Raw genomic sequence first — 56,861 nt, 5'->3', positions numbered from 1 at the left:
TTCCTGCACAGCGAAAACGGCCTGCTCGGCATGGGCCCGGCGCCCGCCAAAGGCGAGGAAGACGACGAACTCATCAACGCCGGCAAGCAGCACGTGACATTGCTCACGGGCGGCGCGTATTTCCATCACGCGGATTCGTTCGCGATGATGCGCGGCGGCCACCTCGACTTCTGCGTGCTCGGCGCGTTCCAGGTGTCGGCGTCGGGCGATCTCGCGAACTGGCACACCGGCGCGCCCGACGCGATTCCGGCCGTCGGCGGCGCGATGGACCTCGCGATCGGCGCAAAGCAGGTCTACGTGATGATGGAGCTGCTCACGAAGCAGGGCGAAAGCAAGCTCGTCGATGTCTGCACGTATCCGGTGACCGGCGTCGAGTGCGTGAACCGCGTGTACACGGACCTCGCCGTGTTCGACGTCACGCCGCAAGGCCTGGTCGTGCGCGAGATGGTGGAAGGACTGACGTTCGAAGCGTTGCAGAAGCTGGCCAAAGTGCCGCTTCAATACGCGCCGCTCACCGAAGCTGCCTGAGAGAATTCTGGAGACATTGAAGATGAAAGAAGCTTTCGTATGTGATGCCATCCGCACGCCGATCGGCCGTTACGGCGGTTCGCTGTCCTCCGTCCGTGCCGACGATCTCGGCGCCGTGCCGCTGCGCGCGCTCGTCGAGCGCAACAAGGAAGTGGACTGGGAAGCCATCGACGAAGTGATCTACGGCTGCGCGAACCAGGCGGGCGAAGACAATCGCAACGTCGCGCGCATGTCCGCGCTGCTGGCGGGTCTTCCGGTCGGCACGCCAGGCTCGACGGTCAACCGCCTGTGCGGCTCGGGCATGGACGCGATCGGCGTCGCGGCGCGCGCGATCAAGGCGGGCGAAACGAGCCTGATGATCGCGGGCGGCGTCGAAAGCATGAGCCGCGCGCCGTTCGTGATGGGCAAGGCGACGAGCGCGTTCTCGCGTTCCGCCGAGATCCACGATACGACCATCGGCTGGCGTTTCATCAATCCGCTGATGAAGAAGCAGTACGGCGTCGATTCGATGCCCGAGACCGCCGAAAACGTCGCGGACGACTACAAGATCAGCCGCGCCGATCAGGACGCGTTCGCCTTGCGCTCGCAGCAGAAGGCGGCGCGCGCGCAGAAGGACGGCACGCTCGCGCAGGAAATCGTCGCGGTGACGATTCCGCAGAAGAAGGGCGATGCGCTCGTCGTCGACCGCGACGAGCATCCGCGTGAAACGAGCCTCGAAGCGCTGGCGAAGCTGAAAGGCGTCGTGCGTCCGGACGGCTCGGTGACGGCCGGCAACGCGTCGGGCGTGAACGACGGCGCGGTCGCCATGCTGATCGCCGACGAGGAAACGGCCAAACGCAACGGCCTCACGCCGCGCGCGCGCATTCTCGGTCTGGCCACCGCCGGCGTGCCGCCGCGCGTGATGGGCATCGGTCCGGGTCCGGCGTCGCAGAAGCTGTTGAAGCGTCTCGGCATGACCATCGACCAGATGGATGTGATCGAACTGAACGAAGCGTTCGCCTCGCAAGGACTCGCCACGCTGCGCATGCTCGGAGTCGCCGACGACGATCCTCGCGTCAACCCGAACGGCGGCGCGATCGCGCTGGGCCATCCGCTCGGCGCGTCGGGCGCGCGTCTGGTGACGACGGCGAGCTATCAGCTGCAACGCACCGGCGGCCGCTTCGCACTCTGCACGATGTGCATCGGCGTGGGCCAGGGCATCGCGATGATCATCGAGCGCGTCTGAGCCCATGTTTTCATCGACAGGACGTTTGACCGATCTCATTTGCGGCAACGCGGCCGCGAATGAAATCTGGTCGCCGCGCGCGACCGTGCAGGCGATGCTCGACGTCGAGGCCGCGCTCGCGCGTGCTTCGGCGCTGCACGGGGTGATTCCGTCGAGCGCGGTCGAGGCGATCGTCGCCGCGTGCGACGCCGATCACATCGACGCCGACGCGTTGATGACCGGCGCCGCGGCGGGCGGCAATCTCGCGATTCCGCTCGTCAAGCAACTGACGGCCGTCGTGAAGGCACGCGACGCCGAAGCCGCGAAGTACGTGCACTGGGGCGCGACGAGTCAGGACATCATCGATACGGGCGTCGTGCTGCAGTTGCGCGCGGCGCTCGATCTGCTCGATGCCGATCTGCGCGCGCTCTCCGATGCGCTCGTCAGACAGGCCCGCGCGCACGACAAGACGCCGATGATCGGCCGCACGTGGCTGCAACAAGCGCTGCCGATCACGCTCGGTCTCAAATTCGCGCAATGGCTCGATGCCGTGACGCGTCATCGCGAGCGGCTCGGCGAACTGAAGGCGCGCGCGCTCGTGCTGCAATTCGGCGGCGCGGCGGGCACGCTCGCGAGTCTGCGCGACAAGGCGTTGCCGGTCGCGGCGTCGCTCGCCGAAGACCTGAAGCTCGCGCTTCCGGCCTTGCCGTGGCACACGCAGCGCGATCGCATCGCGGAAGCGGCGTCGTTTCTCGGCATGGTCACCGGCACGCTCGGCAAGATCGCGCGCGACATCTCGCTCATGATGCAGACCGAACTCGGCGAAGTGGCCGAACCGGCGGCGGCAGGCAAGGGAGGCTCGTCGACGATGCCGCACAAGCGCAATCCCGTCGGCTGCGCGGCCGTGCTCACCGCGGCGACGCGCGCGCCGAATCTCGTCGCGACGATCTTCGCGGGCATGGTCCAGGAGCACGAACGCGCGCTCGGCGGCTGGCAGGCCGAATGGGAAGCGCTGCCCGATCTCGCGCGTCTGACGGCGGGCGCGTTGTCGAACATCGTGGGCATCGTTCCGTCGATGGAAGTCAATGTCGAACGCCTCGCGCGCAATCTCGGCGTGACCAACGGTCTGATTCTCGGCGAAGCGGTGATGCTCGCGCTCGGCGACGCCATCGGCAGGCTCGATGCGCATAAGCTCGTCGAAGGCGCGTCGAAGGCGTCGGTGGCGAACGGCACGTCGCTCTTCGACGAACTCGCCGCGAACGAAACCGTCACGCGTCATCTGTCGCAGGATCAACTCAAACCATTGCTCGATCCGGCGAACTACGTCGGTGAGGCGCAGGCGTTCGTCGCCGCGGCCATCGCACGCGCCAGCTCGAAAAAACAGGAGCGGTAAAAACATGCCTCTTGCCGAAGTCAACGGAACGCGAATCCACTATCGCATCGATGTCACGGCGGGCGACAACGCGCCGTGGCTCGTGCTGTCGAATTCACTCGGCGCCGATGTCTCGATGTGGACGCCGAACATCGAAGCCTTCGCGGCGCGCTATCGCGTGCTGCGCTACGACACGCGCGGCCACGGCCATTCGGACGTGCCGCCCGGCCCGTACACCATCGATCAGCTGATCGGCGACGTGATCGGCCTGATGGATCATCTCAAGATCGAGCGCGCGAACTACTGCGGTCTGTCGATGGGCGGCCTGACCGGCGTCGGCCTCGCCGCGCGTCATCCGGAGCGCTTCTCGCGCGTGGTGCTGTCGAACACGGCGGCGCTGATCGGCTCGGATGCCGTATGGACGCCGCGTGCCGCGAAAGCGCGCGAGCCGGGCGGCATGCCCGCGCTGACCGATGCCGTGATCGCGCGCTGGTTCACCGCGCCGTTCATCGAGCGCGAGCAGCTCGAACTCGCGAACATCCGCGACGTGTTCCGCCATACCAATGGCGACGGCTACGCGTCGAACTGCGAGGCGATCCGCGACGCCGACCTGCGCGACGAAGCGAAGACGATCAGGCTGCCCGTGCTCGTGATTGCGGGCACGCACGATCTGTCGACGACGGCCGAGCAGGGCCGCGAGCTGGCGGGTTACATCGAAGGATCGCGCTACGTCGAACTGGACGCGGCGCATCTGTCGAACATTGAAAAGCGCGACGACTACACGCGCGCCGTCCTCGACTTCCTCGGAGAATAAAGATGACCGACGACGAACGTTACGAAGCCGGGATGAAGGTGCGCCGCGCGGTGCTGTCCGACGCGCACGTCGACCGGTCGCTTGCGAATCGCACCGAGCTGACGACCGAGTTTCAGAACTTCATCACGCGCTATGCGTGGGGCGAAATCTGGACGCGCGACGGCCTGCCGCGTCACACGCGCAGTCTGCTCACGATCGCGATGATGGTCGCGCTGAACCGCAGCGAGGAACTCGCGCTGCACCTGCGCGCCGCGAAGAACAACGGCGTCACGCAGGACGAGATCAAGGAAGTGCTGTTGCAGACGGCCGTGTATTGCGGCGTGCCGGCAGCGAATTCGGCCTTCCATCTCGCGCAGAAGATTTTCGACGAAGAAAGCAAGGCGTAGTCGCAGAGCGGCTTCGGCGCGAAACCGTCTCCGGGAAACCGGAGACGGTTTTTTCGTGTGCGGACTCAGAACGCGTAGTACGGCCCCGGTCCCGCCGGCGTCGCGCGCCCGGAGAGCGCCGTGAACACGCGCCGGCCGTAGAAGAACGGCAGGCCCCAGTCGAAGTAACCGCTCGCGGAGCCGGCCAGGTTGTCGAAGGCGAAGTTGCCCGTGCCGAACAAGGCCGTCGATTGCGCGACCGTGAAACTCACCGCGCTTTGCGCGCCGCTCGACGAGCGGATCGTCGCGGCGACCGTCTGCGGCGTCGACGGGCAATACCACACGCCGCATTTCGCGAGCGTCGTCGACGGGAAGAAGACGCCGTTCGATCCGCTGTCGATGAAGCTCGAACCGTACTGGCTGCCGCTGAAGACCGTCGTGACATAGCCGGACGCCGAGCTCGACTTGAGCACCGTCGCGGCGCCGAGCAGGTTGTTCGACTGCGAGCCGATGCCGAAGGTCATCGTCCCCGTGACCGACGATGCGCCGCTGTCGGGCACGTCGGGAAGCTCGATCAGCACGCCGTTGTTGTCGGACGCGAAGTTCGCGACCGGATTGGTCACTTGCTGCGCGACCGCCAGCGTGCCCGCGACGCAGTTGCCCGAGGTGCAGTTGTAATACCAGCGCGGCAGCGCGGAGAGCGCGCAGCCCGCGCCGCAATCGGCGGTGAACGGGCCGACGCCGAGAATGCCGTTGCCGCGCAGGCCCGACGCGGTGAGCATCGGCAGGCCGGACTGGCTGCAATCCTGGGCCGCGTTGCCCGCGGCGGTATCGGCGATCAGTTGCACGGAGGTCGAGGGCGCGACCTGGCTCGCGAGCCGGATATCGGCGCTGCGCACCGCGCCCCACGTATAGCCCGAGCCGAACACGGCGCATTCCGCGACGACCGCGCTCGGGCTGCTGCCCGCGACGAGCGGCAGCGCGATCGACGGATCGAGCGCGGACGCCAGCACGCGCAGGCCGTGCGATCCGGTATCGACCTGGATGTTGTCGATGGTCTGGCAGGTGTTCGTGCCCGGCACGCAGATCGTCACGCTGGTTTGCAGCATGTTGCGCGTGCTGGTCGGCGTGCTGGCGACGCGGATGATCTGGACGTTGGGCGTCGTCGACTGAGCCACGGTCGTGCCGTCGGATGCCGGTGACGCCGCGCTCGCGGACGACGGCGAGCTCGCCGGCGTGGCGGCGCTGGCCGTTGCGGGTGCGCTTGCCTGCTGAGGCGACGCGGCGGCGGAACTGTCGCTCGAGCCGCCGCCACCGCCGCAGGCGTGGAGCAGGACGCAGAAAACGGGTGCGGCGAAGGAGAGATGATCGGCTTCTCACTGGATGTCCGTCGACGTCACGCCCGGCGGCAACGCGCTCACGAGCCAGGCGCGGCCGGTGAATTCCCGCAGCCTCATGCGATTTTCGACGACGAGATCGCCGCTCGCGACGCGCGACGTGTGCAGTCCCGCATCGCCGGCCGATGCGTTCGCGCCTTGCCGGAACGTCTCGAAGTAGCCGCCGAGCAGCGACTGGACATCCGGCATCGCCGGACCGCGCCAGGACACGGCGTACACTGTGCCGCTCGAATCGACGTATTCACGCACGACGATGCCGTTGGCGTCGGTCGTTTCGTGGTATTGCACGAGTCCGCCCTGCGCCTGATGCACGACATCGCCTTGCGTTCCGGCCGCGGCGGCCCCGGTCGTGCCGAGTTGCGCATGGGCACACGCCGATGCGCCCATCACGAAGACACCCAGGCAGGTCGCCACGTAATGAGGAATTCTGATTTTTTCCACTGCTTTCTCTCCGTTAATTAGGACTATTCTTATTTTCGAGATGGAATTTTAAGAGGAAGTCGGAACGAAGCGATACGTGCGAATGTGTTGCGGCGATTCAGCCCGTTTTGCGGCAGAGAAGAGAAATGTCGTGGTGAATCAGTACCTTGCGATGACCGAAAGATCGAATTGCCAGTTTTGGTAATTGTCAAAAATTGTCAAATCGATCCGAAGCGGCTTCAATACACTTTGAAGCGGTGCCGTTTTCGCTGCGTGTAATCTGCTTAATCCGACGAAAGGCAACGTTCAGAAAGGGCACGCCGCGACGGTCGCCGGAGGCCGCCCGGACCTCTTTTTTTCACGGCGCACGGCTGGACCGGTAAAATAACGGGTTGATCCACGGAAGAACGCCCGTGGCGTAGCGGAAGGACTTTTCCAAATGACAGATTTTCGTGTAACGAAGCGGATGGCTGCGCTTTTCGCGGTGGCCGGAATCGTGGCGGGATGTGGTTCCACCAATCCCAATGCGTTCAACTACAAGAGCGATCAGCGTTCGAAACAGGTGTCTCTCGCCGTTCCGCCGAACCTGCTCGACGAAGCGGCCGACCAGCGTTCGCTGCCGCCGCAGGGCGGTCAGGCATCGCTGTCCGATCTGCAGCAGATCCAGAAAGTCGCACCGAACGCACCCACGGTGGTTCCGCCGGTGTCGGGCATGCGCATTCAGCGCGACGGCACCGAGCGCTGGCTCGTCGTCGACGGCAAGACGCCCGATCAGGTGTGGCCGCAGATTCGCCGCTTCTGGCAGGAACAGGGCTTTCTGCTCGTCGTCGATCAGCGCGACAAGGGCGTGATGGAAACGGACTGGAACGAAACCCATCCGCAGATTTCCGACGGCCTGATCCGCGACACGCTCGCCAAGGCGACCGGCAACTCATATGTGACCGCCGAGCGCAACAAATACCGCACGCGTCTCGAAAAGGCGCCGAGCGGCGGCACGTACGTGTTCATCAGCCAGAAGGGCATGCGCGAGGCGCTGACCGGCGTGAACAACGACACGAGCCAGTGGCAGGCGCGCCCGAACGATCCGGCGCTCGAGAACGAATACCTGAAGCGCCTGATGTCCTCGCTCGCGCAGGCAGATCAGCGCAGTGCGTCCGGTGGCGCCACGCCGCTCGATGCCCCGGCTGCCGCCGGAGCTGCGGGCGCGCAAGCCGCGAAGGGCGGCGATCCGAAGGCGGCATCGGTTGCGGCGCAGAACGTCGTGAACGCGGGCAATACGCCGATCCGCAACGAAGTCGTGCCCGAAGCCTCGTCGTCGGAACTGACCTTGCCCGAAGCCTACGACCGCGCCTGGCTGCGCGTAGGCAATGCGCTCGATCGCGCCAACTTCACGGTGGACGACCGCGACCGCAACAAGGGCGTCTACTACGTGCGCTACGTCGATCCGACGGACAAGTCGTCGGCGGAACAGGGTTTCTGGAGCCAGGTATTTCATGGCCGCAAGGAAATGAAGGCGAAGCAGTATCAGATCAACGTGCGCGCAGTGACCGAGCAGCAGACGCGCATCGCGATCGTCGACGACAAGGGCGCGGTCGATTCCTCGCCGCAAGCGCGCCAGATCATGGCGCTGCTCGCCGACCAGATCAGCTGATTTTCTTCGAGCCGATCCCGCAGAAACCGCCTCCTACGCGAGGCGGTTTTTTTATGCCGTCGCGCGCATGATGCCTCGCAAACGATTTTTTCAGCGTGCACGGAAATGCGAGCCATGAGTAAGAATTGCGCAGACAATTCTTTCGATCGGGAAATGTGCGCAAAAGCTTATAGAAATGGGCGCGCAAACAGTACATTGCATCAATGGCGAAATTCACCCGCCCGAAGTTCTTCAAAGCGCGCTCATCCGGCTCGTTGCACCGGTTAAACAGACGATTGGTTCGCCACGCGCGAACCCCGATGGCCCCGTCGCCTATCCTCGTAGGGCGACGGTTTTTGCCCGCGTTTCGCTTGGAACGCGGGCTTTTTCTTTGGCCCGCTCATCGGCGTTTCGGCGATATGGGCGATGCACGGTTATGCTCCTGCTTTCATCGTTTCAGTGAAAACAGGAGAACGTTCATGTCGGAAGTTGCGGTCGTCGCTATTTTTGTCGCCAAGCCGGGCAAGGAAGAGGAACTGAGGCAAGTGCTGGAAGCGAACGTCGAGCCGACGCGCAAGGAAGCGGGTGCGTTGCAATACGACTTGCACCGCGACATCAAGGAGCCGCGGCGCTTTATCTTCGTCGAACGCTGGGAAAGCGAGGCCGCGCTCGCGAAGCACGGCGAAACAGCGCATATTCAGGCGTTTCGCGCCAGGTCGCCGGACTTGTGCGAGCACGGCGAGGTCCGTGTCGCGAGCAAGATTCTCTGACGGTCGAAACCGTCTTTAGTGCGTTTCGTGCGGGACGTCGAGGATCAGGATGATGGTCCAGTCGGCGTCGCCGTCATGGTGATACTGGCGCTCCGCGACGATAAACGGCTGCTGCTTGCCGGACGGTCCGAGAAAGAGCACGTCGCCTTCCATCGGCAGGCATTCGACGGGCGGCAGCGCCAGATACGAGTCCTTGTTCACGTTGCGCGGCATCAGTTTTTCGATCTTGCGCGATGCCGCTTCGGTCCATTCGATATCGAGCTGGATATTGCTCATGCTGTCGTTCGCACGCTGAGTGCGCTCCACGGTTGAATCGTTGAAAAGACGATGCGCAATGTAGCACACGCCGTGCGCGATCCATGAGGCGCGCCAGACGAAAAAACGGCCTGCAGGCCGTTTTTTCGTGGTGCGTGAACCGAAGCGAAACGATCAGATTTCCTCGTACAGCGGCAGCGTCAGAAACTCGGTGAATTGCGCCGATGTCGACATGTCCTCGAAGATTTTCGCCGCGCGTTCATACGGCTTCGTATCCGCGCCCGATGCGCCGATGGCCTGCTTCACCTTCTCCAGTTCGTCGATGGTGATGTCGCGCACCATCGCGGCCGTGACCTTGCGGCCATCGTCGAGCTTGCCCTTCGGCGAGCGGATCCATTGCCACACCTGCGAGCGCGAGATTTCGGCGGTCGCCGCGTCTTCCATCAGATTGTGGATCGGCACGCAGCCATTGCCCGCGAGCCACGAACCGAGATAGTGGACGCCGACGTTCACATTGTTGCGCAGACCCGCTTCGGTGATCGGCTCTTCCGGACGGAAATCGAGCAGATCGTGCGCGGTCACCTGCACGTCGGTGCGCTGCTTTTCGATCTGGTTCGGCTTGTCGCCGAGCACCTTCACGAACTCTTCCATCGCGAGCGGCACGAGGCCCGGATGCGCGACCCAGCCGCCGTCGTAGCCGTCGCCGGCGTCGCGCGCCTTGTCGGAACGCACGCCGCCCATCGCGCGGTCGTTCGCGGCCGGATCGTTCTTGATCGGAATCAAAGCGGACATGCCGCCGATCGCCGGCGCGTTGCGCTTGTGGCAGGTCTTCAGCAGTTCGAGCGCGTAGGCGCGCATGAAAGGCGAGGTCATCGTGATCTTCGCGCGGTCGGCGAGACAGAAGTCCGTGTCGTTCTTGAACTTCTTGATCGCCGAGAAAATGTAGTCCCAGCGGCCCGCGTTGAGGCCCGAGCTATGTTCGCGCAGCTCGTACAGGATTTCGTCCATCTCGAACGCGGCGAGAATCGTTTCGACGAGCACCGTCGCGCGAATCGTGCCGCGCGGAATGCCCACGCCTTCCTGCGCCGCGACGAAGATGTCGTTCCACAGACGCGCTTCGAGATGGCTTTCCATCTTCGGCAGATAGAAGTACGGGCCGCTGCCGCGTGCGATCAGCTCCTTCGCGTTGTGGAACAGGAAGAGCGCGAAGTCGAAGACGCCGCCGGACACGCGCTGACCATCGACGGTGACGTGCTTTTCATCGAGATGCCAGCCGCGCGGACGCACGATCAGCGTCGCGATCTTGTCGTTGAGCGTGTACGACTTGCCGTTTTGCTCGAGCGAAATCGTGCGGCGCACGGCTTCCTTCAGGTTCATCTGGCCGACGATCTGGTTGTCCCAGTTCGGCGCGTTCGAATCCTCGAAGTCCGTCATGTACGAATCCGCGCCGGAGTTGAGCGCGTTGATGATCATCTTGCGCTCGACAGGACCGGTGATCTCGACACGGCGGCATTGCAGATCTTTCGGCAGCGGCGCGACTTTCCAGTCGCCATCGCGGATCGATTTCGTTTCTTCGAGAAAGTTCGGGCGCTCGCCCGCGTCGAGGCGCTTCGTGCGCTCGACGCGCGCGCCGAGCAGTTGCTGGCGGCGCGGCTCGAACTGGCGATGCAGCGACGCGACGAACGCGAGCGCTTCGGGCGTCAGGATGGTCTCGTAGCCGGGCTTGAAGTCGGCCGAGATTGCCATGCCTTTCGGAAGCGAAAGCGGATTCGATGGATGCGTCATGGTTTTCTCCTTGGTCGGTCAGACGGTTTTGCTAGTGGTTTTGCTTGAAGCGATGAAACGGCGGCCGGCGCGCGCGCTGCCTGTCTTGCGGCTGCGCGCCGCGCCGTCTTCGATGAAAGCGATGAGATCGGCCATGCCGCGGCCGCTGCCGTGCGGCGCGACGCCGAGTTCCTCGAGCGGCAGCGCGGCGCGGTTGATCCAGAAAGTCGTGTAGCCGAACCACGTTGCGCCGGCCACGTTCCAGCCGTTGCTCGATGCGAACACGATGTCGCGCGCGGCGGCGTCGAAGGCATGCGTGCCGAGCGCGTAGGCGGCGGGCGCGGGCTTGTAGGCGCGCGCGGCATCGACGGACAGCACATGATCGAAAAGCCCAGTCATGCCGGCGCTTTTCACGGCGATGTCGAGCATCGGCGGATTGCCGTTCGACAGAATCGCGAGGGGAACGCCGAGGGCATCGCGCAACGATCTGAGCGCGGGCAACGTGTCGGGAAACGCGGAAAGGCACGCGTATTCGTCCATCAGGCGCTTCTCGGCGGCGCTCGTGAGCGCGTCGGCGAGTTTCAGGCGCGCGGCTGCGTGGCGCAGCGCATCGATCGTGATTGTCCAGAACGGCTCGTAATGCGCGCCCGACGGATCGGCGAGCGAGCGCAACTGCGTGTATTGATCTGCTTGCGGCGCCAGAGCTTCGAGAGCGCGTCGCCGTGGCCGGGAAAAAGCTGCTCGGCCGCCGCGACGACCGAATGGACGTCGAAGAGCGTGCCGTAAGCGTCGAAGATGACTGCGCGGGGAAGCCTGGACAATTCGATGGACGATGCGTGTGTCGTTATGGCCGACATAGCCTTGCGCTCCGTTTAGAGGTCGGGACCGATTGTATTCGTGATCTAAGTGATGGAAAAAGCACCGCAGCATCACTTGATCTTTTACTTTTACTTACCTAATCTGTGCCTTAGTAGCGATATTGACGACGAACACGCATGGATCGATTCAAGCAGATTGAAACTTTCGCCTCGGTCGCGGCGAAGGGCAGCCTCTCGGCGGCGGCGCAGGCGGAAGGCATCGCGCCGGCGGTCATCGGACGCAGGCTGGACGCGCTCGAAGAGCGGCTCGGCGTGAAACTGCTCGTGCGCACGACCCGCAGGATCACGCTGACGTTCGAAGGCTCGGCGTTTCTCGAGGACTGCCAGCGCATCATCAACGACATGCAGAACGCGGAGGCGAGCGTGTCGGCGGGCGGCGTGAAGGCGAGCGGGCATTTGCGCGTGTCGGCGCCGGCGGGTTTCGGGCGGCTTCACGTTGCGCCGCTCGTGCCGAAATTCACCACGTTGCATCCGGATGTGTCCGTGAGTCTCGATCTGACGGATCGCATGGTCGATCTCGTCAACGAGGGCTTCGATTGCGCCGTGCGTCTCGGCGAGCTGCCGGATTCGTCGCTCGTGTCGCTGAAGCTCGGAGAGAACCGGCGCGTGTGCGTCGCGTCGCCGGACTATCTGGACAAGCGCGGCGAACCCGCCGATCTCGCCGCGCTCGCGCATCACAATTGCCTCGCGCTCGGGGCCTCGGCGAATCAGCAGCGCGGCTGGGTCTTCGAGCAGGACGGCAAGGTCGTGACGATCAAGGTCTCCGGCACGATGGAATGCTCGGACGGCGCCGTGCTGCACGAATGGTGTCTCGAAGGCCGCGGCCTCGCGTGGCGCTCCTGGTGGGAAGTCGGCGACGACATCGACGCGGGCCGCCTCGTGAGCGTGCTCGATGCGTTCGCCGCGCCGCCGATCGGCATTCACGCCGTGTTTCCGCAGCGGCGGCATTTGCCGTTGCGCGTGCGATTGTTTCTCGATCTGCTCAAGCATACGTATAACGCGACGGGATATTGGGGCTGACTGCGAGGCTGATCGGGCGGAGCCGTGAAAATTTCGGAATCCTACGCGCGGGAAGAGCGCCGGATCGCCGCGCGGATGAATCGAAATTGCTCTGCCTCCGTCCCCGTTACTACAATGGAATCACGCACCATCACATCACGGTGAGGACGCCATGTTCAAACATATCCTCGTGCCGACCGACGGCTCCGAGCTATCGCAAAAGGCCATCGACGGCGCGATCGATCTCGCGCAGTCCGTCGGCGCGCGCATCACGGCATACGCGTGCCTGCCTCAGTATCCGTATTCGCCTTTCGCCGATGTCGCCGTCGAGCCGCCCGACGACTTTCACGCCCGCGCCGAGAACGAAGCCCGCGAACACCTGCGCGCCGTCGAGCGCGCCGCCGAGAGCGCCGGCGTGCCTTGCTCGAGCGTGACGAGTATCGATGCCGCGCCGTATATCGGCATCATCGAGGCGGCCGAGCAAAATGGCTGCGACGTGATCCTGATGGCATCGCACGGACGGCGCGGTCTCGGCAGCCTGCTAATCGGCAGCGAAACGCAGCGCGTGCTGACGCATACGAAGATTCCGGTGATCGTCTACCGTTGATGCCCAAACGGAAGCGCACGTCATGCGCTTTCGTTTGAGCAGCGGCCGCGGCGCGTCATGCATGCGCCGCGGCCGCCGCTTCTTTTCACCACGCTCCCTGATTCACCTGCGCTAAAGCGGTATTACGCGACCTTCTTGTCGAAGAACTGCTCGTCTTCGGTCGAGCCGTGCAGCGCGGTCGTCGATGCGTCCTTTTCGACCGTCTGCGTGACCGCGTCGAAGTAACCCGTGCCCACTTCGCGCTGATGCTTGACCGCCGTGAAGCCTTTGTCGGCGGCGGCGAATTCGGCCTGCTGCAATTCGACGAACGCGCTCATCTGCGAGCGGGCGTAGCCGTGCGCGAGGTTGAACATCGAGTAGTTCAGCGCGTGGAAGCCGGCCAGTGTGATGAACTGGAACTTGTAGCCCATCGCGCCCAGCTCGCGCTGAAATTTGGCGATGGTCGCGTCGTCCAGATTCTTCTTCCAGTTGAAAGACGGCGAGCAGTTGTACGACAGCATCTTGCCCGGGAAGGCCTTGTGAATCGCCTCGGCGAACTTCTTCGCGTACTGGAGATCCGGCTTGCCGGTTTCGCACCACACGAGATCGGCGTAGGGCGCGTAGGCGAGGCCGCGCGACACCGCCTGCTCGAGACCCGGCTTCGTGCGGAAGAAGCCTTCCACGGTGCGCTCGCCGGTGAGGAACGGCTTGTCGTTGTCGTCGATGTCGGATGTGACGAGATCGGCGGCTTCGGCATCCGTGCGGGCGATGAGCAGCGTCGGTACGCCGCACACGTCCGCCGCCAGCCGCGCGGCCGACAGCTTCGCGACGTTCTCGCGCGTCGGCACGAGCACTTTGCCGCCCATGTGACCGCACTTCTTGACCGACGCGAGCTGATCCTCGAAGTGCACGCCCGCGGCGCCGGCTTCGATCATCGCTTTCATCAGCTCGAACGCGTTGAGCACGCCGCCGAAACCGGCTTCGGCATCGGCCACGATCGGCGCGAAGTAGTCGATATAGCCGTCATCGCCCGGATTCTTGCCTTCCGACCATTGAATCTGGTCGGCGCGCGTGAGCGTGTTGTTGATGCGCTTCACGACGAGCGGCACCGAGTTCGCCGGATACAGCGACTGATCCGGATACATTTCGCCCGCGACGTTGGCGTCGCCCGCCACTTGCCAGCCCGACAGATAAATCGCCTTGAGGCCGGCCTTGACCTGCTGCATCGCCTGATTGCCGGTCAGCGCGCCGAGCGCATTGACGAACGGCTCGTCATTGATCGAGGCCCACAGCCGCTCTGCGCCGCGCCGCGCGAGCGTGTGCTCGGGCTGCACCGAGCCGCGCAGACGCACGACGTCGTCGGCCGAATAGCCGCGCTTGATGCCCTTCCAGCGCGGATCGGTTTCCCATTGCTGCTGGAGTTCCTGGGCTTGTTGTTGACGTGAAGTCATAGGCTTCTCCCTGAGATGTGGTCTGAACGGCTTGAGCTCCGATGCGCCGCATTCGGTGGTCTGCTTTTGCGCAACTCTTATATAAGAGTCTAGGGAAAGGCGGATTCGCGAAACAGCCCTTCGGGCAAGATTTCGCGATTATTTTTATCGCGTGAATTCAATGAGATAGGGGTTGAGTATCGTAATGTGGAATGCCTTTTTCCATGTTGCAACAGGAGACTTTGTGCGGCGCAGCACCGCTTTTGCGACGCAAAAGGCCATTGCGCATCGTGAAATATGGAGTCGGGACGAAAAAAAACCGATGCGCGAGGCATCGGTTTTCTTTCTGTGACAGCGAAGCGGCGTTGAACCGCTTCGTGCAGGCTGCTTAACTGCCGCGGCGCGGGGCGCGCGGACCGTCGTTGCGGCGTGCGCTATAGCCGTCGCGCGAGCCGTAACCGCCTTCGCGGTTGCCGCCACGATAGCCGCCATCGCTGTTGCCACCGCGATAGCCGCCGTCGCTGTTACCACCGCGATAGCCGCCGCCGCCGAAGCCGCCTTCGCGCGCACCTGCGTTCGACTTGTTGCCGTAGCCGCTGGCATTGCCCGGACCGAAGCTGCGACCGCTGCTGCTGCCGCCGCCATTGCCGCCGAAGCGACGGCCACCGCCGTTACCGCCGCCCGGACGGCCACGGCCGCCGCCGAAACCGCCCTTGGGCGGCGCCTTGCGCGGCTCGAAGCCCGCGACGACGTTCACCGGCAGCGGCGCACGCACGAAACGCTCGATGCGCTTCAGCGCGCCCATTTCGGCGTAATGCACGAGGCTCACCGCCGTGCCGCTGCGGCCTGCACGGCCGGTACGGCCGATACGGTGCACGTAGTCTTCCGCGAACTTCGGCAGGTCATAGTTGAAGACGTGCGTGATGCCCGGAATGTCGATGCCGCGCGCGGCGACGTCGGTCGCGACCAGCACGCGCACACGGCGCTCGCGCAATGCGCGGATCGTGCGGTTACGCGCGCCTTGCGGCAGATCGCCGTGCAGCGCGGCGGACTCGAAGCCCGCGTCGGCGAGACGGTTGGCGATGAGATCGGCGTCGCTCTTCGTCGCCGTGAAAACGATCGCCTGATCGAGTCCGTCGACGCGCAGCAGATGGTCGAGCAGACGATCCTTGTGATCGCGGTCATCCACGTAATGCACGGTCTGCGCGATGTTGCTCTTCGCTTCGAGCTTCTGCACGATCTCGATGCGCTCCGGGTCCTTGAGCAGGCGGCCGGTCAGCGACGTGATCTTGCCGTCGATGGTCGCGGAGAAGAGCAGCGTCTGGCGCGAGGAGGGCGTTGCGTCGACGATCTTCTCGATGTCTTCGATGAAGCCCATGTCGAGCATGCGGTCGGCTTCGTCGAGCACGAGCATGTCCAGTTCCGACAGATCGATGCGGCCGCGTTCCAGATGGTCGATCAGACGGCCCGGCGTCGCGACGAGGATTTCGGGGTTCTTCGCGAGAAGCATCAACTGCTGACCGTACGCGACGCCGCCGAGAATGCTGACGGTGCGCAGACGGCGCAGGTGCTTGCCGTACGTGGTCGCGGCGGTGGAAACCTGCATCGCGAGTTCGCGCGTCGGCGTGAGCACGAGCAGCTTCGGACGGGCGATCGGCTGCGGACGGCGGCCACGCTGCGCGTTCGCATCACGCGGCGCGCGCGGCTGTTGCGCTTCCAGCTTCTGCAGTTGCGAGAATTTCTCGATGGCGGGCAGCATGAACGCCGCCGTCTTGCCCGAACCGGTCGGGCTGGAGACGAGCAGGTCGCGGCCGGCGAGCGCAGCCGGAATGGCGCGCTGCTGCACGGGCGTGGGCGACTGATAGCCCGCGGCGGTCAGCGCGGACACGATTTCGGCGCAAAGGCCGAGCGATTCGAAAGTGGGGCCGGCGGGCTTGTCGGCGGGTGCGTCGATGGCCGGGGTGTCGGCCGTGGGGGTGATGCCGATGTTTGCTGCGAGGTTGTCCAACGGGGTAGCGGTGAAGCTCGAAGTCATGTCGATCCTTGAAACGAGGAATAAGGCGTCGGCGCCAATCGGCATACCCAGGTCGTTGGATTCAGCGAGCGAAGAAACAGCGAGCAAATCGAAAAACGTAGGCTACTCGCGCGAACGGCGGCGAGTATCTTTGTTAGAAGCTGTATCGGATTCGGCAGGCTCGACGTTCCAAAAAGAACGACGGGGCGCTGACGTCAGCCTGATGCATGACGGGCCGCGGAACATACTGCGCACATAACAACCGCGCAACGGCCTAGCAGGGAGGGGACAGTTTCTAAACTGGATTGGGGCGAAACGCTACGAAGCGCCTTGCTGCGCGAGGCTTGCCGGGTTTTGACCACTGGCATGCGACCCGCAATCGAGCGCTAGCCGCTAGTATATCTGAGTTTGCTGCACTGCGCCACATTTTGGCGCGTGAGCGCGCTATCTTCGGGCATCGGATGGCGCGCTCCGGTTCACATGAAGGCCTCAGGCCGCTTCGCCCCGCTTGAGCGAGTCGACGAGCTCGACATAGCGCGCTTTCGCGTCGTCGGCGGGCGTGCCTTGCAGCGCGGCCCACGCTTCGTATTTGTACTTTCCGGCGATGTCCGTGAAGCCCGGCTTGTCGCCTTGCACGTCGCCGATGCTCGCCTGCTTGAAAAGCGCATATAGGCGCAGGAGCGTGAGATTGCCGGGGCGCTCGGGCAACTCGGTCACGTCGGACTGGGCCTGGGCGAACTGCTGGTCGATGTCGGTCATGCGTTCTCCGTTGGTATCGAGATGGACCGGACGATCTTAGCAAGCGCGGCGCGCCCGGCCTGTCGAGGCTTTCCTCCAACCGAGGACGTCTTCGAGACGCTTTGCGCGCGTGAACTCGAGCGATCGTGTCTCGTCGATGACGCGAATCCGGCGCATGTCCCGCATTACAATACCGGCTATGACACGCACCGTTTTGCTCGCCCTCGACACCTCGACAGAGTTTTGCTCCGTCGCGCTGCTGCTCGCCGATACCGCCGCATCCGCATCCGCATCCCCATCCGCCGCCGATTCGAACGCCGCCGCGCCGCAATACGCGAGCGGCGACACGCGCGTCTGGTTCCGCCACGAGGCGACCGGCGCCGTTTCCAGCACGCGTCTTTTGCCCGCCGTGCGCGAACTTTTCGCCGACGCCGGTCTCGCGCTCGCCGATTGCTCGGGAATCGCGTTCGGCGCCGGCCCCGGCTCGTTCACGGGCTTGCGCACGGCAACAGGCGTCGCGCAAGGGCTGGCGTTCGGCCTGGGCGTGCCGGTCGTGCCCGTGAGCACGCTGCTCGCATGCGCGCAGGGCGCGCGTCTGAACGATCCGTCGATGCCGCCGCGCGTGCTCGCCGCGCTCGATGCCCGGATGGACGAGGTCTACTGGGCCGACTTCGAATTCGATGCCGCCACCGGCGAATGGCGCACGCTGCATCCGGCCGCGCTCGATGCGCCCGGCGCGCTGCCCTTGCCGGACGTGCCGTTCACGCTCGCCGGCAACGCCGCCGCCGCGTTCGGCGACCGTCTGCCGGCGCTCGCGGCCGCGGCGCATGTCGATCGCGAAGCGTTGCCGCATGCGCTGCCGGTTGCGCTCATCGGCTTGCACGAATGGCGCGCGGGCCGCACGATCGCGCCCGAACTCGCCGCGCCGGAGTATGTGCGAGACAAGGTCGCCCAGACCACGGCCGAGCGCATGCAAGCCCGCGAGGAGGCGCTTCGGTGAGCGGCGTGCTGCTGGCTGATCGGTATCTCACGCCGATGACCGAAGCGGATCTCGACGAAGTCGCCGCGGTCGAAAAGCTTGCCTACGAGTTCCCGTGGAGCCGCGGCAATTTCCAGGATTCGCTGCGCAATGGCTATTTCGGCGTGTGCCTGCGCCATGTGACCGGCACGCTGATCGGCTATTGCGTGCTGATGCCCGTCGTCGACGAAATGCATTTGCTCAACCTGTGCGTCGCGCCGGCGGCCCAGGGCGCGGGCGCGGGTCTCACACTGTTGCGCGAAGCCGTGCGCATCACGCGCGCGGAAAAGCTCGATGGCGTGCTGCTCGAAGTGCGGCCGTCCAATCCGCGCGCGATCCAGCTTTACGAGCGGTTCGGCTTCGCCGCCATTGGGCGCCGCAAGAACTATTACCCCGCGCGGCATCGCTCGCGCGAGGACGCAATCGTCATGCGTCTGTCGTTCACGGAGGAGAGTGCGCATGGCGCTCGATGAAATGTTGATCGAGGAGTTGGGCATCGGTCCGGTGTGGGTCCGGCGCGGTCTTGCGCCCGTGTCGACCGTGCCGGCGATCGAGGAAGAAAGCCCGCCCGTCGCACCGGTGATGGAAGCCGTGCGGCAAGAGCCGACACCCGATGCACAGGCGGTGGAAGCGCCCGCGTCCGTCGAAATCCGGCAGGAGCCGAAGCCCGTTCAGCCCGATTCCGACGTGCCACCCCTCGACGCCTACGACGATCTCCCCTGGACCGACGACGCGCCCATCCACGTCGAACCCGTCATCGCCGAAGCGCCGAGCGACGTCCACACGCTCGACTGGGACGCACTCGCCGGGCGCGTCGCGAACTGCGAGCAATGCCGCCTGTGCGAACGCCGCACGAACACGGTCTTCGGCGTCGGCGATCGCGAAGCGGACTGGATGCTGATCGGCGAAGCGCCGGGCGAGAACGAGGACAAGCAGGGCGAGCCGTTTGTCGGCCAGGCGGGCAAGCTGCTCGACAACATGCTGCGCGCGCTCACGCTGTCGCGGCAGTCGAACGTCTATATCGCGAACGTGATCAAGTGCCGCCCGCCCGGCAACCGCAATCCCGAACTCGATGAAGTCGCGCGCTGCGAGCCGTATCTGCAACGGCAGGTCGAGCTCGTGAAGCCAAAGGTCATCGTCGCGATGGGCCGCTTCGCCGCGCAAAGCCTGCTCAAGAACGAGGCCAGCATCGCGTCGATGCGCGGGCGCGTGCACGAGTATCGCGGCGTGCCGGTGATCGTCACGTATCACCCGGCTTATCTGTTGCGCAGCTTGCAGGACAAGTCGAAGGCGTGGGCGGATCTCTGTCTCGCGCGCAATACGTATCGCGAGGCGCTCGCCGCGCTCGGCGTCGAGCAAGGAGCAGAGAAGGGCGGCGTCTGATGACGGCCCAGGCGAGCGCGCTCACGCACCTCGTCGATGGTTTCGACGACGTCACGGTTCGCGATCTCGCCTGGCTGCTCTTCGCGCCCGATCTGCTGCGCGAAGGGGACGCCGCGCTCGCGCATCCGTTCGCGTCGAAGGAAGAGCGCGACGCGACGCTCGCGTGGCTCAAGGCGCTCGACGCCGCGCCGCAGCCGCTTCACGATCACGCGCGCGATCCCAAATTCACTCGCCTCGGCATTTACGCCGAGAGCCTCATCCGCTTTTTCCTCGCGCACGGACCGGCGGCGCGCCTCATCGCGGCGAACGTGCCGTTGCGGCGGCAGCGGCGGACCATCGGCGAATGCGACTTTCTGCTCGAATCGGCCGATGGCGCGCGGCTCCACTGGGAGCTGGCGGTGAAGTTCTATCTCCATATCGGCGATGACGATGCCGCGCGCACGGCGCGTCTGTCGAACTATGTCGGGCCGAATCTGCAGGATCGCTTCGATATCAAGCACGAGCGGCTCATGACGCATCAACTGGCGCTGACCGGGCGCGCCGAGTTCGCGTTGCTCGGTTTCGACGGGCCGTGGCAGGCGCAGCTTTTCATCAAGGGCAGGCTTTTCTATCACGGACTCGACGGCGACGCGGTCGTGCCCGCGCCGGAAATCGGCGCGCATCATCTGCGCGGATGGTGGCTGACGGCATCGGAATGGCGCGAGGCGCGCGCGCATGCATCCGGCGATGAACGCGCGTGGGTCGTGCAGCCGCGCATGGCGTGGCTCGCGTCGCGACGCCTCGATGCAAGCGCCGCCGGCACGCTGATCGCCGAATCGGATGCGATCCGCTCGCGTCTCGAAGCCACGATCGCCCCGACGATGATCGCCGCTTACATGCGCGACGAAGCGGGGCAATGGATCGAGGAATCGCGCGGTTTCATCGTGCCGGACGACTGGCCCGCGCGGGCGCGCGAGTTCGCCGCATCGGCGGACTGATCACCACCAGCGATAGAAATGATGCACCGGCCCGACGCCGTGGCCGACTTCGAGCCGCACGCTCGCTTCGATCGCGCCGGTGAGATAGCGCTTCGCTTCGGCGGTGGCGCTCGCGAGATCGCCGGTTTGCGGAATCAGCGCCGCGATCGCCGACGACAGCGTGCAGCCCGTGCCGTGCGTGTTCTTGAGCGGCACGCGCGCGCCGCCGAGCCGGAGCGCGCCGCCTGCTTCGATGAGCCAGTCCGGACTGTCGTTCGAGGCGAGATGGCCGCCTTTCATCAGCACCGCTTGCGCACCGAGCGCGCGCAATGCTTCGCCCTGGCGGACCATCGCGTCTTCGTCGGCAGCGCTTTCGGTGCCGAGCAGCGCCGCCGCTTCCGGCAGGTTCGGCGTGACGAGCGTCGCGAGCGGCAGCAGTTCGTCGCGCAGCGCGGCGACCGCTTCCGGCGCGAGCAAGGCGTGATGACTCTTCGAGATCATCACGGTGTCGAGCACGACATGCTGCGGCCGATAACGCCCGAGCGCGTCGGCGACCGCGCGCACGATGCCCGCGTTCGCCAGCATGCCGATCTTCACGGCATCGATACGAATATCGTCGAACACGGCGTCGAGCTGCGCCGTGATGAACGCGGGCTCCGGCGCGTGAACCGCCGTCACGCCGCGCGTGTTCTGCGCAGTGAGCGCCGTGATGACGCTCGCGCCGTACGCGCCGAGCGCCGAAAACGCTTTCAGGTCGGCCTGAATGCCCGCGCCGCCGCCCGAGTCGGAGCCGGCGATCGTGAGGACGTTGGGAATGGGTTTCGTGGTTGCCATGAGCTTAGATGCGTGACTGGGCGATGGTCGCGGCAAGCGCCGAGGCCGCCTCGCGCGGATCGGCCGCCTTGCAGATCGCGGACACGACGGCGAGACCGGCGGGTTTGCCGCGCATGACGTCGGCGGCGTTGTGCGCCTGGATGCCGCCGATCGCGACCGTCGGCAGGCGGGCAGCGGCGCAGATTTCAGCGAGACCGTCGATGCCGCACGGCGGGGAGGCATCGGTCTTGGTCGGCGTAGCGTACACCGGCCCCGCGCCAAGATAGTCGATGACGCCCGCGAGTGTCTCCGCACCGGCGGTTTCATCGGGATTCGATACCGACAGCCCGATCAGCGCATCCGGCCCGAGCAGTTGCCGCGCGACATCGGCGGGCAGATCGCGCTGGCCGATATGCACGCCGTCCGCGCCCACGGCCAGCGCGACATCGACATGATCGTTGACGATGAACGGCACGCCGTGCGCGCGCGTGATCGGCAGCAATTCGCGCGCGAGATCGAGCCACGCGCGCTTGTGCCACTCGGGCGCGCGCAATTGCACGATAGTCACGCCGCCTTCGAGCGCCGCGCGCGCGACGCGAACCGCCGCGTCGTGGCCGCCGCACTGCACCGGATCGAGGACGAGATAGAGCGAGAGATCGAACGAAGCACGCATGATCAGCCGGCGACGATGTCGCGTTGCACGAGCGTCTTGCCGAACGCATCGTCGTCGAGCGACGCGAGCCGGTCCAGATACGCGACCGCGAAGCTGCCGGGCAGGGCGGCGTCGCGCGCGGCGAGCTCGCCCGCGATGGTCGAATACGCGATGGCGGCAACGGTCGCGGCCCAGAATTCGTCACGATCGGACGCCGCGCCGACGAACGCCGCCACCGTCGCGGACAGCGCGCAGCCGACGCCCGTCACGCGCGTCATCAGCGGCGAACCGTTCGACAGCGCGATCACGCGGCGGCCATCGGTCACGTAATCGGTCCCGCCCGTGACGGCGACCACCGCCTGCGTCTTCAGCGCAAGCACCTGCGCGGCGTCGAGCGCGGCATCGGTGGCGGCGGTGCTGTCGACGCCGCGTCCGCTCGCCGCGCCTCCCGACAAACTGATGATCTCCGACGCGTTGCCGCGAATCACCGCGGGTTTCGCATCGAGCAGATCGAGCGCGAATTCGGTGCGAAACGCGAGCGGGCCGACCGCGACCGGATCGAGCACCCAGGGCGTTCCCGCGCCGTTGGCGGCATCGACGGCGGCGCGGATCGCGCGGCTCTGCGGCACGTCGAGCGTACCGAGATTGACCGACAGCGCGTTGGCCACGGGCGCGAATTCGCCGACTTCTTCTCGCGCGACGACCATCGCGGGCGCGGCGCCGATCGCGAGCAGCACGTTCGCGGTGAAGTTGGTGACGACGAGATTCGTGAGGCAGTGCACGAGCGGCGCGCGTTCGCGCACGCGGGTGACGAACGGGAAGAGATCGGCGGCGAGCATGATGGAAATCGATCGAAACGATAAGGCGCGCGGCGCGTCAGTGCCGCGCTTCGCCGATCAGCGCGACCGAATCGAACGCGCGCTGATTGGCCTGATGCCGGCGCATCACGAAATACATCATCAGGCAGACGAACGAGCCGAACAGCACGATGACGAACTGGATCGGCACGTCGAGCCACACGAGCACGGCGTAGAGGCACAGCATGACGAGCACCGAGAGGTTCTCGTTGAAATTCTGCACGGCGATGGAGTGCCCGGCCGACAGCAGCACGTGCCCGCGATGCTGGAGCAGCGCGTTCATCGGCACGACGAAGAAGCCCGAGAGGCCGCCCACGATCATCAGGAACACATACGCGATCAGCAGATAGCCCGGGAAGTGCATCTTGCCGAAGTAGATGCCCCAGTGCGCGGGAAAGAGATGGCGCGTGTAGAAGGCCATCAGCATGACGGCGATGCCCATGACGATGCCGACCGGCAGCACCGTGAGCGAGCGCTTGAGCGGCACGCGCGCGGCCGCGAGCACCGCGCCCGCCGCGACGCCGACGGCGATCACCGCCTGCAGGATCGCGGCCTGCGAGAGCGTCATGCCGAGCGACACTTCGGCCCACTTGAGCACGATGAACTGCAGCGTCGCGCCCGCGCCCCAGAAGAGCGTCGTGACGGCGAGCGAGATCTGGCCGAGCTTGTCGCGCCAGAGCACGAGAAAGCAGTCGGCGAAATCGGTGATGAGCTTGAGCGGCCGCGTTTCCTGCTTCGGATAGCGCGCGCCGGTGTCGGGGATGCGCAGGTTGAACATCGCGGCGACGACGTACATCAGCATGATGACGAGCATCGCGGCTTCGGCGGGCGTGTTGATGCGCGGAATGTGGAACGAGAGCAGATGACTCGCGATATGCGGGCTGATGAGCGCGCCGCCCATCACGGTGCCGAGGATGATCGAGCCGACGGTCGTGCCTTCGATCCAGCCGTTCGCGGCGACGAGCCGGTCCGCTGGCAGGAGTTCGGTGAGAATGCCGTATTTTGCCGGCGAATAAGCGGCGGCCCCGAAGCCGACGATGCCGTACGCGAGCAGCGGATGCGCGCCGAAGAGCATGGTCACGCAGCCCACGACCTTGATCGAATTGGTCACGAACATCACGTGGCCCTTGGGCCGGGAATCCGCGAAGGCGCCGACGAAAGCCGCGAGAATCACATACGACAGGACGAAGAACAGCTTGAGCAGCGGCGTCATCCAGTTCGGGGCGTGAAGATCTTTCAGCAGTGCGATGGCAGCGATCAGTAGAGCGTTATCGGCCAGCGATGAGAAAAACTGCGCGGCCATGATGGTGTAAAAACCTTTTTTCATCTGATCCGAAGCTTTCCTCACTGCGGGTGATCCGCCCCGGGCACCTGTCGTGCACTCGGGCTTATGCCTTTCGAAATGGGTTGTGCGCACGGCTTTATAACACGAAAATAGGCGCATTCTGACTAGCAGTAATCTCGATCGCGCCAGAAATGACACGTCTGTGCGTGAGATTCCTCATAAGATACTGATTCGCAAGGCGTCCCGGTCGGCGCAGCAGGACCCGTCCCGCTCGCGTATGCTCGCCTTTTAGACCGCACTCATCGCAATTCCACCAAACGCTCATGCCGCGCCCCCTTTCTGCAACAATTCACACCGCCGCGCTCGCCAACAACTTAGCCATTGCACGCAAGTACGCGCCGAAGTCCAAGATCTGGGCCGTCGTCAAGGCCAATGCGTATGGCCACGGGCTGGCCCGGGCGTTCCCCGGATTGCGCGCAACGGACGGCTTTGGCCTTCTCGACCTCGAAGAAGCCGCGAAGTTGCGTGAATTGGGCTGGGCGGGGCCAATTCTTTTGCTGGAAGGCTTTTTCCGGCCGACCGACATCGACGTGATCGACCGCTACAGCCTCACCACGGCCGTGCATTGCGACGAGCAGTTGCGCATGCTGGAAATGGCGCGGCTCTCGAAGCCCATCAACATCCAGTTGAAGATGAACAGCGGCATGAACCGCCTGGGCTACACGCCCGAGAAGTTCCGCGCGGCGTGGGAACGGGCGCGCGCCGTGCAGGGCGTCGGTCAGATCACGCTCATGACCCATTTTTCCGATGCCGACGCCCCGCGCGGCATCGCGCATCAGCTTCAGGCGTTCGAGCGCGGCGCGGAAGGCATTGCGGGCGCGCGCAGCCTCGCGAACTCGGCGGCGGTCTTGTGGCATCCGGACGCGCATTTCGACTGGGTGCGGCCCGGCATCATGCTGTACGGCGCGTCGCCGTCGGGCTTGACCGCCGATATCGCCGATACCGGTCTGAAACCCGCGATGACGCTCCAGTCCGAGCTGATTGCCGTGCAGACCGTCGACGCGGGCAGCAGCATCGGTTATGGCTCGACGTATACAGCGGGAACCTCGATGCGCATCGGCGTGGTCGCGTGCGGCTACGCGGACGGTTATCCGCGCGTGGCGCCGGAAGGCACGCCCGTGATCGTCGACGGCGTGAGGACACGGCTCGTCGGCCGCGTGTCGATGGACATGCTGACCGTCGATCTGACGCCGTGCCCAGGCGCGGGCATCGGTTCGCGCGTGGAACTGTGGGGCGCGAATCTGCCGATCGACGATGTCGCGAGTTCGGCCGGCACTATCGGCTATGAACTCATGTGCGCGATTGCGCAGCGCGTGCCGGTGCGCGCGGAATAACAGCAAGATAACGACAAGAAATCAGGCAAGGCTTCGAGTGGCAAAAGTAGCGAAGGCAAAAACGCTGTACGTGTGCAGCGAATGCGGCGGGGAATCGCCCAAGTGGACCGGCCAGTGCGCCGCATGCAACGCGTGGAACACGCTGACGGAATCGGTGGCGCAGACGGCGTCGAACCATCGCTTCCAGGCGCTCGCGAAAAGCTCGCCGGTGCGCAAGCTCGCGGACATCGAGGCATCGGACGTGCCGCGCTTCACGACCGGCGTCGGCGAATTCGATCGCGTGCTGGGCGGCGGGCTCGTGCCGGGCGGCGTCGTGCTGATCGGCGGCGATCCGGGCATCGGCAAATCGACGCTGCTGCTGCAATCGCTCGCTGAAATCGCCCGGGATCGGCCCGCGCTTTACGTGAGCGGGGAGGAATCCGGCGCGCAGATCGCGTTGCGCGCGCAGCGGCTCGGGCTCGTTGGCGGTGCGAGCGCAGCGGGCGATCTCGCGTTGCTCGCGGAAATCCAGCTCGAAAAGATTCAGGCGACCATCGACGAGCAGCGTCCCGAAGTCGCCGTCATCGACTCCATCCAGACGATCTATTCCGAAGCGCTGACCTCCGCGCCCGGCTCCGTCGCGCAGGTGCGCGAGTGCGCGGCGCAACTGACGCGCATCGCGAAGCAAACGGGCACCTCGATCATCATGGTCGGCCACGTGACGAAAGAGGGCAGCCTCGCGGGGCCGCGCGTGCTGGAGCACATCGTCGATACGGTGCTGTATTTCGAGGGCGACACGCATTCGTCGTTCAGGCTCGTGCGCGCGTTCAAGAATCGCTTCGGCGCGGTGAACGAGCTCGGCGTCTTCGCGATGACGGAGAAGGGCTTGCGCGGCGTCGCCAATCCGTCGGCGCTCTTTTTGTCGCAGCACGAGCAGAGCGTCGCGGGTTCGTGCGTGCTCGTGACGCAGGAGGGTTCGCGGCCGCTGCTCGTCGAGGTGCAGGCGCTCGTTGATACCGCGCAAGTGCCCAATCCGCGCCGGCTCGCGGTCGGTCTGGAGCAAAACCGGCTCGCGCTGTTGCTGGCGGTGCTGCATCGGCATGCGGGCATCGCGTGCTTCGATCAGGACGTGTTCCTGAACGCGGTCGGCGGCGTGAAGATCACCGAACCCGCCGCCGATCTCGCCGTGCTGCTGGCGATTCACTCGTCGATGCGCAACAAGCCGCTGCCCAAGGGCCTCATCACGTTCGGCGAAGTGGGTCTCGCGGGCGAGATCCGGCCGTCGCCGCGCGGGCAGGATCGTCTGAAGGAAGCGGCGAAGCTCGGCTTTTCGGTCGCGCTGATTCCGAAGGCAAACGCGCCGAAACAGGCGATCGATGGCCTGAAAGTGGTCGCGGTGGATCGCATCGAAGAAGCGATCGACCGGGTTCGCGACCTCGAATGATTTTCCGATCGGACCCTTCGTAACGGGACGTAAAAATCTCGTTGCGCAATGTAACCCAAGCGACGCGCGGTTTTCTTATCCTTACAGGGCTACGGACCCGGCCAACTCCGCTACAGGCAGTTCAAAGAGCGGCGTGACTGGAAGGATCGAGAGGACCACGCATTGAAACACTCAAATTCAACCCGGCCGAAGCCCGCATTTCATTTGCGCGGATGCCGAGTCTCCGCGCCGCTCCAGCAGCCCTGGGGCAGCGGTTGCCGGATCGTCGAATGGATCGACGAGCAGGGCCAGATCTCGCGCCGTGTCGTCGCGGCCGATATCACCGAGGACGAAGTCGTCGCGACCATTCGCGAGCACGTGACGGGTCGCAAGCATGTACTCATCGATGACGAGCGCCAGCCGCGTCAGGTCTTGCCGCGCCGTTAGAAGCTTCGGAATAGTGGGTGCGCCGCCGCCTCCGCAGGCGTGAGCACCGGCGCGACGCAGCAATCGAGCGGCTCCAGCAACGCCATCCATTCGTCGCGCGTGCGTTCGCGAAAGCGCGCGGCAAGTTGCGCGGACAACTCCGCTGCGTCCGCTCCGCCGATCGCCTGTCCGAGGCTCCAGTGCCGCGTCGCCCAATCCGGGCGGCCGAGCGCCTCGCACAAGGTTTGCCAGAACTTCAGCTCAAGCGCGCCGACCGCGACGAAGCGGTCATCGCGCGTGCGATACACGTCGTAGCAGGGCACGCCGCCGTTCAGTAGGCCCGCGCCCGCGCGCGTCCTGGCTTCGTCGGCATTGGCGAGCGCGATATGCGCCATCACGTTGTGCGCGTGCATGGCGTGCGTCATCGACACGTTCAGGCAACGTCCTTCGCCGCCGCGCGCGACATGCCACGCGGCCGCGAGTATTTCCATGACCGCCGAAAGCGCGCCGCCGAGCAGGTCCGCCAACTGGAAATTCGGTGCGACGGGCGTGCCGTCGCGCGCCGCGAGCTGATCGAGCACGCCCGCGTATGCGAGGTAGTTCAGATCGTGACCGGCTTTGCTGGCGAACGGGCCTTCGCTGCCATAGCCGGTGATCGCGCAATAGACGAGCTTCGGATTCGCGCCGCGCAACACGTCGTAACCGACGCCGAGCCGCGCCATCACCGAAGGGCGGAAGCTCTCGATGAGCACGTCGGCATCGCGCGCGAGCTCGATCAGTTTTTCGCGGCCTTCCTTCGATTTGAGATCGAGCGTGCGTTGCCGCTTTCCACGATTGACGATGCGATAGAACGCGCTCGGCGTGCCGCTTTGCCGGTCGGCCTCGCTTTGGAGCATCGTGCGCGCATAGTCGCCTTCGCCGGGCGGCTCGATCTTGAGCACATCGGCGCCGAGTTCGGCGAGCCGCAATGTGGCGATGGGACCGGGCAGCAGCCGCGTCAGATCCAGCACGCGCAGGCCGTCGAGGGAAGGCGTCGTCAAGTCGTCGATCTCCGGTTATGAGCTGATCTGCTCCAGTTCCTCGTGCGCTTCGAGCCATTCCATTTCGAGCGTTTCGAGGCGCGCGTTCACTTCGCCCTGGCGGCGGATCGTCTCGGTGAGCTTCGCTTTCATCGCGGCTTCGTAGCTCGACGGATCGGCGACGAACGCATCCAGCTCCGCCTTTTCCGCGTTGAGCTTTTCCATCTCCTTCTCGATTTTCGCGATGCGCGACTGCAAGGGCTTTTTCAGATGCGCGAGCTTCTGCCGCTCCTGCGCTTCCTGCCGGCGCTGCTCTTTTCGATTGAGCCCGCCGTCCTGCGCATCGCCCGCCGCCGCGCCACTCGCTTCCTTCGCCGCCGCGCGCGTTTCGGCGGCGTGTTGCAGGAGCCAGTCGCGGTAGTCGTCGAGGTCGCCGTCGAACGGACTCAGGCGATGTTTCGCGACGAGCATGAACGTGTCGGTCGTCGCGCGCAGCAAATGCCGGTCGTGCGATACGAGAATCAACGTGCCTTCGAACTGGGCGAGCGCCATCGTCAGCGCATGGCGCGTTTCGAGGTCGAGGTGGTTCGTCGGCTCGTCGAGCAGCAGCAGATTCGGCTTCTGCCAGATGATGAGCGCGAGCGCGAGCCGTGCCTTTTCGCCGCCCGAGAAGGGCGCGATTTTCGCGGTCGCCATCTCGCCGGAGAAGTTGAAGCTGCCGAGGAAATCGCGCAGCTCCTGCTCGCGTGTATCCGGCGCGAGTCGTGCGAGGTGCTGGAGCGCGGAATCGTCCGGGCGCAGCGTTTCCAGTTGATGCTGCGCGAAATAGCCGATCTGCAGGCCCTTGCCCTGCCGGACGCCGCCGGAGAGCGGTTCGAGCGTCTGCGCAAGCGTTTTGATGAGCGTCGACTTGCCTTGGCCGTTCGCGCCGAGCAAGCCGATGCGCTGGCCGTTCTGGATCGACAGCGTCACGCCCTCGACGATCGGAATCTCGCCGCCCGCGTCGTTGTGATAGCCGCAGCGCACGCTTTCCATGACCATCATCGGGTTGGGCGCGGCGTCGGGTTCGCGGAATTCGAACGTGAAGGGCGAACTCGCATGCGCGGGCGCGATCAGCTCCATCTTTTCCAGCGCCTTCACGCGGCTTTGCGCCTGCTTCGCCTTGGTCGCCTTGGCCTTGAACCGGTCGATGAAGCTCTGCAAATGCGCGACCGTCCTCTGCTGCTTCTCGTAGGCGCTCTGCTGCAGCGCGATCTGCTGCGCGCGGAGCACTTCGAACTGGCTGTAGTTGCCGCCGTAACGCTTCACCTGGCGATTCTCAAGATGCAGCGTGACGTTGCAGACGGAATCAAGAAACTCGCGGTCGTGCGAAATGACGACAAGCGTGCCCGGATAGCGTCCGAGCCAGTCTTCCAGCCAGACGATCGCGTCGAGGTCCAGGTGGTTGGTCGGTTCGTCGAGAAGAAGCAGGTCGGACGGGCACATCAGCGCCTGCGCGAGATTCAGACGCATGCGCCAGCCGCCCGAAAAGCTCGATACCGGCTCGCGCGTCTGTTCGAGCGTGAAGCCGAGGCCGAGCAGAAGCGTTTCGGCGCGCGCGGGCGCGGTGTAGCCGTCGGCGTCCGCGAAAGCCGCGTGGGCTTCCGCTTCCGCGGCGCCGTCGTGCGCGGCGGATGCAGCCGCGATGCGTGCTTCGATGGCGCGCAGATGCGTGTCGCCGTCGAGCGTGTAGTCGAGCGCGCTGCGGTCCACCGCGGGCGTTTCCTGCGCGACGTGCGCGATGCGCCACGACGGCGGCATCGCGAAATCGCCGCCGTCCGCGTGCAGTTCGCCGCGCAGCACGGAAAAGAGCGTCGACTTGCCCGCGCCGTTTGCGCCGACGAGACCGGCCTTCTCGCCCGGATTGAGCGTGAAGCTGGTGTCTTCGAAAAGCGGCTTGGTGCCGCGGGACAGGCTGAACTGATTGAAGCGGATCACGTCGGGATGGCGGCGAAAGGGGCGCGGCTTTGAGGGAAAGCGCTATTTTAGACCGGACCGATTCCGATGCAGGGGTCGGCCGTTCGGCTAATGGCGGGCGAAGGCGCGCCGGGTTAGCATCGCGTCACTCTAATCGAATTTTCCGGAGCACGCCATGAGCACAGCCAACGAAGGCATCTACGGTTTCTCGGCCGAAACACTCGACGGCGCGACCGTCAGTCTCGACACATATCGCGACAAAGTGCTCCTCATCGTGAATACGGCCAGCGAATGCGGTTTCACGCCGCAGTACAAGGGTTTGCAGGAGGTCTACCAGCAGTACGCGGCGCGCGGTTTCGCGGTGCTCGGCTTTCCGTGCAACCAGTTCGGCAAGCAGGAACCGGGCGATGCCGAGCAGATCGGCGCCTTCTGCGAGAAGAATTACGGCGTCACGTTTCCGATGTTCGCGAAGATCGAGGTGAACGGCTCGAACGCGCATCCGCTCTACAAATACCTGAAGGACAAGGAGCCGGGACTGCTCGGCATCGAAGCGATCAAGTGGAATTTCACGAAGTTTCTCGTCGATCGTCAGGGCAAGGTCATCAAGCGCTATGGGCCGCAGACGAAGCCGGAGTCGATCACCGGCGATATCGAAAAGCTGCTCTGACGCCGCTCAGAGGATAGGCGAGAAGAGCCGCGCGACGTGCATCGCCATGCGGCGCCAGAAGGCCTTGCCGCGATAGTCTTCGGCGTCGATCTCGAAGGAATGCGCGAAGTCGGCGAGCAGCATCGCTTCGACTTCGCTCGCGAACGTGCGGTCCACGGTCAGCACCGTGATCTCGAAGTTCAGGCGAAACGAGCGGTTGTCGAGGTTCGCGCTGCCGATCGACGCGGCGATATCGTCGACGAGCACGACCTTCTGGTGCAGAAAGCCCGGCTTGTAGCGGAAGATGCGCACGCCGGCCTGCACCAGATCGTAGGCGTAGAGCCGCGACGCCGCGAACACCACGCGATGATCGCGCCGGCTCGGAATCAGGATGCGCACGTCGACGCCGCGCATCACCGCGAGCCTGAGCGCGGAGAACACGGCTTCATCGGGAATCAGATACGGCGACGTGATCCAGATGCGCTCGCGCGCCGCGTTGATCGCCTCGACGAAAAAGAGCGAGCAGGTCTCCTGCTTGTCCGCCGGGCCGCTCGACAGCACCATGCAGTGCATGTTCTCGCCGGAAGCGGGCGCGGGGCCGAGCTCGGGCAGGCGTTGCGTCGCCCAGTACCAGTCTTCGGTAAAGACGAACTGGATGCTCGCGACCGCCGGGCCGCGCACTTCCACATGCGTGTCGCGCCAGGGCGAAAGCCGCGGATTGCCGCCGAGATACTCGACGCCCACGTTATGCCCGCCGATGAACGCGCATTTGCCGTCCACCACGACGATCTTCCGATGATTGCGGAAGTTGATCTGGAAACGATGCACGAACTTGCGCGTGGCCGCGAACGGATGCGCTTCGACGCCGCCCGCGCGCAGCGCGTTCACATAGCGATGCGGCAGGTCGAAGCTGCCGATGCTGTCGTAGAGGAAGTACACGCGCACGCCGGCCTGGGCTTTCCTGATGAGCGCGTCCTTGAGCGTGTCGCCGAGCGCGTCGGCGCGCACGATGAAGAACTGCACGACCACATAGTGCTCGGCGGCGGCGATCGCGTCGAGGATCGCGGCGAACGTCGCGTCGCCGTTGATGAGCACGCGCACCGAATTGCCGCGCAAGAACGGCATGCCCGACAGGCGCTGCAACGTGCGGATGGTGGGATTGCCGAGATAGGCAGCCGGTCCCGGCGCGATCTCGCCGCGCGCGCCGGAGGAATCGACGAGCGGCGCGCCTTCGGGCGCGTCGCTGCGGGCGCCGGAATCCCATTCGGCGGGCTTCGAGCGGCTGCGCAGGATTTCGATTTCCAGCCTGCGCTCGTCGATATAACCCGCGAACTTGCTGCGACCGAGAAAGAGATACGGGATCAGCGTGAAGTAGGGCATCGCGACGAGCGACACCGCCCACGCGACCGCGCCCTGCGACGTGCGCGTGTTGATGACGGCATGGATCGCGGCGATCACGCCGAGCACATGCGCGGCCATCACGAGTGTGCCGAGGTGTAGCCAGTCGGATGCTTGCATGGACGCGAGAAGGAGCGAAGTGCCCGGCAAATGGCGATTTGCCATATTACCCAACCCTTTCCCGCGAAGGGTTAGCGATCGTCGCGGCGCTTGGCGTCGCCGCAACGATCGGCCGGGCAGAGGCCGCGGCGTCAGGCCGGCAGGTCGGCGGCCTGAATGAGGAACACGTTGTCGTCCCCGGCGCTCGTCGAGAGCCACACGAGATCGAGCCCGCCCAGCGCGGCTTCGACATTCGGGCGCTCGTTGCCGATCTCGACGACGAGCACGCCGTCCTCGGTCAGCCACTTGCCCGCGTCGCGCACGATGCGCCGCACCACGTCCATGCCGTCCGCGCCGCCCGCGAGCGCGAGTTCGGGCTCGTGCCGGTATTCCTCCGGCAGCGCCTTCATCGCGTCGGCGTTGACGTACGGCGGATTCGTGATGATTACCTCGTAGCGCGCTTGCGGCAGCGGCGCGTACAGGTCGCCTTCGTAGAGGCTCACGCGCTCTTCGAGTTCGTAATCGTCGACATTGCGGCGCGCGACCGCGAGCGCATCGGCGGAAATGTCGACGGCATCGACATCGGCGTTTTCGAAGGCCTGCGCCGCGAGAATCGCGAGGCAGCCCGAACCGGTGCACAGCTCCAGCACGCGTGTGACGTGGTCCGGATCGGCCACGTAGGGCTGCAGGCCGTCCTGCAACAATTCGCCGATGAACGAACGCGGCACGATCACGCGCTCGTCGACGTAAAAGCGGCGGCCGTGCATCCAGGCTTCCTGCGTGATGTACGCCGCGGGAATGCGTTCCTTCGCGCGGCGCTCGATCACTTTCATGACGGCGTCGATTTCATGGTCGAGCAGGCGGGCGTCGAGGAACGGATCGAGCGTGTCGAGCGGCAGATGCAGCGTGTGCAGGATCAGATACGCGGCTTCGTCGTAGGCATTGGACGAGCCGTGGCCGAACGACAAGCCCGCTTCGGTGAAGCGCGAAACGCCGAAGCGCAGCAGGTCGCGCACGGTGGTGAAGGGCAGCGCCATCGAGGGCTCCTTTTTATTGTCAGATTTCAGTTAGGCGATCAGTGCTTCGAGCACGCGACGGTACACGTTCTTCAACGGCTCGATGAACCGCACTTCGACATGCTCGTCGATCTTGTGGATCGTGCCGTTCGGCGGGCCGAACTCGACGACCTGATCGCAGATTTGCGCGATGAAGCGCCCGTCGGACGTGCCGCCCGTCGTAGACAGCTCGGTGCGCACGCCGGTTTCATCGGCGATGGCTTTTTCGAGCGCGTCGGACAGCGCGCCGCGCGGCGTCAGAAACGGCAGTCCGCTCACGATCCACTGCAGATCGTAGTCGAGCCCGTGTTTGTCGAGAATCGCGCGCACGCGGCTTTGCAGGCCCTCGACCGTGCTCGCGGTCGAGAAACGGAAGTTGAACATCAGGTCGGCGTGACCGGGAATGATGTTGGTCGCACCCGTGCCCGAATGCAGGTTCGACACTTGCCAGGTCGTCGGCGGGAAGTATTCGTTGCCGTCGTCCCATTTTTCGGCGACGAGATCGGCGAGCGCAGGCGCGAGCAGATGCACCGGATTCTTCGCGAGATGCGGATACGCGATATGCCCCTGCACGCCCTTGATGACGAGCTTGCCCGTCATCGAGCCGCGCCGGCCGTTCTTCACCATGTCGCCTAGCGTGGCGCTCGAAGTCGGCTCGCCGACGATGCAGTAATCGAGCCGCGTGCCGCGCGCCTTCAGCGCCTCGACGACCTTGATCGTGCCGTCGGTGGCGGGGCCTTCTTCATCGCTCGTGATGAGAAACGCGAGCGTGCCGCGATGCTCCGGGCATTGCGCGACGAATTCCTCGCTCGACACGACGAACGCCGCCAGCGACGCCTTCATGTCCGCCGCGCCGCGCCCGTAGAGCTTGCCGTCGCGATGCGTCGGCGTGAACGGCGGCGAGGTCCATTGTTCGAGCGGGCCGGTCGGCACGACATCGGTATGGCCGGCGAAGGCGAGCAGCTTGCCGTTCGCGTCCGTGCCGCTTCTTACGGCCCAGAGATTCGTGACGCCGCCTGATCGAAGCGTTTCGCATTCGAAGCCGATCGCCGCGAGCCGCTCGATCATGAGCGCCTGGCAAGCCTGATCGTCGGGCGTGACGGATGCGCGTTCGATCAGCGCTTCGGTGAGGGAGAGAGTGCCGGACATGATTCTTTTTCCACAGCGATAAAAAATGCCGGCGCGCGGGCCGGCACTCGTAACGAACTGGCGATGACCGTCGGGTGCACAGTCATCGCATCGGCTCAGGCAAAGATCGTTTCGTACTGCTCGGCGGAAAACCCGAGCGTCTTCACGCGTCCGTTCACGACGACGACCGGCCGCTTGATGATCGACGGCTTGTGGATCATCAGCGCGATCGCGCCGTTGGTCGTGTCGGCTTCGGCCTTGTGGACCTCGGACAGACCGCGCCACGTCGTGCCGCGCTTGTTGATCAACTGCTCGACCGACACGTCCTTCAGCCAGTCCTGAACCAGCTTCTCGTTCACGCCGGCCTTCTTGAAGTCGTGGAACTCGAACGGCACGCCGTGCTCTTCCAGCCACACGCGCGCTTTCTTCACGGCGTCGCAGTTCGGAATGCCGTAGACGACGGTCGTCGGGGTGGATCCGCGTGCCAAATCAGTCGCCTCGCAGCAGTTCGTTCAGGCCGACCTTCGCGCGCGTCTTCGCGTCGACCTTCTTGACGATCACGGCGCAGTACAGGCTGTGCGAGCCGTCCTTCGAGGGCAGATTGCCCGCGACGACGACCGAGCCCGCCGGAATGCGGCCGTAGCTGACTTCGCCGGTTTCGCGGTCGTAGATCTTGGTCGACTGGCCGAGATAGACGCCCATCGAAATGACGGAATTCTCTTCGACGATCACGCCTTCCACGACTTCCGAGCGCGCGCCGATGAAGCAGTTGTCCTCGATGATGACCGGATTCGCCTGCAGCGGCTCCAGCACGCCGCCGATGCCCACGCCGCCCGAAAGGTGCACGTTCTTGCCGATCTGCGCGCACGAGCCGACGGTGGCCCACGTGTCGACCATCGTGCCTTCATCGACATAGGCGCCGATGTTCGTGTACGACGGCATCAGCACGACATTCTTCGCGATGAACGAGCCGCGGCGCGCGATGGCCGGCGGCACGACGCGGAAACCGCCCGCCGCGAAGTCTTCCGCGGTGTAGTTCGCGAACTTCGAGGGCACCTTGTCGTAGAACTGCGTGTAGTTGTAAGACCCGCCGCCGGCAGGCATCGGCGCGTTGTCTTCCAGGCGGAACGACAGCAGCACGGCCTTCTTCAGCCACTGATTCACGACCCACTCGCCGTCGCGCTTTTCGGCGACGCGCATCTGGCCACGGTCCAGCTGCTCGATCGCATGCGCGACGGCTTCGCGGACTTCGGCGGGCGCGGCCTTGGGCGACAGCTCGGCGCGGTTTTCCCAGGCGGTATCGATGATGCTCTGAAGTTGTTGCGACATAGTTGGTATCAAGGATGGGTAGGTGGGCCGGCGACGCTTTCAGGACCGATGTCAGGACCTGAGCGTGCGGCAGAATTCGACGATGCGGCGAGCGCCTTCGACACATTCCTCTGTCTCGGCCACGAGCGCGAAGCGCACGAAACCCTCGCCGGGGTTCGTGCCGTGCGCGGAGCGAGCGAGAAAGGAGCCCGGCAGAACCGTCACATTATAGTCGGCGTACAGGCGCGCCGCGAACTCGGTGTCCGTGAGCCCGGTGCCCGAAACGTTCGCCCAGAGGTAGAACGCGGCGTCGGGCAGGCGCACGTCGAGCACGTCGGCGAGCATCGGCGTGACCGTCTGGAATTTTTTCAGATATTGCGCGCGGTTGTCGCGCACGTGCGTTTCATCCTGCCACGCGACGATGCTCGCGCGTTGAAACACCGTGGACAAAGCCGCACCGTGGTACGTGCGGTACAGCAGGAAATCTTTCAGGATCGATGCATCGCCCGCGACGAAGCCCGAGCGCATGCCCGGCACGTTCGAGCGCTTCGACAGGCTCGACAGCATCACGAGACGATCGAAGTTGCGATTGAGCAGGCGCGCGGCTTCGAGGCCGCCGAGCGGCGGATTGGATTCATCGAAGTAAATCTCCGAGTAGCACTCGTCCGACGCAATCACGAAGCCGTGCTTGTCCGACAGCGCGAACAGCTCGCGCCAGTTTTCGAGCGTGAGCACGGCGCCCGTCGGGTTGCCCGGCGAGCACACGTAGAGCAATTGCGTGCGCGCCCAGATGTGATCGGGCACCGCCGAGTAATCGCACGCGAAGTTGCGCGCCGGGTCGCTGTTGACGAAGTACGGCTCGGCGCCCGCGAGCAGGGCCGCGCCTTCGTAGATTTGATAGAACGGGTTCGGACAGAGTACGATGGGCGGTTCCGCGGCATCCGACGAGCGGCTGTCGATCACCGTCTGCGCCAGCGCGAAAAGCGCCTCTCGCGAGCCGGACACGGGCAGCACTTCGGTTGCCGGATCGATCGATTCGAGGCCGTAACGCCGCATCGCCCACGCCGCGATGGCTTGGCGCAATGGCTCGCTGCCGAGCGTCGCCGGATAGGTGGCGAGGCCGTCGAGGGAAGCGATCACGGCGTCGCGGATCAGCGGGGGCGTGGGGTGCTTCGGCTCGCCGATGCCGAAGCTGATCGGCGTGAATCCGGCGCGCGGCTCAATGCCCTTGAAGAGCAGGCGAAGCTTTTCGAACGGATAAGACTGAAGTTTCTGAAGAAGTGGATTCACGGCGTGACCGGTGAGCAGTGAGCGATGCGCGCGAGGCCAGAAACGCCTGCGAGCGCGGCATCGGAAGAATCGAACGGACGTGAAGCGAACTCACGATTATAGCGCGTGGCGTCGCGCCGGAAACGGCAGGCGGCGCGCGCCACGAGGGACAAAAGTGCGAGTGATGCAGGACGCAATCATGCAGGACGCAAGACGGGGACTATCGCAATGACGGGCAGCGTGCGCAATGCATGGCCGACGCTCGCGATCATGCTCGGCGCGTCGGTGTGGGGCCTCGTCTGGTACCCGATGCGCATGCTCGCCGGGATGGGCCTCTCCGGCACGGCCGCGAGCGCGACGACGAGCGCCGCCGCGTGTGTCTTCGTGCTGCTCGCGAAGCGCCGCTCGATCAGCACGCTGTCGTGGCACTGGCTGCTCGTCGCGCTCGGCGTGGCGGCGGGCGTGACCAATATCGGTTTCGTGTGGGGCGCGATCCACGGTCAGGTGATGCGCGTGCTGCTGCTCTTTTATCTGACGCCCGCATGGACCGCGATCTTCGCGCATTTCATCCTGAAAGAGCGTCTGACCCGCACCGATGCCGCGCTCTCGCTGCTGTCGCTCGCGGGCGCGGTCACGATGCTCTGGTCGCCCGAGCTCGGCATGCCGTTGCCGGACGGTCTCGCCGAATGGGCCGGTCTGATGGGCGGCATGGGCTTCGCGATGAGCAACGTGCTCGTCGTGAAAGTCACGCGCACGCTGCCCGCGATGAAGCCCGAGATGCGCACGGCGGTGATCTTCGGCGGCGCGGCGCTCATCGCGTCCGTCGTTACGCTGTTCGAGCCGATGCCCGCGCCGCCCGCGGCCGCGCTCCTGCCCACGCTGAGCCTGATCGTGATCGGGCTCGGCGTCGTGCTCGCCGGCAACAACATGATCGTGCAGGTGGGTCTCGCGCGCGTGCCGGCCAATCGCGCGTCGATCATCATGCTTTTCGAACTCGTCGTCACGGCGCTGTCGTCGTGGCTCTTCGCGGGCGAAGTGCCCGGCCCGCGCGAGTGGGCGGGCGGCGCGTGCATCGTCGTCGCGTGCGTGTTGTCGGCGTGGGTGCATCGGCAGGGCGGGCAGCGTTCGCCTCCCGCGCCCGAAGCGCTCGACATCGCGGAACACGCGCCGGAAAGCAAAAAGAAATCGACTCGCGCGATGGTATGATGGTGTCCGCTTTCGCCGGGCCCGTTGATGGCGCTTCATGATGGCGCTTCACTGCCGCGCGGCCGGGAAACGACGGGCCGCGCTGCGGCCTGTCTGCTATATATCCTCCGTCACTCATTCAAAACAGCGATATCGCCGTGCGTCTGACCTCGATAAAACTCGCTGGCTTCAAGTCCTTCGTCGATCCCACGCATTTTCAGGTTCCCGGCCAGCTGGTTGGCGTCGTCGGGCCGAATGGCTGTGGCAAGTCCAATATCATCGATGCCGTGCGCTGGGTGCTCGGCGAATCGCGCGCCTCCGAGTTGCGCGGCGAGTCGATGCAGGACGTGATCTTCAACGGATCGACGGCGCGCAAACCCGGCAGCCGGGCAAGCGTCGAACTCATTTTCGATAACGGCGACGGCCGCGCCGCCGGTCAATGGAGCGCCTACGGCGAAATCGCCGTGAAGCGCGTGCTCACGCGCGACGGCACCTCCAGCTACTACATCAACAATCTGCCCGCGCGCCGTCGCGACATCCAGGACATCTTCCTCGGCACGGGTCTCGGCCCGCGCGCGTACGCGATCATCGGGCAGGGCATGATCGCGCGCATCATCGAGGCGAAGCCGGAAGAGCTGCGCGTGTTTCTCGAAGAAGCCGCGGGCGTGTCGAAGTACAAGGAACGCCGCCGCGAGACGGAGAACCGTCTGCATGACACGCGCGAGAATCTGACGCGCGTCGAAGACATCGTCCGCGAGCTGTCGACCAATCTCGAGAAGCTCGAAGGGCAAGCGGTCGTCGCGACGAAATACAGGGCGCTGCAGGCCGAAGGCGAGGAAAAGCAGCGCCTTCTGTGGCTCTTGCGCAAGAAGGAAGCGGGCAACGAGGCCGAGCGCCAGCAGCGCGCCATTCGCGAGGCACAGGTCGAACTCGAAGCGCAGACCGCACGTCTGCGTGAAGTCGAAGCGCAACTGGAAACGCTGCGCGTCGCGCACTACAGCGCGAGCGACGCCATGCAGGGCGCGCAAGGCTCGCTCTACGAAGCCAATGCCGAAGTGAGCAGGCTCGAAGCGGAGATTCGCTTCATCGTCGAGTCGCGCAATCGCGTGCAGGCGCAGATCGCCGCACTCACCGCACAGCGCGAGCAATGGCAGGTGCAGGCGCAAAAGGCGCGAGATGAAATCGACACCGCGACCGAAGCGCTCGCCGAAGGTGAGGAAAAGGCCGCGATCGCGCAGGAAAACGCCGCCGCGAAGCACGACGCGCTGCCGGCGCTCGAAGCTCGCTGGCGCGACGCACAGGCGCAACTGAACGATGAACGCGCGGGCATTGCGCGCGCGGAACAGGCGCTGAAACTCGAAGCGGCGCATCAGCGCAACGCGGATCAGCAGCTTCAGCAATTGCAGCAGCGCCAGGAGCGTCTGAAGAGCGAAGCGAGCGGGCTCGACGCGCCCGACGAAGCGCATCTCGACGAGTTGCGCATGCAGCTCGCCGAAAACGAAGAGATTCTCGCGGAAGCACAGGCGCGTCTCGCCGATGCGCAGGAAACCGCGCCGCGTCTGGACGCCGAGCGCCGTGCGGCGCAGGAGCGCGTGCAAAAGGAAAGCGCGCAGATCCATCAGCTCGAAGCGCGCCTCGCCGCACTGAAGCAGCTTCAGGAAAGCGTGCAGACCGAAGGCAAGATCCAGCCGTGGCTCGACAAGCACGAGCTCGGCGCGCTGCCGCGTCTGTGGAAGAAGCTGCACGTCGAGGCCGGCTGGGAAGCGGCGCTCGAATCCGTGTTGCGCGAGCGTCTCGCCGCGCTGGAAGTATCGAATCTGGATTGGGTCAAGGCCTTCGCCACCGATGCGCCGCCCGCCAAGCTCGCGTTCTATTCGCCGCCCGTCGCGGGCAAGCCGGTCGACGCGCCGCAGGGCTTGCGCGCGTTGCTGTCGCTCGTGCGCATCGACGATCCGGGCCTGCGCGCCGTGCTCAACGAATGGCTCGCCACGACCTTCGTCGCCGACGATCTCGCGCAGGCGCTCGCGTCGCGCAATCAGTTGCCGGATGGCGCCGCGTTCGTCGTGAAGGCGGGGCATATCGTGACGCGCGTGGGCGTGCAGCTTTACGCGGCGGATTCCGAGCAGTCGGGCATGCTCGCGCGTGCGCAGGAAATCGAGAATCTCACGAAGCAGGTGCGCGCGCAGGCTGTGCTTTCCGACGAAGCCCGGGCCAACGCCGTGCGCGCCGATGCCGCCCATACGCAGGGCTCGCAGACGCTCGCAGAAGCGCGTGCCGCCGCCGAGCGCGCGACGCAGCGCGTTCACGCCTTGCAAATGGACGTGCTCAAGCTCGCGCAGGCGCATGAGCGCTATACGCAGCGCAACACGCAGATCGGCGAGGAACTGGAAGAAATCGCCGCGCAGGTCGACGAGCAGCGCGCATTGCGCGCCGAATCGGAGGCCGCGTTCGAGCGTCACGATGGCGAGATCGCGCAGTTGCAGGCGCGTTTCGAAGACAACCAGCTCGCGTTCGAATCGCTCGACGAGGAACTCACGAGCGCGCGCCACGAACTGCGCGAACTGGAGCGCGCCGCGAGCGACGCCGGCTTCGCCGTGCGTGGCCTCGCCGCGAAGATCGACGAATACAAGCGCAATATCGACACGGCGCACGATCAGAGCGAGCGCATCGCGGGCACGCTGGAAGACGCGCGCGCCGAACTCGAAACGATCAACGAGCAGACCGCGCAGACCGGCCTGCAGGACGCGCTCGAAGTGCGCGCGGCGCGCGAGGAATCTTTGCACGCGGCGCGCGTCGAACTGGACGATCTGACCGCGCGTCTGCGTCAGGCCGACGAACAGCGTCTTATGGCCGAACGCTCGTTGCAGCCACTGCGCGACAAGATCAACGAATTGCAGTTGAAAGAACAGGCCGCGCGCATCAGCGGGGAGCAGTTCGTCGAGCAGTTGCAGGCGGCAGGCGTCGATGAAGCCGAGCTCGCCGAAAAGCTCACGCCGGACATGAAGCCGTCGTATCTGCAAGGCGAAGTCACGCGGCTGAACAACGCGATCACCGCGCTCGGCCCCGTCAACATGGCCGCGCTCGAAGAACTCGCGGCGGCAACGGAGCGCAAGCACTTCCTGGACGCGCAGTCGGCGGATCTGAACAATGCCATCGGCACGCTCGAAGACGCGATCCAGAAGATCGATCAGGAAACGCGTGCGCTTTTGCAAGGCACGTTCGATGAAGTGAATCGTCACTTCGGCGAGCTGTTCCCGCGTCTGTTCGGCGGCGGCCAGGCAAAGCTCATCATGACCGGCGACGAAATCCTCGACGCCGGCGTGCAGGTGATGGCGCAGCCGCCCGGCAAGAAGAATTCGACGATTCACCTGCTTTCGGGCGGTGAGAAGGCGCTGACCGCAACCGCGCTCGTGTTCGCGATGTTCCAGTTGAACCCCGCGCCGTTCTGTCTGCTCGACGAGGTGGACGCGCCGCTCGACGACGCCAACACCGAGCGCTTCGCGAATCTCGTGCGCGCGATGTCGGCCAAGACGCAGTTTCTGTTCATCTCGCACAACAAGATCGCGATGGAAATGGCGCAGCAACTGATCGGCGTGACGATGCAGGAGCAGGGCGTGTCGCGCATCGTCGCGGTGGACATGGAAGCGGCGGCGGGCTTCGCGCAGAACGGCTGAAGCAACGCGGTTCGCAACGGTATTGATTGAGTGAAGGGCCGGGCGAGAATCCGGCGGCGTGCGTCAAGGCGCGGAGTGGCGCGCATCGGCCAGGCGGCGGCGAGAAGCCGGAACGCGGCGCGATGCGTGCGACAGATCGCGCGGCGCTTCGTAACTTAAAAGAATGATGGAGCCTGCATGGACGAGTTGACACTCGGTTTGATTGGAGCCGGAGCCGTAGTGGTGGGCGGCGTGGTCGTGTACAACGCGTGGCAGAGCGCGAAGGTGCGTCGCAAGATGCCGCGTCCGATGCCCGACGAAGCAGCCGATGCGCTCGCGCGCCAGGACGCCGACGACGAGCAGCCGTTCATCGAGCCGGTGCGCCAGTCGCGGCGCGAGCCGGTCGCGGGCGATGTCGAAGGCGCGGACGATCAGCCGCGCGACACGCGCGTCGAGCCGAGCTTCGGCGCTGCCGAGGCATCGGCGGCGCCGGCATCGGTCGCGCCGGCCGATACCGCCGTCGATCTCCAGGCCGAGGCGACGTCCGCGAATGGCGCAGCCGAAGAAGCGGAAATCGCCAAAGAGGACGAACGCACCGAACCCGTGATGCCCGCCGCGACGACGATCTCGTCGACGCCGCCGGCTGTCGTCGATCGCCGCATCGATTGCGTCGTGCCGATTCGTCTCGCCGCGCCGGTCGCGGGCGATCGCGTGATTCCGCTCGCGCAGCGCCTGCGTCGCGCGGGCACGAAGCCCGTGACAATCGAAGGCAAGGCGGAAGGCGAGAGCACGTGGGAATTGCCGCGCAATGGCGCGCGTTACGACGAACTGCGCGCGGCCGCGCAACTCGCGAATCGCAGCGGCCCGCTCAACGAGCTGGAATTCTCGGAGTTCGTGACGGGCGTGCAGCGCCTGGCCGATGCCATCGACGGCGCGCCTGAATTCCCCGACATGATGGAAACCGTCGGCATGGCGCGCGAGCTGGACGCGTTCGCCGCGCAATGCGACGCGCAACTGTCGATCAACATTCTCTCCGACGGCGCGCCGTGGTCCGCGAACTACGTGCAGGCGGTGGCGTCGCAAGACGGCCTTTTGCTCTCGCGCGACGGCACGCGCTTCGTGAAGCTCGACGCAAAGCAGAACCCCGTCTTCATGCTCCAGTTCGGGGACACGAACTTCCTGCGCGACGACCTCACCTACAAGGGCGGCCAGATGATCACGCTAGTGCTTGACGTGCCCGTCGCCGACGAAGACATCCTGCCGTTCCGCCTCATGTGCGATTACGCGAAGTCGTTGTCGGAGCGCATCGGGGCGCGCGTCGTCGACGATCAGCGCCGGCCGCTGCCGGAGTCCGCGCTGCTCGCCATCGAAAAGCAGTTAATGACGCTTTATGCGAAGCTGGAGCAGGCGGGCATTCCGGCCGGCTCGCCCGCGACGCGGCGTCTTTTCAGCCAATAATTTTTGCTGCGCGCCGGCGGTAATGCGCGCTCGCTGCAAGAGAATCGCGCCCCAGCCGGGGCGCTTTTCTTTGCGTGCGCGCCGCCGCACCGACGCTCGCACTTAGGCCGTTCGGCCGATGCCACGATTTACCGATCTTCTGAGACAATCGAACGGTCGGTTGACTGACTTTCCTACTTTCTCGAAGCCGCATGTCCGCAAAAACAAAAGCCGAATCCGCCGCCACCGCCAAGTCGGAAGCCGCCGTGCCCAGCGCCGATCGTCCGGCCGAGCGCGCGGCGTGGCTGCGCTCGGAACTGGAGCGCGCGAATTACGCGTACTACGTGCTGGATCAGCCGGATCTGCCCGACGCCGAATACGACACGCTGTTCAAGGAGCTTCAGGGCATCGAGACTGACCATCCGGATCTGATCACGCCGGATTCGCCGACGCAGCGCGTGGGCGGTGAAGTCGCCGATGGTTTTACGCCCGTCGTTCACGATGTGCCGATGCTTTCGCTCAACAACGGCTTCGCGGACGAGGACATCGCCGCGTTTGACAAGCGCGTGTCAGACGCGCTGGGTCACGCGCCCGTCGAATACGCGTGCGAGCTGAAGTTCGACGGCCTCGCCATTTCGCTGCGCTACGTCGACGGCCATTTCGTGCAGGCCGCAACGCGCGGCGATGGCGCGACGGGCGAAGACGTGACGGCGAACGTGCGCACCATCCGCTCCATTCCACTGACGCTGAAGGGCAAGAACGTGCCGAAGCGCCTCGACGTACGTGGCGAAGTGCTGATGTTCAAGCGCGACTTCGAGCGCCTGAATGCGCGTCAGCGCGACGCGGGGCAACGCGAATTCGCGAATCCGCGCAACGCGGCGGCGGGCGGCTTGCGCCAGCTCGATCCGAAGATGACCGCGCAGCGCTCGCTGTCGTTCTTCGCGTACGGCATCGGCGTGCTGGAAGGCGCTGAAATGCCCGCCACGCACGCGGCGTTGCTCGACTGGTACAAGGAAATGGGCTTGCCGGTGAACGCGGAGCGCGCGGTGGTCGAAGGCGCGGACGGCTTGCTCGGCTTCTTCAGCAGGATCGGCGAGAAGCGCGAAAAGCTGCCTTACGACATCGACGGCGTCGTCTACAAGGTCGATCGCCGCGACGAGCAGGACAAGCTCGGCTTCGTGTCGCGCGCGCCGCGTTTCGCGCTCGCGCACAAGTTTCCGGCGCAGGAAGCGTTGACGGAATTGCTCGCCATCGACGTGCAGGTCGGCCGCACGGGCGCGATCACGCCGGTTGCGCGTCTCGCGCCGGTGTTCGTCGGCGGCGCGACGGTGACCAACGCGACGCTGCACAACGAGGATGAAGTCCGGCGCAAGGACATCCGCATCGGCGATACGGTCATCGTGCGCCGTGCGGGCGACGTGATTCCCGAAGTCGTCGGCGCAATTCTGGAGCGTCGTCCCGCCGATGCGCGCGAATTCGTCATGCCGACGGAATGCCCGGTCTGCGGCTCGAAGATCGAACGTCTGCCCGACGAGGCCATCGCGCGCTGCACCGGCGGGCTGTTCTGTCCGGCGCAGAGAAAGCAGGCGCTCTGGCACTTCGCGCAGCGCCGCGCGCTCGATATCGACGGACTCGGCGAGAAGATCATCGATCAACTGGTCGAGCAGAATCTGGTGCGCACGCCCGCCGATCTCTTCAATCTGGGCTTCTCGACGCTCGCGGCGCTCGACCGTTTCGCGGACAAGTCCGCGCAGAATCTGATCGATTCGCTGGAGAAAGCAAGCAAGACGACGCTCGCGCGCTTCATCTATGCGCTCGGCATCCGGCACGTCGGAGAATCGACGGCGAAGGATCTGGCGAAGCACTTCGGCTCGCTCGATCCGATCATGGCGGCGTCGGTCGAAGAGTTGCTCGAAGTCAACGATGTCGGCCCGATCGTCGCCGAGGCCATTCACAATTTCTTCAGCGAAGAGCACAACCAGCACGTGATCGAGCAGTTGCGCGTGAACGTGTCATGGCCGGAAGGACCGCCCGCGCCCAAGGCGCCGCAGGGCGTGCTGGCTGGCAAGACCGTCGTGCTGACGGGCACCTTGCCCACGCTCTCGCGCGAGGAAGCGAAGGAAATGCTGGAGTCGGCGGGCGCGAAGGTCGCCGGTTCCGTATCGAAGAAGACCGACTACGTCGTGGCGGGCGCGGACGCGGGCAGCAAGCTCGCCAAGGCGGAGGAACTCGGGGTTCCCGTTCTCGACGAAGACGGCATGCGTAAGCTTTTGGAAGGAGTCACTCCATGATTCGCGAAATCCTGAAGATGGGCGATCCGCGGTTATTGCGTATCGCGCAGCCGGTCGAGCATTTCGACACGCCCGAACTGCACGCGCTCGTGCAGGACATGTTCGACACCATGCGCGACGCTAACGGCGCAGGTCTTGCCGCGCCGCAGATCGGCGTCGATCTGCAGGTGGTGATCTTCGGCTTCGGGCAAAACGAGCGTTATCCCGACGCGCCGTCCGTGCCGGAGACGGTGCTCATCAACCCGATCATCACGCCGAACGGGCATGACATGGAAGAGGGCTGGGAAGGCTGCCTGTCCGTGCCGGGTCTGCGCGGCGCGGTGCAGCGCTTCTCGATGATCCGCTACCAAGGCTTCGATCAGTACGGCAGCGCCATCGAGCGGCTCGCCGAGGGCTTCCACGCGCGCGTCGTGCAGCACGAGTGCGACCATCTGATCGGCAAGCTTTATCCGATGCGCATCACCGACTTTTCGAAGTTCGGCTTCACGGAAGTGCTCTTTCCGGGACTCGATCCGGCGCGCGACGATTGATGCCGCGCAGTTCGAATCGCAAGGAATCAGCCTGAAGAGGAAAAGCCGCTTTCGCGAGAAGCGGCTTTTTCATTACGCCAACGTTTTCGGGCTGCCGCTGAGGTCGGGTTGACGGAACAGCGCGATGTGCTCCGGATTCGCCGATGCCTGCAGACGTCCGTCGGGCAAACGCGCGATCACCATTTCACCGACGCCGGGGCTCATCACGACGACTTCGTCGCGCAAGGCGAGCAGGGCTTCGAGCCGTCGTCGGCCGCTCACGATCTCCAGACCGGTTCCCGTCTCACGAACGATGATTTCAACTGACATGGCGATTCTCCATCAAGGCCGTCCAATGCTGCCGTTCAACCGATTGGCGAGGCTGCGCGCAGCGCCGTCCGCCTGATAGGTGTAACGGATCGATGACTCATTTTCTTTAGTCAAAAAACGGCTGAAAATAAAAAGGCACGACCGGAGCTGCGTCGTGCCCATTTATTCGCTGAAAACGTCGCATTTGCGCGACGCAACGTCATGCCGCGCGAACGTTCGATCGACGTGCGCGCGGACCGACCGGTCTGCTCAGAACGACTCGTTCGGGGCGAGATAACGCCACTGGCCAGGCGGCAGCGCGCCGAGCGTCACATGACCCATACGGATGCGCTTCAGGCCGACGACTTCGAGCCCGACCAGCTCGCACATCCGGCGAATTTGACGCTTTTTGCCTTCACGCAGCACGAAGCGCAGCTGTTCGCCATTCTGCCAGCTCACTTGCGCCGTCTTGAGCGGCACGCCGTCGAGTTCGAGGCCGTGACGCAGCAGCGCGAGCTTTTCGGCGGGCAGATGCTGGTCGACATCGACCGTATGCTCGCCCAGGCGCACGCGCACGAGATATTCCTTGTCGACTTCCGAATGGCCGCCGATCAGTTGCTTCGCGATGCGGCCGTCCTGCGTGAGGACGAGAAGCCCGGTCGAGTCGATGTCCAGACGGCCGGCCGGCGCGAGCGTGCGCAGATGGCTCGGCGTGAAGCGGAAGCCCGAGCGGTCTTCATCCCAGTGATTGGCCGGGTTGATGAGCGTGACCGCGGGCTCGTAGCCGTCTTCCGCCTGACCCGACACGTAGCCGACCGGCTTGTGCAGGAGGATTGTGACGAGTTGCAACTGCGCGGACTGCGCGGCGGGCAGGATCTCGATGTTCTGCGTCGGACGGATGCGCGTGCCGAGCGTATCGACCACTTCGCCATCGACGAGCACCCAGCCTTTCTCGATCCATTCGTCGGCTTCGCGGCGCGAGCAGAGGCCGAGTTCAGACATCACTTTTGACAGACGCACGAGGCCGTCGTGATGGTCGCGGTGCTTCGGTGCGGATTCGGCCACGGGTGCGGCGGGCTTTGCCGCCGGCTTGCGCGCTTCACCGCGATCTTCGCGCCTGGCGTAAGGCCGATCGTTCTCGTCGCGGCGTGCGGGGCGTGCGCCCGGCGCGCGATCGTCGCGCGGCTTGAACGGGCGATCTTCGGTCGATCGACGCGGACCGCGATCACCGAAAGCGGGACGCGAATCGTCGCCACGCGGCTTGAACGGGCGACGTTCATCGCCGCCCGATGCGCGTTCGCCACGCGGCGCCGGACGGCCTTCGAACGACTTGCGCGGACCACGATCACCGAAAGCAGGACGCGAATCGTCGCCACGCGGCTTGAACGGGCGACGTTCATCGCCGCCCGATGCGCGCTCGCCACGCGGCGCCGGACGGCCTTCGAACGACTTGCGCGGACCGCGATCACCGAAAGCAGGACGCGAATCATCCCCACGCGGCTTGAACGGACGACGTTCATCGCCGCCCGGTGCGCGTTCGCCACGCGGCGCGGGACGCCCTTCGAACGACTTGCGCGGACCGCGATCACCGAAAGCGGGACGGGAATCGTCGCCACGCGGCTTGAACGAACGACGTTCATCGCCACCCGATGCGCGATCGTCGCGCGGCTTGAACGGGCGATCTTCGCCAGATCTCCGCGGACCGCGATCACCAAAAGCAGGACGCGAATCATCCCCACGCGGCTTGAACGGACGACGTTCATCGCCACCCGGTGCGCGTTCGCCACGCGGCGCGGGACGCCCTTCGAACGACTTGCGCGGACCGCGATCACCGAAAGCGGGACGGGAATCGTCGCCACGCGGCTTGAACGAACGACGTTCATCGCCACCCGATGCGCGTTCGCCATGCGGCGCGGGACGCCCTTCGAACGGCTTGCGCGGACCGCGATCACCGAAAGCGGGGCGCGAATCATCGCCACGCGGCTTGAACGGACGACGTTCATCGCCACCCGATGCGCGATCGTCGCGCGGCTTTAACGGGCGATCTTCGGTCGATCGACGCGGACCACGATCACCAAAAGCAGGACGCGAATCATCCCCACGCGGCTTGAACGGCCGACGTTCATCGCCACCCGATGCGCGTTCGCCGCGCGGCTTGAACGGGCGATCCTCGGTCGATCTCCGCGGACCGCGATCACCGAAAGCGGGACGCGAATCGTCGCCACGCGGCTTGAACCCACGCGATTCACGCGGCGCATCGCTGCGCTTGTCGGCCGGCTGGCTCGCGCGCGTGGGACGCGCCTCTTCCGGCGCGGCCGCGCGAACGGGCTTGCGCCCCGTGGTCGTGCCGGTGCGAACCGGGGATCGCGTCGACGATGTAGGACGCGGATGTTTGGCTGTCAGTTTGACGCGCATAAAGTCTCAGGCTGCGATCGCGCGCAGCAGTTCGGTTTCCACCTGGATCTGGGTGCGGTTGTTCGACAGGCTCTTGCCGTCGAGCAGAAACACGTCCTCGACGCGTTCGCCGAGCGTGTTGATCCGTGCCGCCTGCACGCCGATCCGGTGTTGCGCCAGAACGCGCGCGATCGAATAAAGAAGGCCCTGCCGGTCGTTGGCCGACACGGACAGGATGTAGTACTGGCCACGCTCGTCAGGACGCAGGTCCACGCGCGGCGTGATCGGAAACGTGCGCACGAGCCGCGACACGCGACCCTTCGACGGTTCCGGCAGGATACGCTCGTCTGCGAGCAGCGTGGCCAGTTGCTGTTCGACGAGATTGGCGATGTCGCGATAACTCCCGTCGTGATCCGGATGGGCGACGAGAAAGTTGTCGAGCGCGTAGCCGTGGCGCGTCGTCGTCACGCGCGCATCGAGCACGGAGAGGCCGTTTTTGTCGAAATACGCGCAGATGCCGGCGAACAGATCGGGCCGGTCCTTCACATAGACGAGCACCTGCAGCGCCGCGCCGATGGGCGAGGGCCGCGCGCGCACGATCGGCTCTTCACTCTCCACGTGCCGGTAGAGCACGCGCGTCTGCCACGCGATATCGGCCGGATCGTGGCGCAGGAAATAGCCGACGTCGAGCTGATCCCACAGGCGCTTTTGCGCGCCTTCAGGGACGGTTTCGAGCCGCAACAGCGCGAGCGCCGCTTCCTGCCGCGACTTGAGTTCCGAATGCGTGTCCGTCTGCGCGCCGCCGAGCACGGCCTGCGTCGCGCGGAACAGGTCTTCCAGCAGCTTGCCTTTCCAGTTGTTCCAGACTTTCGGGCTCGTGCCGCGGATATCGGCGACGGTCAGCAGGTACAGCGCCGTCAGCCGCCGCTCCGTCTTCACGACCGACGCGAACTGCTTGATGACGTCCGGATCGCTCGTGTCCTGCTTTTGCGCGACCTGGCTCATCGTCAGATGCTGCTGCACGAGCCACACGACGAGTTCCGTATCTTCCTGCCCGATGTCGTGCTCGCGGCAGAAGCGCCGGGCATCGGCCATGCCGAGCGTGGAATGATCGCCGCCGCGGCCTTTCGCGATATCGTGAAAGAGCGCCGCGACATAGAGAATCCACGGGCGCTCGAAATTGCCCATCAGCTGGCTGCAGAACGGATATTCGTGCGCGTGTTCGGCGATCGCGAAGCGCCGCAGATTGCGCAGCACCATCAGGATGTGCTGATCGACGGTGTAGACGTGATAGAGATCGTGCTGCATCTGTCCGACGATGCGCCGGAAGTTCAGCAGATAGCGCCCGAGCACGCTCGTCTGGTTCATCAAACGGAACGCGTGCGTGATGCCTTCGGGCTGCTTGAGAATCTCCATGAAAAGCCGGCGATTTTGCGGGTCGCGCCGCCAGTCGCGATCCATCAGATCGCGTGCGTTGTAGATCGCCCGCAGCGTGCGCGCGGAAAATCCCTTGATGCCGCGCGTCTGCTCGTACAGCAGAAACGCTTCGAGAATGGCGTGCGGCTCGCGCTCGAAGACGTCGTCGCTGGCGATTTCCAGCATGCCTTGCTTCTCGACGAAGCGGTCGTTGATCACGCGCGTGATGCCGCTCGTCGACGGGAAAAGCTGCGCCTCGACGTTCTGGATCAGGATGGTCGCGAGTTGCGTGACCGCCTTCGCCGCCCAGTAATAGCGGCGCATCAGCTGCTCGCTCGCACGCTTGGCTGCGGTCGCTTCGAAGCCGAAGCTTTCGGCGAGCGGCGTCTGCAAATCGAATACGAGAATGTCCTGGCGACGCTTCGCGATCACATGAAGCCGCGCGCGCAGCGCCTTCAGAAAGCCTTCGTTGCGGCGCAGTTCGCGCGCTTCGCGGTCGGTGATGAGCCCGCGCGTGTCGAGTTCGCGCCAGCTGCTGCCGAAACCCGCACCGCGCGCGATCCAGAGGATCAGTTGCAGATCGCGCAGGCCGCCGGGACTCTCCTTGATGTTCGGTTCGAGGCTGTAAGGCGTGTCCTGGAACTTCGCGTGCCGCTGGCGCATTTCCAGCACTTTCGCCTGAAAGAATGCGCGCGGATCGAGCGTTTCGTGATAACGCGCCGCAAAGCGCTGGAAGAGCTGCGTGTCGCCGCAGATGCGCCGCGCTTCGAGCAGCGACGTCTGCACGGTGATGTCGTTCGCCGCCTCGGCGATGCATTGCTCGACCGAGCGCACGCTGCTGCCGATATCGAGCCCGAGATCCCACGTCATGCCGATGAAGCGCTCGATGCGCCCGTTCAGCGAGGCATCGTCGGACGCCGAATCCGGGAGCAGCACGAGGATGTCGACGTCCGAATAGGGCGCCAGTTCGCCGCGCCCAAAGCCGCCGACCGCGACGAGCGCGGCGCCCTCGGGCATCTCGCACGCCGACCAGGCGCCTTTGAGGGCGTCGTCCGTGGCGCGCGAGAGCGCGTGCATCAGCGGCTCGACGTTCGAGCTCGCCTGAAACCGTTCGATGAGCGTCGCCTTCGCGGCCTTGTAGGCGGCGCGCAACGTTTCACAGGGCGTGGCGACGGCGGCGGTGACGCTCATAAAGATGGAAAGTGGCGAAGAACGGCGAAAGGGATGCGCCCGCGTGCGGACACGGCGGGCGGCGAAGGATGTGCGATCAGGCCGTCGCCGCGATCAGTTGCGACGGCGCCTGCGTGCCCGCCGAGACGGTCAGCACTTCATAGCCGGTCGGCGTGACGAGCACCGTGTGCTCCCATTGCGCCGACAGGCTGCGGTCGCGGGTCTTGACGGTCCACTGGTCCGGCATCGTGCGGATTTCGCGGCGGCCGGCGTTGATCATCGGCTCGACGGTGAAGATCATGCCCGCCTGCAGTTCGATACCCGTGCCCGCGCGGCCGTAGTGCAGCACTTGCGGCTCCTCGTGGAACACCTGGCCGATGCCGTGGCCGCAGTATTCGCGCACCACGCTGTAACCCTGCGATTCGGCGTGCTTCTGGATCGCCGCGCCGATATCGCCGAGATGCGCGCCCGGGCGCACCTGATCGATGCCGAGCCACATGCAGTCGAACGTGGTCTGCACGAGGCGTTTTGCCAGAATCGAGCCTTCCCCGACGACGAACATGCGGCTCGTGTCGCCGAAATAGCCGTTCTTGATGACGGTAATGTCGATATTGAGCGCGTCGCCGTTCTTCAGCACCTTTTCGCCGGGAATGCCGTGACAGATCACGTCGTTCACGGAAATGCAGGTGGCCTTCGGGTACGGCGGATAGCCGGGCGGCTGATAATTCAGCGGTGCGGGAACAGTGCCCTGTTCCTTCACCATATATTCGTGACAGAGGCGATCGAGTTCCTCGGTCGTCACGCCGGGAGCGATGTGCGGCGTGATGAAATCGAGCACTTCGCTGGCGAGCCGGCAGGCGACGCGCATCTGTGCGATATCGTGTTCGTTTTTCAGCGTAATGGACATGACTGGGCCCGGAATTGCGATATGCGGCAGTGAGCCGCGAAAGCGGCATTATCGCACCTTAGGAAATGTGCCGCACCCTGATAAGTAGGGGCGGGTGGCGCAGCGGCAAGGCGCCGGGCGCGAGGGCGCGCGAAAATGGGATCGGTCGTGCTGCTTGAGCCGATCAATCCTCACATGCTATACTCGAAGGCTAAGTCGTAATCCATATTGCCGTCACGATGTCATAAGACAATCGCGGTTGCAGAGCGTGGATCGCGGCTTGGAACTGAAATAGTCAAGTCGATACGCAAGCCGGCGCACCCAGGGTGTCCGGCGTCCGGAAAGCAAAGAACCGGGCGCAGGATGCGGCAGCCGGCTTAAGACCTAACCCTCGCGGAGAATTTTCATGGCAGTCACGATGCGTCAAATGCTGGAAGCCGGTGTCCACTTCGGTCACCAAACGCGCTTCTGGAACCCGAAGATGGCCCCGTATATCTTCGGTCATCGCAACAAGATTCACATCATCAACCTCGAAAAGACCCTGCCGCTCTACAACGACGCGCTGAAGTACGTGCGCCAGTTGGCAGCGAACCGCGGCACGATTCTTTTCGTCGGCACGAAGCGCCAGTCGCGCGACACGATCGCGCAGGAAGCAGCGCGCGCCGGTATGCCTTTCGTCAACGCCCGCTGGCTCGGCGGCATGATGACCAACTTCAAGACGCTGAAGGTGTCGATCAAGCGCCTGAAGGACATGGAAGCGGCGCTGGAATCGGGTGAAACCGAGCGCATGAGCAAGAAGGAAGCGCTTCTGTTCGAACGCGAAATGGTCAAGCTGCAAAAGTCGATCGGCGGCGTGAAGGACATGGGCGGCATTCCGGACGCGATGTTCGTCATCGACGTCGGCTACCACAAGATTGCTGTCACCGAAGCGAAGAAGCTCGGCATTCCGGTCATCGCCGTGGTCGACACGAACCACTCGCCGGAAGGCATCGACTACGTGATCCCGGGTAACGACGACGCGTCGAAGGCCGTCGCGCTGTACGCCCAAGGCGTGGCCGACGCGATCCTCGAAGGCCGCGCGAACGCGGTGAACGACGTGGTCCAGGCTGTGCGCAACGGCGAAGGCGACGAGTTCGTCGAGGTCAACGCAGAGGCGTAATCGAGCCCTGTGGCCGACAAAAAAGGGGGCTTTGCGAAAGGCCCCTTTTTTTTAGTCGGCGCGATAGAAATGCCAATTTTCCTGCCGTGGGCGCGTGGTAAAGCCGGCGGCACGTATCAAACAGACTCAAGGAGCGAATGATGGCGGCAATTACCGCAAGCATGGTGGCAGAACTGCGCGCGAAGACCGACGCGCCGATGATGGAATGCAAGAAGGCGCTGACGGAAGCCGACGGCGACCTGGCTCGCGCGGAAGAACTGCTGCGCGTGAAGCTCGGCAACAAGGCGAGCAAGGCGGCATCCCGCGTGACGGCTGAAGGCATCGTGACGGCGCACGTCGAAGGCGGCGTGGGCGCGCTCGTCGAACTGAACTGCGAAACCGACTTCGTCGCGAAGAACGACGATTTCCTGGCCTTCGGCAAGACGATCGCTGAACTCGTGGCGAAGCAGAATCCGGCCGACGTCGCGGCACTCTCGGCGCTGCCGCTCGAAAGCTCGACCGTCGACGCCGTGCGCCTCGCGCTCGTCGGCAAGATCGGCGAAAACCTGTCGATCCGCCGTTTCGTGCGTTTCGAGTCGGCCAACAAGGTCGCGTCGTACCTGCACGGCACGCGCATCGGCGTGCTGGTCGAGTTCACGGGCGCCGACGAGCAAGTCGGCAAGGACGTGGCCATGCACGTCGCCGCGATGAAGCCGGTTTCGCTGTCGTCGGACGAAGTGCCGGCTGACCTGATCGCGAAGGAGCGCAGCATCGCCGAGCAGAAGGCCGCCGAGTCGGGCAAGCCGGCTGAGATCGTCGCGAAGATGGTCGACGGCGCGATCCAGAAGTACCTGAAGGAAGTGTCGCTGCTCAACCAGCCGTTCGTGAAGAACGACAAGCAGACGATCGAACAGATGCTCAAGGCAGCCAGCGCATCGGTGCAGAAGTTCGCACTGTTCGTGGTCGGCGAGGGCATCGAGAAGAAGCAGGACGACTTCGCGGCCGAAGTGGCGGCGCAAGTCGCGGCGGCCAAGCAGTCCTAAGGCGCGACGCTCGCTAAGGCTCGCTTAAGGCGCGTGTGCTGAGATAGCGCGGCCACGCGTCAAGCCCGCAGTACCGCGGCGGAATGTCCCGCCGCAAGAATTCGGCGATCCGGTTCGCACATGCAGCGGGCGCGGTAGACTAGGGAAAACCCTGATCTACCGCGCCCGCCGCCCGATTCGGCCCGCTTGCAGTAAGTAATGTTTCACCCCTACAGTTCTACGTTGTTGCAACCCTCCTCGGCGCGATCGGAAACTCATATGCCCACAGCCTACAAACGCGTACTCCTCAAACTCTCCGGCGAAGCCCTGATGGGCGACGATGCCTTTGGCATCAATCGCGCAACGATCGAAAGGATGGTGGCGGATGTCGCGGAGGTGGTGCGGTTGGGAACGCAACTGGCCGTCGTGATCGGCGGCGGCAACATTTTCCGCGGTGTCGCGGGCGGCGCGGCCGGCATGGACCGCGCAACCGCTGACTACATGGGCATGCTCGCCACCATGATGAACGCGCTCGCGCTGCAGGACGCCATGCGCCACGCGGGCATCGAAGCTCGCGTGCAGTCGGCGCTGCGCATGGATCAGGTGGTCGAGCCGTACATCCGGCCCCGCGCGATCCGTCAGCTGGAAGAGGGCAAGGTCGTGATCTTCGCGGCCGGCACGGGCAACCCGTTCTTCACCACGGACACGGCGGCTGCGCTGCGCGGCTCGGAAATCGGCGCCGAAGTGGTGCTGAAGGCGACGAAGGTCGATGGCGTATACTCCGCCGACCCGAAGAAGGATCCGCACGCGACGCGCTACAGCACGATCAGCTTCGACGAGGCGATCGGCAAGAATCTTCAGGTGATGGACGCCACCGCGTTCGCCCTGTGCCGCGATCAGAAGCTGCCGATCCGCGTGTTCTCGATCACGAAGCCGGGCGCATTGAAGCGCATCGTGCAGGGCGACGACGAAGGGACGCTCGTCCACGTGTAAACTCTCGCGATATCGGGCGCCGCGCCGTGGGCGGGAAGCCTCGCGCGAGAATGCGCCGCTATCGCCGGTAAAACTTAGGTTTGGAGGTTCAAAATGAGTGTGGCTGACATCAAAAAAGGCGTCGACCAGAAGATGCAGCGGTCGATCGAAGCGTTCAAGGCCGATCTCGCCAAGATTCGTACGGGCCGCGCACACACGGGATTGCTCGACCATATTCAGGTCGACTACTACGGTTCGAACGTGCCCATCTCCCAGGTGGCGAACATGACGCTCGTCGACGCCCGCACGATCGGCGTGCAGCCGTGGGAAAAGAAGATGGTCGCTGTCGTCGAGAAGGCGATCCGTGAATCGGATCTCGGCCTGAACCCGGCCACGCAAGGCGACCTGATCCGCGTGCCGATGCCCGCGCTGACCGAAGAACGCCGCCGCGAACTCACGAAGGTCGTGAAGAGCGAAGGCGAAACCGCCAAGGTCGCCGTGCGCAATCTGCGCCGCGACGCGAACGATCAACTGAAGAAACTCGTGAAGGACAAGGAGATTTCGGAAGACGACGAGCGCCGCGCAAGCGACGAAGTGCAGAAGTTCACCGACAAATTCGTCGCTGAAATCGACAAGCTGGTTCAGACCAAAGAATCCGAAATCATGACGGTGTGAGGCCGTAGAGACGGTCTTGCCAGCCTCGGACGTTCATGCTCCGGGCTGGCTCTCACTTCTTCAGATTCCCAGATTCAGCGGCCATGACCTATACCAGCTCCACCGTTACCGTGCCCGATGTCGCGGCTGTCCCGCGTCACGTCGCGATCATCATGGACGGCAATGGCCGATGGGCGACCGAGCGGCGTCTGCCGCGCGTCGCCGGTCATACGCGTGGCGTCGATGCGGTCCGCGCGACCGTCGAAAGCTGCGCGCGGCGCGGCGTCGAATTCGTCACGCTGTTCGCGTTCAGTTCCGAGAACTGGCGCCGTCCGACCGACGAAGTGTCCTTCCTGATGCGCCTTTTCGTGACCGCGCTCGAGCGCGAGATCGGCAAGCTGCACGCGAACGGCATCCGTCTGCGTGTCGTCGGCGACATTTCCATGTTCGACGACCGCATCCGCGCGCTCATTCAACGCGCCGAAACCAAGACGGCCCGCAACACGCGCCTCACGCTGACCATCGCCGCCAACTACGGCGGGCGCTGGGACATCATGCAGGCGACGAAGAAGCTCATCGCCGAGTCGCTGGAGGCGG

General features: G+C 64.9%; 52 protein-coding genes and 1 pseudogene (2 of these 53 running past the window's edge). 27 read left to right on the top strand and 26 right to left on the bottom strand.

Translation table 11 applies throughout. From position 1 onward, the window contains the following. The 5 genes in view from AWB76_RS13110 to pcaC are tightly spaced (at most 22 nt apart) and all read left to right on the top strand, a layout consistent with a single transcriptional unit that may run on beyond the window. Positions 1-528, top strand: the 3' portion of a protein-coding gene (locus AWB76_RS13110) for a 3-oxoacid CoA-transferase subunit B (RefSeq protein WP_061160548.1). Its footprint begins 129 nt before the window's first position; the window shows 528 of its 657 coding nt (coding positions 130-657); its start codon lies off the left edge, out of view; the stop codon is at positions 526-528. 22 nt (positions 529-550) lie between these two features. Next, positions 551-1,753 carry a 3-oxoadipyl-CoA thiolase gene (gene pcaF / locus AWB76_RS13105; protein WP_053567955.1) on the top strand — a complete coding sequence of 401 codons (1,203 nt, stop codon included), beginning with the start codon at positions 551-553 and terminating at the stop codon, positions 1,751-1,753. A 4-nt stretch (positions 1,754-1,757) separates the two neighbouring features. Next, entirely contained in the window at positions 1,758-3,125 is a 1,368-nt protein-coding gene (locus AWB76_RS13100) for a 3-carboxy-cis,cis-muconate cycloisomerase (RefSeq protein ID WP_061160547.1), read from the top strand. A gap of 4 nt (positions 3,126-3,129) precedes the next feature. Then, complete coding sequence (gene pcaD, locus AWB76_RS13095) at positions 3,130-3,918, top strand: 3-oxoadipate enol-lactonase (RefSeq protein WP_061160546.1); 789 nt, start codon at positions 3,130-3,132, stop codon at positions 3,916-3,918. Positions 3,919-3,920: 2 nt separating this feature from the next. Continuing rightward, positions 3,921-4,304, top strand: a complete 384-nt coding sequence (gene pcaC / locus AWB76_RS13090; RefSeq protein WP_061160545.1) for a 4-carboxymuconolactone decarboxylase — start codon at positions 3,921-3,923, stop codon at positions 4,302-4,304. 65 nt (positions 4,305-4,369) lie between these two features. Here the strand turns inward: pcaC and AWB76_RS13085 are convergent, their stop codons facing one another. Then, on the bottom strand, positions 4,370-5,461 hold the full coding sequence (locus tag AWB76_RS13085) for a DUF3443 family protein (RefSeq protein ID WP_082864431.1): 1,092 nt from the start codon (positions 5,459-5,461) through the stop codon (positions 4,370-4,372). A gap of 198 nt (positions 5,462-5,659) precedes the next feature. Further along, on the bottom strand, positions 5,660-6,121 hold the full coding sequence (locus AWB76_RS13080; protein WP_061160543.1) for a DUF2844 domain-containing protein: 462 nt from the start codon (positions 6,119-6,121) through the stop codon (positions 5,660-5,662). 418 nt (positions 6,122-6,539) lie between these two features. Here AWB76_RS13080 and bamC point away from each other — a divergent pair, with 418 nt between their 5' ends. Then, the gene (bamC, locus tag AWB76_RS13075; RefSeq protein WP_061160542.1) at positions 6,540-7,751 is read left to right on the top strand and encodes an NlpB/DapX family lipoprotein; all 1,212 of its coding nucleotides are present in this window, start codon (positions 6,540-6,542) and stop codon (positions 7,749-7,751) included. 458 nt (positions 7,752-8,209) lie between these two features. Further along, positions 8,210-8,500, top strand: coding sequence for a putative quinol monooxygenase (locus AWB76_RS13065; protein WP_061160540.1), 291 nt, complete (start codon positions 8,210-8,212; stop codon positions 8,498-8,500). Between the two features lie 15 nt (positions 8,501-8,515). Here the strand turns inward: AWB76_RS13065 and AWB76_RS13060 are convergent, their stop codons facing one another. From AWB76_RS13060 to AWB76_RS13050, 3 genes and pseudogenes are all read right to left on the bottom strand, one after another. Then, on the bottom strand, positions 8,516-8,776 hold the full coding sequence (locus AWB76_RS13060) for a hypothetical protein (protein WP_035503563.1): 261 nt from the start codon (positions 8,774-8,776) through the stop codon (positions 8,516-8,518). Positions 8,777-8,929: 153 nt separating this feature from the next. After that, positions 8,930-10,540 carry a malate synthase A gene (gene aceB / locus AWB76_RS13055; RefSeq protein ID WP_061160539.1) on the bottom strand — a complete coding sequence of 537 codons (1,611 nt, stop codon included), beginning with the start codon at positions 10,538-10,540 and terminating at the stop codon, positions 8,930-8,932. 18 nt (positions 10,541-10,558) lie between these two features. Continuing rightward, positions 10,559-11,376: pseudogene (locus AWB76_RS13050) on the bottom strand (haloacid dehalogenase type II). Between the two features lie 138 nt (positions 11,377-11,514). On the opposite strand from AWB76_RS13050, the gene AWB76_RS13045 reads away from it, so the two are divergent. Together AWB76_RS13045 and AWB76_RS13040 are read left to right on the top strand one after the other, a co-directional pair. Then, a complete protein-coding gene (locus tag AWB76_RS13045) occupies positions 11,515-12,417 on the top strand; it encodes a LysR family transcriptional regulator (protein WP_061160538.1) in 903 nt (300 codons plus the stop codon). Between the two features lie 151 nt (positions 12,418-12,568). Then, entirely contained in the window at positions 12,569-13,003 is a 435-nt protein-coding gene (locus AWB76_RS13040; protein WP_061160537.1) for a universal stress protein, read from the top strand. Positions 13,004-13,125: 122 nt separating this feature from the next. On the opposite strand, the gene aceA is transcribed toward AWB76_RS13040, so the two are convergent. From aceA to AWB76_RS13025, 3 genes are all read right to left on the bottom strand, one after another. Further along, on the bottom strand, positions 13,126-14,433 hold the full coding sequence (gene aceA, locus AWB76_RS13035) for an isocitrate lyase (protein ID WP_061160536.1): 1,308 nt from the start codon (positions 14,431-14,433) through the stop codon (positions 13,126-13,128). A 367-nt stretch (positions 14,434-14,800) separates the two neighbouring features. Continuing rightward, positions 14,801-16,447: a DEAD/DEAH box helicase gene (locus AWB76_RS13030; RefSeq protein WP_061160657.1), complete on the bottom strand. Its 1,647-nt coding sequence runs from the start codon at positions 16,445-16,447 to the stop codon at positions 14,801-14,803. 468 nt (positions 16,448-16,915) lie between these two features. Then, a complete protein-coding gene (locus tag AWB76_RS13025) occupies positions 16,916-17,185 on the bottom strand; it encodes an acyl-CoA-binding protein (RefSeq protein ID WP_061160535.1) in 270 nt (89 codons plus the stop codon). A gap of 178 nt (positions 17,186-17,363) precedes the next feature. On the opposite strand from AWB76_RS13025, the gene tsaB reads away from it, so the two are divergent. The 4 genes from tsaB to AWB76_RS13005 are packed head-to-tail and all read left to right on the top strand — an operon-like array spanning position 17,364 to position 20,542. Further along, positions 17,364-18,164, top strand: coding sequence for a tRNA (adenosine(37)-N6)-threonylcarbamoyltransferase complex dimerization subunit type 1 TsaB (tsaB, locus tag AWB76_RS13020; protein WP_061160534.1), 801 nt, complete (start codon positions 17,364-17,366; stop codon positions 18,162-18,164). Next, positions 18,161-18,655: a ribosomal protein S18-alanine N-acetyltransferase gene (gene rimI / locus AWB76_RS13015; RefSeq protein WP_061160533.1), complete on the top strand. Its 495-nt coding sequence runs from the start codon at positions 18,161-18,163 to the stop codon at positions 18,653-18,655. The genes tsaB and rimI overlap by 4 nt, the downstream gene beginning before the upstream one ends. After that, complete coding sequence (locus AWB76_RS13010; protein ID WP_061160532.1) at positions 18,642-19,565, top strand: uracil-DNA glycosylase; 924 nt, start codon at positions 18,642-18,644, stop codon at positions 19,563-19,565. The genes rimI and AWB76_RS13010 overlap by 14 nt, the downstream gene beginning before the upstream one ends. Next, positions 19,565-20,542, top strand: coding sequence for a DUF1853 family protein (locus tag AWB76_RS13005; protein ID WP_061160531.1), 978 nt, complete (start codon positions 19,565-19,567; stop codon positions 20,540-20,542). The genes AWB76_RS13010 and AWB76_RS13005 overlap by 1 nt, the downstream gene beginning before the upstream one ends. On the opposite strand, the gene thiD is transcribed toward AWB76_RS13005, so the two are convergent. From thiD to lplT, 4 genes are read right to left on the bottom strand one after another with little or no spacing between them, the layout of a single operon-like run. Beyond that, on the bottom strand, positions 20,543-21,355 hold the full coding sequence (gene thiD / locus AWB76_RS13000) for a bifunctional hydroxymethylpyrimidine kinase/phosphomethylpyrimidine kinase (protein WP_061160530.1): 813 nt from the start codon (positions 21,353-21,355) through the stop codon (positions 20,543-20,545). A 4-nt stretch (positions 21,356-21,359) separates the two neighbouring features. After that, a complete protein-coding gene (thiE, locus tag AWB76_RS12995) occupies positions 21,360-22,007 on the bottom strand; it encodes a thiamine phosphate synthase (RefSeq protein ID WP_061160529.1) in 648 nt (215 codons plus the stop codon). 2 nt (positions 22,008-22,009) lie between these two features. After that, positions 22,010-22,825 (bottom strand): hydroxyethylthiazole kinase, encoded by an 816-nt coding sequence (thiM, locus tag AWB76_RS12990; protein WP_061160528.1) that lies wholly within the window; start codon positions 22,823-22,825, stop codon positions 22,010-22,012. 37 nt (positions 22,826-22,862) lie between these two features. Continuing rightward, positions 22,863-24,170: a lysophospholipid transporter LplT gene (gene lplT / locus AWB76_RS12985; RefSeq protein WP_061160527.1), complete on the bottom strand. Its 1,308-nt coding sequence runs from the start codon at positions 24,168-24,170 to the stop codon at positions 22,863-22,865. A gap of 281 nt (positions 24,171-24,451) precedes the next feature. Here lplT and alr point away from each other — a divergent pair, with 281 nt between their 5' ends. From alr to AWB76_RS12970, 3 genes are all read left to right on the top strand, one after another. Then, positions 24,452-25,522 (top strand): alanine racemase, encoded by a 1,071-nt coding sequence (gene alr, locus AWB76_RS12980; RefSeq protein ID WP_061160526.1) that lies wholly within the window; start codon positions 24,452-24,454, stop codon positions 25,520-25,522. Positions 25,523-25,559: 37 nt separating this feature from the next. After that, complete coding sequence (gene radA / locus AWB76_RS12975) at positions 25,560-26,945, top strand: DNA repair protein RadA (RefSeq protein WP_061160525.1); 1,386 nt, start codon at positions 25,560-25,562, stop codon at positions 26,943-26,945. A gap of 162 nt (positions 26,946-27,107) precedes the next feature. Beyond that, positions 27,108-27,371 carry a DUF2866 domain-containing protein gene (locus AWB76_RS12970; RefSeq protein WP_061160524.1) on the top strand — a complete coding sequence of 88 codons (264 nt, stop codon included), beginning with the start codon at positions 27,108-27,110 and terminating at the stop codon, positions 27,369-27,371. Here AWB76_RS12970 and AWB76_RS12965 read toward each other — a convergent pair. After that, the gene (locus tag AWB76_RS12965; RefSeq protein WP_082864430.1) at positions 27,368-28,390 is read right to left on the bottom strand and encodes a CaiB/BaiF CoA transferase family protein; all 1,023 of its coding nucleotides are present in this window, start codon (positions 28,388-28,390) and stop codon (positions 27,368-27,370) included. The genes AWB76_RS12970 and AWB76_RS12965 overlap by 4 nt on opposite strands. Before the next feature lie 15 nt (positions 28,391-28,405). Next, positions 28,406-30,346 (bottom strand): ATP-binding cassette domain-containing protein, encoded by a 1,941-nt coding sequence (locus AWB76_RS12960; RefSeq protein ID WP_061160522.1) that lies wholly within the window; start codon positions 30,344-30,346, stop codon positions 28,406-28,408. A gap of 154 nt (positions 30,347-30,500) precedes the next feature. Here AWB76_RS12960 and AWB76_RS12955 point away from each other — a divergent pair, with 154 nt between their 5' ends. Beyond that, positions 30,501-30,992: a glutathione peroxidase gene (locus tag AWB76_RS12955; protein ID WP_061160521.1), complete on the top strand. Its 492-nt coding sequence runs from the start codon at positions 30,501-30,503 to the stop codon at positions 30,990-30,992. Between the two features lie 6 nt (positions 30,993-30,998). Here AWB76_RS12955 and cls read toward each other — a convergent pair whose 3' ends face one another. The 6 genes from cls to dapC all read right to left on the bottom strand — a co-directional run bounded on the left by cls (position 30,999) and on the right by dapC (position 37,249). Further along, positions 30,999-32,489 carry a cardiolipin synthase gene (gene cls, locus AWB76_RS12950; protein ID WP_061160656.1) on the bottom strand — a complete coding sequence of 497 codons (1,491 nt, stop codon included), beginning with the start codon at positions 32,487-32,489 and terminating at the stop codon, positions 30,999-31,001. A 131-nt stretch (positions 32,490-32,620) separates the two neighbouring features. After that, positions 32,621-33,505 carry a 50S ribosomal protein L3 N(5)-glutamine methyltransferase gene (prmB, locus tag AWB76_RS12945; protein WP_061160520.1) on the bottom strand — a complete coding sequence of 295 codons (885 nt, stop codon included), beginning with the start codon at positions 33,503-33,505 and terminating at the stop codon, positions 32,621-32,623. Positions 33,506-33,535: 30 nt separating this feature from the next. Then, a complete protein-coding gene (gene dapE / locus AWB76_RS12940; RefSeq protein ID WP_061160519.1) occupies positions 33,536-34,672 on the bottom strand; it encodes a succinyl-diaminopimelate desuccinylase in 1,137 nt (378 codons plus the stop codon). A gap of 95 nt (positions 34,673-34,767) precedes the next feature. Then, a complete protein-coding gene (locus tag AWB76_RS12935; protein WP_061160518.1) occupies positions 34,768-35,139 on the bottom strand; it encodes an ArsC family reductase in 372 nt (123 codons plus the stop codon). A 1-nt stretch (position 35,140) separates the two neighbouring features. After that, on the bottom strand, positions 35,141-35,980 hold the full coding sequence (gene dapD / locus AWB76_RS12930; RefSeq protein WP_061160517.1) for a 2,3,4,5-tetrahydropyridine-2,6-dicarboxylate N-succinyltransferase: 840 nt from the start codon (positions 35,978-35,980) through the stop codon (positions 35,141-35,143). A 51-nt stretch (positions 35,981-36,031) separates the two neighbouring features. Then, the gene (dapC, locus tag AWB76_RS12925) at positions 36,032-37,249 is read right to left on the bottom strand and encodes a succinyldiaminopimelate transaminase (protein WP_061160516.1); all 1,218 of its coding nucleotides are present in this window, start codon (positions 37,247-37,249) and stop codon (positions 36,032-36,034) included. A gap of 207 nt (positions 37,250-37,456) precedes the next feature. On the opposite strand from dapC, the gene AWB76_RS12920 reads away from it, so the two are divergent. From AWB76_RS12920 to def, 5 genes are all read left to right on the top strand, one after another. Then, positions 37,457-38,434 carry a DMT family transporter gene (locus tag AWB76_RS12920; protein ID WP_061160515.1) on the top strand — a complete coding sequence of 326 codons (978 nt, stop codon included), beginning with the start codon at positions 37,457-37,459 and terminating at the stop codon, positions 38,432-38,434. Positions 38,435-38,571: 137 nt separating this feature from the next. Continuing rightward, complete coding sequence (gene smc, locus AWB76_RS12915) at positions 38,572-42,087, top strand: chromosome segregation protein SMC (RefSeq protein WP_061160514.1); 3,516 nt, start codon at positions 38,572-38,574, stop codon at positions 42,085-42,087. 177 nt (positions 42,088-42,264) lie between these two features. Beyond that, entirely contained in the window at positions 42,265-43,524 is a 1,260-nt protein-coding gene (locus AWB76_RS12910) for a cell division protein ZipA C-terminal FtsZ-binding domain-containing protein (RefSeq protein WP_061160513.1), read from the top strand. Positions 43,525-43,715: 191 nt separating this feature from the next. Beyond that, positions 43,716-45,794 (top strand): NAD-dependent DNA ligase LigA, encoded by a 2,079-nt coding sequence (ligA, locus tag AWB76_RS12905; RefSeq protein ID WP_061160512.1) that lies wholly within the window; start codon positions 43,716-43,718, stop codon positions 45,792-45,794. Continuing rightward, positions 45,791-46,324: a peptide deformylase gene (gene def / locus AWB76_RS12900; protein WP_061160511.1), complete on the top strand. Its 534-nt coding sequence runs from the start codon at positions 45,791-45,793 to the stop codon at positions 46,322-46,324. Before ligA ends, def begins: the two co-directional genes overlap by 4 nt. A gap of 72 nt (positions 46,325-46,396) precedes the next feature. Here def and AWB76_RS12895 read toward each other — a convergent pair whose 3' ends face one another. The 6 genes from AWB76_RS12895 to map all read right to left on the bottom strand — a co-directional run bounded on the left by AWB76_RS12895 (position 46,397) and on the right by map (position 52,499). After that, positions 46,397-46,633 (bottom strand): hypothetical protein, encoded by a 237-nt coding sequence (locus AWB76_RS12895; RefSeq protein ID WP_061160510.1) that lies wholly within the window; start codon positions 46,631-46,633, stop codon positions 46,397-46,399. A gap of 249 nt (positions 46,634-46,882) precedes the next feature. After that, positions 46,883-47,632, bottom strand: coding sequence for a pseudouridine synthase (locus AWB76_RS43315; RefSeq protein ID WP_341845297.1), 750 nt, complete (start codon positions 47,630-47,632; stop codon positions 46,883-46,885). Further along, a complete protein-coding gene (locus AWB76_RS43310; protein ID WP_341845296.1) occupies positions 47,614-48,615 on the bottom strand; it encodes a hypothetical protein in 1,002 nt (333 codons plus the stop codon). Before AWB76_RS43310 ends, AWB76_RS43315 begins: the two co-directional genes overlap by 19 nt. A 30-nt stretch (positions 48,616-48,645) precedes the next feature. Then, positions 48,646-48,870, bottom strand: coding sequence for a hypothetical protein (locus AWB76_RS43305; protein ID WP_341845295.1), 225 nt, complete (start codon positions 48,868-48,870; stop codon positions 48,646-48,648). Between the two features lie 163 nt (positions 48,871-49,033). Beyond that, the gene (locus AWB76_RS12885) at positions 49,034-51,613 is read right to left on the bottom strand and encodes a [protein-PII] uridylyltransferase (protein ID WP_061160509.1); all 2,580 of its coding nucleotides are present in this window, start codon (positions 51,611-51,613) and stop codon (positions 49,034-49,036) included. A gap of 76 nt (positions 51,614-51,689) precedes the next feature. Further along, positions 51,690-52,499, bottom strand: coding sequence for a type I methionyl aminopeptidase (map, locus tag AWB76_RS12880; protein ID WP_061160508.1), 810 nt, complete (start codon positions 52,497-52,499; stop codon positions 51,690-51,692). A 385-nt stretch (positions 52,500-52,884) separates the two neighbouring features. Between map and rpsB the strand changes: the two genes are divergently transcribed. The 5 genes from rpsB to uppS all read left to right on the top strand — a co-directional run. After that, positions 52,885-53,637: a 30S ribosomal protein S2 gene (gene rpsB / locus AWB76_RS12875; protein ID WP_008350088.1), complete on the top strand. Its 753-nt coding sequence runs from the start codon at positions 52,885-52,887 to the stop codon at positions 53,635-53,637. A 140-nt stretch (positions 53,638-53,777) separates the two neighbouring features. Beyond that, positions 53,778-54,659: a translation elongation factor Ts gene (gene tsf / locus AWB76_RS12870; RefSeq protein ID WP_061160507.1), complete on the top strand. Its 882-nt coding sequence runs from the start codon at positions 53,778-53,780 to the stop codon at positions 54,657-54,659. A gap of 258 nt (positions 54,660-54,917) precedes the next feature. Beyond that, entirely contained in the window at positions 54,918-55,631 is a 714-nt protein-coding gene (gene pyrH, locus AWB76_RS12865; RefSeq protein ID WP_061160506.1) for a UMP kinase, read from the top strand. 93 nt (positions 55,632-55,724) lie between these two features. Continuing rightward, positions 55,725-56,285, top strand: a complete 561-nt coding sequence (gene frr / locus AWB76_RS12860) for a ribosome recycling factor (protein WP_061160505.1) — start codon at positions 55,725-55,727, stop codon at positions 56,283-56,285. Positions 56,286-56,368: 83 nt separating this feature from the next. Beyond that, a protein-coding gene (gene uppS / locus AWB76_RS12855) for a polyprenyl diphosphate synthase (RefSeq protein WP_061160504.1) crosses the window boundary here: on the top strand, positions 56,369-56,861 show its 5' portion. The gene runs 290 nt beyond the window's last position; only the first 493 of its 783 coding nucleotides appear in the window; it begins with the start codon at positions 56,369-56,371; the stop codon falls past the right edge of the window.

It is taken from the genome of Caballeronia temeraria (assembly GCF_001544795.2).
Taxonomy (GTDB): domain Bacteria; phylum Pseudomonadota; class Gammaproteobacteria; order Burkholderiales; family Burkholderiaceae; genus Caballeronia; species Caballeronia temeraria.
The sequence above is the reverse complement of the archived record's forward strand: the minus strand, read 5'-3'. Positions and strand labels throughout refer to the sequence as shown.

Excerpts from the sequence above, each read along its gene's own strand:
- pcaF (WP_053567955.1), top strand. The coding sequence starts at position 551 with ATGAAAGAAGCTTTCGTATGTGATGCCATCCGCACGCCGATCGGCCGT.
- AWB76_RS13100 (WP_061160547.1), top strand. The coding sequence starts at position 1,758 with ATGTTTTCATCGACAGGACGTTTGACCGATCTCATTTGCGGCAACGCG.
- pcaD (WP_061160546.1), top strand. The coding sequence starts at position 3,130 with ATGCCTCTTGCCGAAGTCAACGGAACGCGAATCCACTATCGCATCGAT.
- pcaC (WP_061160545.1), top strand. The coding sequence starts at position 3,921 with ATGACCGACGACGAACGTTACGAAGCCGGGATGAAGGTGCGCCGCGCG.
- bamC (WP_061160542.1), top strand. The coding sequence starts at position 6,540 with ATGACAGATTTTCGTGTAACGAAGCGGATGGCTGCGCTTTTCGCGGTG.
- AWB76_RS13065 (WP_061160540.1), top strand. The coding sequence starts at position 8,210 with ATGTCGGAAGTTGCGGTCGTCGCTATTTTTGTCGCCAAGCCGGGCAAG.
- AWB76_RS13060 (WP_035503563.1), bottom strand. The coding sequence starts at position 8,776 with ATGAGCAATATCCAGCTCGATATCGAATGGACCGAAGCGGCATCGCGC.
- aceB (WP_061160539.1), bottom strand. The coding sequence starts at position 10,540 with ATGACGCATCCATCGAATCCGCTTTCGCTTCCGAAAGGCATGGCAATC.
- AWB76_RS13045 (WP_061160538.1), top strand. The coding sequence starts at position 11,515 with ATGGATCGATTCAAGCAGATTGAAACTTTCGCCTCGGTCGCGGCGAAG.
- AWB76_RS13040 (WP_061160537.1), top strand. The coding sequence starts at position 12,569 with ATGTTCAAACATATCCTCGTGCCGACCGACGGCTCCGAGCTATCGCAA.
- aceA (WP_061160536.1), bottom strand. The coding sequence starts at position 14,433 with ATGACTTCACGTCAACAACAAGCCCAGGAACTCCAGCAGCAATGGGAA.
- AWB76_RS13030 (WP_061160657.1), bottom strand. The coding sequence starts at position 16,447 with ATGACTTCGAGCTTCACCGCTACCCCGTTGGACAACCTCGCAGCAAAC.
- AWB76_RS13025 (WP_061160535.1), bottom strand. The coding sequence starts at position 17,185 with ATGACCGACATCGACCAGCAGTTCGCCCAGGCCCAGTCCGACGTGACC.
- tsaB (WP_061160534.1), top strand. The coding sequence starts at position 17,364 with ATGACACGCACCGTTTTGCTCGCCCTCGACACCTCGACAGAGTTTTGC.
- AWB76_RS13010 (WP_061160532.1), top strand. The coding sequence starts at position 18,642 with ATGGCGCTCGATGAAATGTTGATCGAGGAGTTGGGCATCGGTCCGGTG.
- AWB76_RS13005 (WP_061160531.1), top strand. The coding sequence starts at position 19,565 with ATGACGGCCCAGGCGAGCGCGCTCACGCACCTCGTCGATGGTTTCGAC.
- thiD (WP_061160530.1), bottom strand. The coding sequence starts at position 21,355 with ATGGCAACCACGAAACCCATTCCCAACGTCCTCACGATCGCCGGCTCC.
- thiE (WP_061160529.1), bottom strand. The coding sequence starts at position 22,007 with ATGCGTGCTTCGTTCGATCTCTCGCTCTATCTCGTCCTCGATCCGGTG.
- thiM (WP_061160528.1), bottom strand. The coding sequence starts at position 22,825 with ATGCTCGCCGCCGATCTCTTCCCGTTCGTCACCCGCGTGCGCGAACGC.
- lplT (WP_061160527.1), bottom strand. The coding sequence starts at position 24,170 with ATGAAAAAAGGTTTTTACACCATCATGGCCGCGCAGTTTTTCTCATCG.
- alr (WP_061160526.1), top strand. The coding sequence starts at position 24,452 with ATGCCGCGCCCCCTTTCTGCAACAATTCACACCGCCGCGCTCGCCAAC.
- AWB76_RS12955 (WP_061160521.1), top strand. The coding sequence starts at position 30,501 with ATGAGCACAGCCAACGAAGGCATCTACGGTTTCTCGGCCGAAACACTC.
- cls (WP_061160656.1), bottom strand. The coding sequence starts at position 32,489 with ATGCAAGCATCCGACTGGCTACACCTCGGCACACTCGTGATGGCCGCG.
- prmB (WP_061160520.1), bottom strand. The coding sequence starts at position 33,505 with ATGGCGCTGCCCTTCACCACCGTGCGCGACCTGCTGCGCTTCGGCGTT.
- dapE (WP_061160519.1), bottom strand. The coding sequence starts at position 34,672 with ATGTCCGGCACTCTCTCCCTCACCGAAGCGCTGATCGAACGCGCATCC.
- dapD (WP_061160517.1), bottom strand. The coding sequence starts at position 35,980 with ATGTCGCAACAACTTCAGAGCATCATCGATACCGCCTGGGAAAACCGC.
- AWB76_RS12920 (WP_061160515.1), top strand. The coding sequence starts at position 37,457 with ATGACGGGCAGCGTGCGCAATGCATGGCCGACGCTCGCGATCATGCTC.
- AWB76_RS12910 (WP_061160513.1), top strand. The coding sequence starts at position 42,265 with ATGGACGAGTTGACACTCGGTTTGATTGGAGCCGGAGCCGTAGTGGTG.
- ligA (WP_061160512.1), top strand. The coding sequence starts at position 43,716 with ATGTCCGCAAAAACAAAAGCCGAATCCGCCGCCACCGCCAAGTCGGAA.
- def (WP_061160511.1), top strand. The coding sequence starts at position 45,791 with ATGATTCGCGAAATCCTGAAGATGGGCGATCCGCGGTTATTGCGTATC.
- AWB76_RS12895 (WP_061160510.1), bottom strand. The coding sequence starts at position 46,633 with ATGTCAGTTGAAATCATCGTTCGTGAGACGGGAACCGGTCTGGAGATC.
- AWB76_RS43310 (WP_341845296.1), bottom strand. The coding sequence starts at position 48,615 with ATGAACGTCGTCCGTTCAAGCCGCGTGGCGATGATTCGCGCCCCGCTT.
- AWB76_RS43305 (WP_341845295.1), bottom strand. The coding sequence starts at position 48,870 with ATGCGCCGCGTGAATCGCGTGGGTTCAAGCCGCGTGGCGACGATTCGC.
- AWB76_RS12885 (WP_061160509.1), bottom strand. The coding sequence starts at position 51,613 with ATGAGCGTCACCGCCGCCGTCGCCACGCCCTGTGAAACGTTGCGCGCC.
- map (WP_061160508.1), bottom strand. The coding sequence starts at position 52,499 with ATGTCCATTACGCTGAAAAACGAACACGATATCGCACAGATGCGCGTC.
- rpsB (WP_008350088.1), top strand. The coding sequence starts at position 52,885 with ATGGCAGTCACGATGCGTCAAATGCTGGAAGCCGGTGTCCACTTCGGT.
- tsf (WP_061160507.1), top strand. The coding sequence starts at position 53,778 with ATGGCGGCAATTACCGCAAGCATGGTGGCAGAACTGCGCGCGAAGACC.
- pyrH (WP_061160506.1), top strand. The coding sequence starts at position 54,918 with ATGCCCACAGCCTACAAACGCGTACTCCTCAAACTCTCCGGCGAAGCC.
- frr (WP_061160505.1), top strand. The coding sequence starts at position 55,725 with ATGAGTGTGGCTGACATCAAAAAAGGCGTCGACCAGAAGATGCAGCGG.